This is a genomic window from Type-E symbiont of Plautia stali (assembly GCF_059731115.1).
In genome coordinates this window covers 2,817,883-2,875,553 of sequence record NZ_AP035906.1, presented here as the reverse complement: position 1 = coordinate 2,875,553, position 57,671 = coordinate 2,817,883, and the positions used below count along the sequence as shown (strand labels likewise).

Genomic DNA, 57,671 nt, shown 5'->3' with positions numbered 1-57,671 from the left:
CCGCGAAGAGCTGGTGGCAATGCGCGACCAGTTTGGTGATGAACGTCGTACTGAAATTACCGCCAACAGCGCCGACATCAACATTGAAGATCTGATTAATCAGGAAGATGTGGTGGTCACGCTGTCGCATCAGGGTTATGTCAAATATCAGCCGCTGACTGACTATGAAGCGCAGCGTCGTGGTGGCAAAGGCAAATCCGCAGCACGTATTAAAGAAGAAGACTTTATTGATCGTCTGCTGGTGGCCAACACCCATGATACCATTCTGTGCTTCTCCAGCCGTGGCCGTCTCTACTGGATGAAAGTTTACCAGCTGCCAGAAGCGAGCCGTGGCGCACGTGGTCGCCCAATTGTTAACCTGCTGCCGCTGGAAGCCAACGAACGTATCACCGCCATTCTCCCGGTGCGTGAATACACCGAAGGCTTTAATATCTTTATGGCGACCGCTGACGGTACCGTGAAGAAAACTGCCCTGCAGGAATTCAGCCGTCCACGTAGCGCCGGTATTATCGCCATTAACCTGCGTGAAGATGATGAATTGATCGGTGTTGCGCTGACCAACGGTAGCGATGAGGCCATGCTGTTCTCTGCTGCGGGTAAAGTGGTGCGCTTCTCTGAGACTGCGGTTCGCGCCATGGGCCGTTCGGCCTCGGGCGTGCGTGGTATCAAGCTGGCTGAAAGCGATAAAGTGGTTTCACTGATCGTGCCACGTGAAGAGGGTGCCATCCTCACTGTGACGCAAAACGGTTACGGTAAACGTACAGCGAATAGCGAATACCCAACCAAGTCGCGTGCAACCCAGGGTGTGATCTCAATTAAAGTCACCGAACGTAACGGACCGGTTATCGGTGCGGTGCAGGTGGTGGATGGCGATCAGATCATGATGATTACCGATGCCGGTACGCTGGTGCGTACACGCGTATCGGAAGTCAGCGTGGTTGGCCGTAACACCCAGGGCGTGATTCTGATTCGTACCGCGGAAGACGAAAACGTGGTGGGTCTGCAACGTGTTGCTGAGCCGGTGGAAGAAGAAGAACTCGACGCCATCGACGGCAGTGTTGCAGAAGGCGAAGAAGATATCGCGCCGGAAGTCGACAACGACGACGATGCACCTGAAGCGGATGAAGAAGAGTAATCCGCAGCGGTGAACAACAGCGGCAGGTCAGGGCAACCGACCTGCCGTTTTTTTATCTGAGTTTTACTCCCAAAGTCGCGCACCAACTGGCTTTTTCGGGCCGATAAAGCTAGTGTATGAGGGCTTTTCAACTTCCTGACAACCCCTTACCGCCAGTGAGTCTCTTTTGAAATATCTCGTCTCCTTTCGCACTACGCTTCGCATCTCGCGCTATCTGTTCCGTGCGCTGGCGCTGCTGCTTTGGACGTTGGGTGCGTTGCTGACTACCTTCTTCATCATCAACGTACTGCACGAAAAAGAGAACGCGGTTCGCCAGGAATTTGACACCAATTATGGCCAGGCGGAATGGTATGTACGCCACTCGGCCGACGTCATGCGTGAACTGAAATACATCACCGAAAACCGCTTAAGTAACAGTAGCAACGGTTTGGACGTGCTGAATGGCCTGCCTGCCAGTAAAAGTACCTTGCCACAGTTCACGCCGCTGTTTTCTGATGGTGATTGCACTTCAATGAGTAACACCTGGCGTAACTCGCTCGATTCGCTGGGTTACTTCATCAACTACTGGAAAAGTAACTTCACCTCCGCTTACGAACTCAACCGTGTGTTCTTTATTGGGGGTGAAAATCAGTGTCTGGCCGATTTCGCCATTGGTAACAACAATTCAGTCGATCGTGAACGGAGCCTGAAAGCCCTGCGCGAGCGGGTGCTGCACTATCGCAGCGGCAACGAAGAAGAGCGGCGTAATCCGATGTACTGGATTACGCCGAGCAGCCAGCCTGGTGTCGGTAATTTCTACATGGTGATGCCGGTGTATGTGGCCAACAAGCTACAGGCGTTGCTGGGCGTGGAACAAAATATCCGTCTTGATGAATTTATTCAGCCGGGCGGCTTGCCGCTGGTTGCCACCATTACTGATGAGAACTACCGTCCGTTGCTGAGTTCGCGTCGCGGTGGCCCCGGCTACTCTTTTGACGATCTGCCGGATGACAGCACCTGGTTTGGTTATCTTGATAGCTATCGCCAGTTAGTCCTGAAGAAACCGCTGCCGCCGTCCAATCTTAACGTGGTGTGGTCACTCTCTACTGACGTGCTGGTGGATCAGCTCAAGCTGATGCTGATTAACGCGCTGTTGCTGAATATCTTCAGCGCATTGATCCTGTTCACGCTGGCATGGATATTCGAACGCCGCATGTTCCTGCCAGCGGAAGATAACGCACATCGGCTGGAAGAGCACGAGCAGTTCAACCGCAAAATTGTCGCTTCGGCGCCGGTCGGCATCTGTATTTTGCGCACCAGCGACGGCACCAATATTCTGAGTAACGAACTGGCTCACAACTATCTGACGCTGCTGACGCAGGAAGATCGTCAGCGCCTCAATGAGATCATCGGGGGCCAGCAGGTCAACTTTGTCGATGTGCTCACCGGTACCAATACCAACCTGCAAATCAGCTTTGTGCATTCACGCTATCGCAATGAAAACGTAGCGATTTGCGTGCTGGTGGACGTCTCAACGCGTGTGCGCATGGAGCAGTCATTGCAGGAGATGGCGCATGCGGCAGAGCAGGCCAGCCAGTCAAAATCCATGTTCCTTGCCACCGTCAGTCACGAACTGCGCACCCCGCTGTACGGCATCATCGGTAATCTCGACCTGCTGCAAACCAAGTCGTTGCCAAAAGGTGTGGAATCGCTGGTGACGGCGATGAACAACTCATCGAGCCTGCTGCTGAAAATCATCAGTGATATTCTCGACTTCTCGAAAATTGAGTCGGAGCAGCTGAAGATTGAGCCGCGGCCGTTCTCGCCGCGTGAGGTGGTCAATCACATCGCCAGCAACTATCTGTCGCTGGTGGTGCGTAAACGCCTGACGTTATATGTGATGATCGAAAATGATGTGCCGCTGACGATGGATGGCGATCCAATGCGTCTGCAGCAGGTCATTTCTAACCTGCTGAATAATGCGATCAAGTTCACCCATACCGGCTGCATTATTCTCCATGCCTATGTCAAAGATGGGTATTTAGCCTTCCGCGTGCGCGATACCGGCGTCGGTATTCCAGCGAAAGAAGTGACGCGTCTGTTCGATCCCTTCTTCCAGGTGGGCTCTGGCGTGCAGCGCAACTTCCAGGGCACCGGGCTGGGTCTGGCAATCTGTGAAAAGCTGATCAACATGATGGACGGTGATATTGAGGTCGACTCTGAGCCGGGCATGGGTAGCCAGTTTATCATCCGTATCCCCATTTACGCTGGACAACAGCCTGCGCCGCCGCTGCTGGATGGTTTGCAGGAAAAAGCCATCTGGCTGGATATGCGCAATGATTATCTCGCGGTCTTCCTGCTGCGTCTTTTGCAGCAACAGGGCATTGCGATCGCGCATTATCAGGGTAATGCCGGTAGCGACGATGTGATTATTAGCGACCATCAGGATACGGTGTCACAGGCCGTGCGCGCACAGATTCACATCTGCGGTCAGCACATCGACATGCCGCAGGAAACCGCGCCGGGTCAGTGGGTGCAGAGCAGTGCGATGCTGCACGATCTGCCTTCATTACTTGGCCGCATCTATCGCCTCAATATTGATAGCGAAACCAGCACGCCGTTGCAGTTGGCCGCACCGCAAGAGGCCAACCGTTACGATGACATTATGGTATTGATTGTTGATGATCACCCGATTAACCGTATGTTGCTTTCCGAGCAACTCGGCACACTGGGCTATCAAACCAAAACTGCACAGGATGGGGTCGATGCGCTGAATGTGCTAAGCCGTAATCACATTGATATTGTGCTGAGTGACGTCAATATGCCGAATATGGATGGTTATCGCCTGACGCAGCGCCTGCGTCAGTTGGGCCATGCCTTCCCGGTGATTGGGGTGACGGCCAATGCGTTGGCAGAAGAGAAGCAGCGCTGTATGGATGCCGGGATGGATAATTGCCTATCCAAGCCTGTTACGCTTGATGTGTTGAAATCCACGTTGGCAATCTATGCCGAGCGGGTAAGAAAAAGCAGGAAAGGGTAGTACAGAAGAACAGGCGCACCGAAGTGCGCCTTTTTTACATCTTAATCTCTTTCAACCTGAGTCGCGCTCACGGAAGAGAGGTAATTCAGCAGGGCGATATCATTTTCCACCCCGAGTTTCATCATCGCCGATTTCTTCTGGCTACTGATGGTTTTGATACTGCGGTTCAGTTTCTTAGCGATTTCCGTTACCAGGAAACCTTCGGCAAACAGGCGCAGAACTTCACTCTCTTTCGGCGACAGACGCTTGTCTCCGTAACCGCCAGCACTGATTTTCTCCAGCAGTTTCGCCACGCTTTCAGGCGTATATTTTTTGCCTTTCTGCAGGGCTGCCAGCGCTTTTGGCAGATCGGTCGGTGCACCTTGCTTCAGTACAATCCCTTCGATATCCAGATCCAATACGGCGCTCAGGATCGCTGGGTTATTGTTCATGGTCAGAACGATAATTGAGAGATCCGGATAGTGACGTTTGATGTACTTAATCAGTGTGATGCCATCACCGTATTTCTCGCCTGGCATAGAGAGATCAGTAATCAGAACGTTAGCATCCAGTTTGGACAAGCTGTTAATCAGTGCTGTTGAGTCTTCAAACTCACCTACAACGTTGACCCATTCGATCTGTTCCAGAGACTTACGGATACCGAACAGAACAATCGGATGGTCATCGGCAATAATTACATTCAGGTTATTCATCTTATGGGTTACCTTGCTGCAGCAGTTGGTTGACGTATGCGTCAATTTCACTGGTGGTATTTATAATGGTTAAATCTTCACATAGTTTTATGTGATGTTCTAACTCTTCACAAAGCTGTTTACCTGGAACCAGATTTAGCATGGCGAACACGCCTTTCAGGCGATGTGCAGTCTGAGCAAGCGAGGGATAATCCTTCTCCGCTGCCTCAGTATACAGTCTCTTCACATCAGGCGGTACTGTCTCGGTAAACAGCTGGAAATAGCCTCCGCTCATCAGCGGCGTGGCAGCCTCATCTTCACTACTTTCCTCCATCAAATCATGAGCCATTTGCTTTTCAATCAGTGCCAGCAGCGCGTCAAGCAGCGCATTGCTGAGATTGAAATTGACCCGGTATTGCTGATCGTTCAATGCGTGGTGACCCATTTCGTCACCGGCTAATAGCAGAGCCCAGCCATTGAGGCGGGCGGGATCGTCAGTGATCAGCACATCATGATCCTGACCGGATAAACGTTCGTCAGAGGTCAGGCAATTCGCTCCCCAGTTTTCTAACTGGCGGCAAACAATTTTGTGCACATCCTCGACGGCGATATCGACCAGTGCGGTTACACCTTCCAGCAGCTTCTCTTCCTGCTCGCCTTGCAGTTCCAGCGCGAGGGGCAACTGAATATTATAGCGTGTGCCGATATCGGGTTTGGCGATGATCTCCAGCTGGCCACCCATCTGCTTGCACAGCTGCTTGCAGAGGAAAAATGCCATGCCAGAGGCCTGACCGTAACGATCCTGGGTGGTTTCACCCAGATATGGGAAATCAACATTCGCCAGCTCATCGACGCTCAGGCCGGAGCCGGTATCCACCAGTTGCAGCAGCACTGAGTTAGGTTTGTTCTCGCTGGCCTTAATCTCCAGCGTAATTTTGCCCCACTGCGTGGTGGTGAGCGCATAGTGCATCAGGGTGGTCATGACTTTGCGCAGTGCACGGCGATCGCCAAAGCGCATCTCGTCGTTGGCCAGATGGTTGTTGACTACCAGCGCCAACCCTTTACGGCGCATCAGCGGTAGGCTCTCCAGCGCGATGTCATCCAGCAACTCCTGCAAATTGAACACGCTAGCATCCGGCGACCAGTCGTGTGCTTCCAGGCGGTTCAGCAATACAATGTCATCAACCAAACGAGACAGGCCCTGACTTTCATCAAGCAAATCCAGCACGCTTTCGTCTTCATCACGCTGGCTGAGTTGCACCAGTTGCGCCACCATACTCTCCAGCGGACGGTTGAGGGCGTGACCGAGATTTTGCATCAGCTGCTGACGCATCTGATGATTACGATCCAACACCTGCTGTGCCTTCTGCAGTTTTTTATTCACCAGCAATTCACGGTCCTGATCGCGCATCATAAACAGCTGAGTATGCGGTGACAGCACGCTACGGGCGTGGCGGATCTCATACACCTCGTTGTTGATGGTGGCCTGCAGCACGCCCTGATGCTGATCGGACATATTGATGATTTTCTGCAGGTTCAGATGGGGTAACAGATGCTCAGCAATCTTGTTGCTCAACAGCGTGCGATTGGTAGCGAAGTCATACACCAGCAAACCCACCGGCAGGCTCGCAACAATCTCTTCATTCAGCATGCGCAGCGAATCTAACTCGGCGCTTTGGTTCTCGTTCGGGCGCAATGACTGCTGACGCAATAAGGTGATGCCGGCAATCGAGAGCAGTAACAGCACCAGATTGATCAACAGCGGCCACATCAGATTATGCAGGGTATCCAAAGCGAGGCTGGTGAGCGGCACGCGATATACTAACTGTAACGAAGTGCTGGGCAGTGACGCCGCAATGACGAGATTAGGATTCGCCAGTGAAACAGATGTCGTTTCGCTAGTGGCATCGTCGCTGCTGGTGCTGGAAGATTGCGTGGCATCCTGAATCAACTGGAAATTTTCCAGCGGCATGCTGTGCGGGATCAAATCGTTGATAGGCAGATCAAAAGCGACCACCGTGGCGAGGTGACCAGGCTGGTTGAAGGTGGTGCGCAGGGTAAAGTAGTGATCGTTCTGCCAGGCGAAATGGCGCAGCGGTGAAAAGCTTTCACGTTCGTCCAGCGCATTGGCCTGTTGCAGCATCTCGGCACGGCGGCTGTCGACCAGCGTATTGATGGCGCTCTCTTTATAACGCGTTGCCATATCTTTTAATGGCAGCGTCGAGATCATGATCAGGCTGTTGTCCTGGCCATTGAGGAAATACATCGACCAGGTGGGATTCTCTGCACCCCACAGCGTATCGAGGTAGTTGGACATGCGCATCGTCATATCCAGCGTGCTGCTGTCGTGGGAGCCAAAGATCAGCGCCTCCGTTTTACGGCGCGTCTTTTCCAGGTAGTAAACATCCGGGCGCAGGCGGGTTTCCAGAAGATTGGTGTTGGGTGCAGATCCGGCCGCACTGGTGGCGAGATTTTCATAAATCTGCCAGGTCGCGAAACGCGAAGCGTCGATGCGTTTTTGTACGGCACGCGCTAAATCGGTCATCGCGTAACGCTTCTCAGTAAGCCAGGCGTTAACACTGTTGTGCACCATAGCTCCCAGGGCCAGAAACAGCACCAGGTTGAACACCACGAAGAAGCGGGTGACGTTACCCGAGGTCAGCGGAAATTTGTAAGGCAGCATAGTGTCTCAGGATCCTGCGATTAGCGCGCCACCAGGCGAGCACTGGCGGCAACGGCCAGCAGCAGCAGGGCGATCAATAAAAATGCGCCACTCAAACTGAGCCACTGGGAAATAAATCCGATTAGAGCCGGACCTGAAAGAATACCTGCATAGCCTAATGTTGTCATGGCAGAAATCGCCAGATTCGACGGCATATCGTGTTGATTCCCGGCCGCATTAAACAGCATTGGCACGGTGTTGGCTAAGCCGAATCCCACCAGCAGGAAAGTCAGCAGTGCAACCTGTGGCCACGGCAGTAACACCGCCAGCGTCATACCCGCTGCAGCGGCTAATGCACCCGTGACCATGACGGGATAGCGACCAAAACGTTGAATGACTTTATCACCGGTGAGACGGCCGATTGTCATCGCCACGGAGAAGATGGCATAGCCCAATCCCGCATGTGCTACGTCCATCTCTGTGTTTTGCAGTAACAGCAGTGCGCTCCAGTCAAGCACCGCGCCTTCTGCCAAAAACAGAATGAAGCACAGTAACCCCAGGAAAGCGACCCAACCGCGTGGGATCACCAGCCAGGGTTGATCGGGCTGATGCAACCGTTCAGTCATTAACGTTGGCAGGCTGATCACCAGCAGCACCACGATTAACACCATCACCACCGCGACAGCATGCAGGGGCGAGAGACCACTGGCCAGCAATAAACTGACGCTACCGGCACCAATAATCCCGCCCAGGCTGAAGAAACCATGGAAACCCGACATCATCGGCTTGCGTGCCGCTTTCTCCACTTCAACGGCCTGCACATTCATGGCGACATCCAGCATGCCTAACCCGGCACCGAAGATCATCAGTGCCGCAGCCATCAACCACATCACATTTAGCAGAGTGAGCAGTGGCAGGATCGCCAGCACCACTAACGTGGAACATAACATCACCCGACGGCCGCCCACGCGGGCAATCAGCGCACCGGTAATCGGCATCGCTGCGAGCGATCCCACACCGAGACACAGCAGCAGCCCACCTAACGATGCGCCGCTCAGTGCCAGACGCTGGCTGGCAAAGGGAACCAGTGGCGCCCATGCCGACATGCAAAGTCCGGCGATCAGAAAGACGATGCGTGTACCCATGTTGACACGCTGATGCAAATGATTGTGCTGTGCGGCGTCCAGTGCTGTCATAAAAGTCTTTTTCAATAGCCGTCAAAGCGACGAAGTTTAGCATTAAAGCTGACGTCTCACCGCAGTTCAGAACCGATGAGTTCAGAAAAGATGAGCGCCAGAAACAGGCATATTACTGAGTTTTGGCGTGGCGTGACGCTTTTCCAGAACTTTCCTGGCACTTTCACGGCCTTCCTGCCGCGATCAATCGGTCGCAAATTGAAATTTCACGATGGAAAAGGATGAATATAAAATCATCATCGGTAATAAATCAGCGCTGCACTTTGCCTTAACCAATTGAATAAGAGAAGACTCCTGTAGGCTAATAGGAGAGAGTCTGGGCCAGTGCATATTCCAGTATTCTTCATTACGCACAGAAATTAACATTGCAGAATGATGGCTATCGATTGAACAAAAAGTGCTAAAAATAGCTAATAATGCGCCTGAGAGATTGTGTTAATTTAACCCAATCAACTAACTTTACTTAAAATTACGCGGGGATGAGTGATTTTGGCAAAAAAATGCCGGACAAACATGTCCGGCGGGAATTAGGGTAAGACAACTCATTCGGGGTGAATGAAGGGAATAATGAAATAAATGATGATAGCGGGAGTAATTGTATGCGCTGAAGTGACTTTAGTTTTATCATTCAGTGCGGCAGGGTGAGTCAATTTAAATTGTTGTTATTAAATGGATAAATAATCGATTACCAATATGTGCTGTATTCTTTGTTGATCCGTGCTGATTATTAGTTCCACGATGTTTACATTTGGAAATAACTATTAAATACAATGAAACACTTTTGGAAATTTAGTATCATTTTCGTGATAGATTATTGCCCCGTATAAAATAACAATGGCTTGCCGGCTGAATTTTTAATCGTTCAGTTTGCAGTGGCATAAATAAAGGCACATTAAAGAGGGTAATAAAATGAAACGTCGCGTTCTCTCCCTGATGATCCCTGCATTGCTGGTTGCAGGTTCAGCAAGCGCAGCTGAAATTTACAACAAAGATGGCAACAAATTAGACCTCTACGGTAAAGTCGATGGTCTGCACTATTTCTCCGACAACTCAGGTTCAGACGGTGATCAGTCTTACCTGCGTTTCGGTTTCAAAGGTGAAACTCAGGTCACAGACCAACTGACCGGTTACGGCCAGTGGGAATATCAGGCTGCCCTTAACACCTCTGAAAACGAAGGCACCGCCAACAGCTTTACGCGTGTCGGCTTTGCCGGTGTGAAATTCGGTGATGCCGGTTCATTCGACTACGGTCGTAACTATGGCGTGATCTATGATGTTTCGGGCTGGACTGACGTATTGCCAGAGTTCGGTGGCGATACCTACGGCGCGGACAACTACATGTTCCAGCGCGGTAACGGTATGGCGACCTACCGCAACACCAACTTCTTTGGCCTGGTGGATGGCTGGAACTTTGCAGTCCAGTATCAGGGCAAAAATGACAACCCAACTGAATCCTCTAGCGGCCGTGATGTGCTGGGTGAGAACGGTGATGGTTACGGCCTGAGCACCACTTATGACATCGGATCCGGTTTCGGTATCGGTGCAGCGATGTTCCAGTCTGACCGTACTAACAACCAGAACACCGGCGCTATCCTGGGTCGTGGTGATAAAGCTTCTGCTTACACCGGTGGCCTGAAATATGACGCCAACAACGTGTATCTGGCCGCGATGTACACCCGTTCGTACAACGCGACGCGCTTTGGCTCAAGCGATGCGACCTCATACGGTTATGCGGATACGGCGGATAACTGGGAATTGGTGGCACAGTACCAGTTCGACTTCGGTCTGCGCCCATCCCTGGCGTTCGTTTCTTCTCGCGGCAACGTGCAGAACTACGGCGATCAGAACCTGAAAAAATATGTTGATGTGGGTGCGACTTACTACTTCAACAAAAACATGTCGACCTATGTTGATTACCAGATCAACCTGCTGGACGACAACAACTTCACCAATGCGGCCGGTATCAACACCGACGACATTGTGGCACTGGGCCTGGTTTACCAGTTCTAAGTTGCAGCTTGGTAGGGCGCGCCACGGTGCGCCCTCGGCGGCCTTCGGGCCGCCGCTACTGCATCTGTTGATTTAACGCACTTTGTCATACCTCCACGATATCCTCTGCCTGTTTCCTCCTCTGTATTCGCACAATGGCACCGTCGACCAGCAACATTATCTGTGCAGCCTTAAACTGCCTTTATGCTGCTAACTTCTCAGGGATTTTCTTTTTTAACGGCTGACCGATAGCGGCAGAAGAGTCTCTGTTTCACTGTAAGGCAGGAAGACGCCCGGATGACCATCCGGGCCTGGGCGAGCTGAGTGATGAGATTACGATACAGGGCGCCATTTTTTGGCTTTTGGCGCGGGCACTACCGACGTATGGGGCGTGGGTGTGCTGCCTTCCATTGCGACGCCTGCCAGCGTAAACGCGGAGAAGCGCAACCAGTGTTGCCAGGTTTGTTGGGTTTTTGTCTTATCCATTTTGCACCTCGCTGATGTTCAACTCAGTCTCAACGGTGCAGAATTCATGCCAGGTCACCGCTCTCAGCGCCACGCGGCCTCAATCTGATTTGCTACACTCCGGCAGCGCTGAAGCGGTGCATATTCATTAATCCATGGTGCAAAAATTTAACGTTTGCGCGAGGGGTAATGCTGAATCAGGCGATGGCGATAGTGTTGCCAGCAGCGGAAAGTCCCGAAGATGAACAGAACGGCGGATACAGCGAGAATCATAAAAATCATCTGTCGCTCCTGTGCGGTTGGGGGGGCTTGAACGCTCAATCCTGTGCAAGTCAGGTATGAACATCAAGCAGCTTTAGCCTGTTTTACAAGCGGTTTATGCTTTGAAACAGGATGAATTAATGAGTTACAGATGAGGAAGTGATGATTATTAAGAATATTCTGCTAATTGGTGTTATGACCAGCGCGTTGTTCGGCTGCGACCAGCAGGCCTCCCGTAGCGCACTGGTGCTGGAAGGGAAAACCATGGGCACCCAGTGGCGCGTCAGCGTCGCGGGCGTCGATCCCCAACGGCAGGCCGCTTTGCAGCAGGCTATTCAGCAGCAGCTTGATCGTGATGATCATGAACTCTCCACCTGGAAGCAGGATTCAGTTTTGTCGCGCTTCAACCAGTATCAGGGTGATCAGCCGCAGCCGGTGAGCGCGGATATGGCGGATATCGTGGTTGAAGCCCTGCGCATCGGTCATAAAACCGAGGGTGCGATGGATATCACCGTCGGCCCGCTGGTCAATTTGTGGGGGTTCGGGCCCACCAAACAGCCTGCGCACACTCCGAGCCAGACGCAGATTGATGCAGCGAAAGCGCAAACCGGCTTACAACATCTGCATGTGATCCAGAGCGTAGAGGGGCAGTGGTTGCAGAAAGATCTGCCCGCGCTGGATGTCGACCTTTCGACCATGGGGGAAGGATATGCCACCGATCATCTGGCACGATTGATGGAGCAGCAGGGCATTACCGACTATCTGGTGTCGGTGGGCGGCGCGGTGTTAACCCGTGGGCAGAATGCCAGTAACCAACCCTGGCGTGTGGCGATCCAGAAACCCACCGATCGTGAAAACGCCGTCGAAGCGCGCGTTGACTTACAGGGGCACGGAATCAGCACCTCAGGCAGCTATCGCAACTATTATGAACTGGACGGCAAACGCATTTCGCACGTGATCGATCCCGCGACCGGACGCCCCATCGAACATAAACTGGTGTCGGCCACCGTGATTGCGACTACCGCGCTGGAAGCCGATGGCTGGGATACCGGGTTGATGGTGCTGGGCAGCGAACGGGCACAAGCGTTGGCAATCAAGGAACATTTGGCGGTTTATCTGATCAGCAAGCAGGGTGACGGCTTTACGCACTGGATGTCACCCCAGTTCAAATCCTTCCTGATCGATCAGGAAAGCAAATAACGGCAGGAGGCGCAGATGTTGGATCTGTTTAGTGAAGAAGCACCCTGGCAGGAACCGTTAGCGGAAGGCGCGGTGATTTTACGCCGCCGCGCGCGCGATGAAGCGGACGCATTGCTGGCGGCGATACAGGAGATTGCCGGGCAAAATCCCTTTGCTCACCGCATCACGCCGGGCGGGCATCGCATGTCGGTGGCAATGACCAACTGTGGCGACTTAGGCTGGTCAACGGATTCGCGCGGCTACCAATACACGGAGCAGGATAATGCCAGTGGGCACAAATGGCCGCCGATGCCTGCGCTGTTCCGCACGCTGGCGCAGCAAACCGCGCAGGAAGCGGGTTTTTCCGGCTTTAACCCGGATGCCTGCTTAATCAACCGCTATGAACCCGGTGCCAAACTCACGCTGCATCAGGATAAAGACGAGAAGGATCTGCGTCAGCCGATTGTTTCAGTGTCATTAGGCCTGCCAGCGGTGTTCCAGTTTGGTGGTTTTGAGCGCGGTGATGCCACGCAGCGGGTGCTGCTGGAGCACGGTGATATCGTGGTGTGGGGCGGCCCCTCACGCCTGCGTTATCACGGCATTCTGCCGCTCAAACCCGGTATTCACCCGGCAGCGGGCGCCTTTCGCTTTAATCTCACTTTCCGCCGCGCCCACTAACGGCGCGGTGAATGAGAATTAATCTTGCTATCATCCGGAGCGCCATTAAACTGCAGGCTGCTTGGTTGACCTCCGGAATCTGTTAATGGCATTGCTGCATGTGGTTTATCGCCAGTATCGCTGGCCTTTTATTGGCGTCATTCTGCTGACGTTGTTAAGCGCCGCGCTCGGCATCGGCTTAATCGCCTATATCAATAACGAGCTGATCGTCGCGGTGAATACCTCGATTTCTGTGCTGCCGAGCTTTCTGGGGCAGCTGTTTCTGCTGATGGCCGTGACGCTGGGATCGCAACTGGCGTTGACTCAGCTTGGTCATCACTTTGTCTGGCGCCTGCGCGGCGAATTCATCAAACGTATCCTCGATACACGCGTCGAACGCATTGAGCAGATAGGTAACGCGCAACTGCTGGCGGGACTCACCAGTGATGTGCGTGCCATCACCATCGCCTTTGTCCGCCTGCCGGAACTGATTCAGGGCATCATTATTACCCTGGGTTCCGCGCTCTATCTGGCGTGGCTGTCACCTAAAATGCTGCTGATCACCTCGCTGTGGTTAGTGATCACGCTGGTTGGCGGCTGGCTGCTGGTGTCACGCGTTTATCAACACATGGCGAAGCTGCGTGAAATCGAAGACGATCTCTATCGTGATTTCCAGACCATTATTGAAGGACGCAAAGAGCTACAGCTTAACCGCGAGCGCGCTCAACTGATTTACGACAACGTCTATCAGGAAAACGCCACAAGCTATCGTCATCATATTGTTCGTGCCGATACCTTCCATCTCAGCGCGGTTAACTGGTCAAATATCATGATGCTGGGTGCGATTGGCATTGTGTTCTTTATGGCTAACGGTCTGGGTTGGGCGAACACGGCGGTGGCCGCCACCTATTCACTGACGCTGCTGTTCCTGCGCACGCCGTTACTGGCGGCGGTGGGTGCCTTGCCGACCTTGCTCAGTGCGCAGGTCGCCTTCCGCAAAATCAACACCTTCGATCTCGCACCTTATGATGCACAGTTCAAAGCACTGCCGCAGGTGAGTGACTGGCAAACGCTGGAACTGCGCGATGTCTGCTTCCATTATGGTGAGCACGGTTTCCAGGTTGGCCCGATTAATCTGACGCTGCGTCGCGGCGAGTTAGTGTTCCTGATTGGGGGTAACGGCAGTGGCAAGTCAACGCTGGCGATGTTGCTGACCGGCCTGTACCAGCCACAATCGGGCAGTTTGCTGCTGGATGGCAAAGTGGTCGACTGGCACAACCTCGATGCTTACCGTAAACACTTCTCGGCGGTATTTACCGATGTGCATTTGTTTGATCGCCTGATCGGCCACGGCGGTCAGCCAGCCAATCCTGGGCTGGTGCAGCAGTGGCTGGAACGCCTGAAGATGCAGGACAAACTGAAGCTACAGGGCAATAAGGTGCTGAATCTGCAGCTCTCTAAAGGACAAAGTAAGCGACTGGCGCTGCTGCTGGCAGCGGCAGAGGAACGCGACATCTTGCTGCTGGATGAGTGGGCTGCCGATCAGGACCCGCATTTCCGCCGCATCTTCTACCGCGAACTGCTGCCCTGGCTGCAGGAATCTGGCAAAACCGTGTTTGCTATTAGTCATGATGATCACTACTTCATTCACGCCGACCGCTTGCTGGAGATGCGCGAAGGCCAGCTAAGTGAACTCACCGGTAACGAACGTGAGATGGCTACGCTGGATGCGGTGAAGCGCACCGACACCGGCCATTAACATCTGTCGAAAAAGCTTAGCAAAAAGCCTTATTGGGCAAGGTGTTGCCAGGCGAGTAAGCTGAGTTTCAACAGAGATTCCTCGTCTCTGTCTCCCTGGAACACTTCTGTCGTCTTGTGTTGTCACCGGCTTAGATTGATTCTGAGCCGGTTTTTTTTTGGTTATTCAGGGGATGAGCGATCAGCGTGATAACGCGGTCGCCGCGTCGCCAGAAGTGCGCCTGCAGGCGAGTACCGGCGTTAAACTCGCGTGAAAAGTCCTGCGTCAACGTGAGCGTGGCGCGGCCTTGCGTCAAATCCCACTCCAGCAACTCCGCGTGCAGAAAATCCATCGGCTGATGCAACCGTGGCCACAACGCTTTATAGACACTCTCTTTCAGTGAAAACAGCAAAGTGGCCGCCGCTGCAAACGGCAGTGCAGCGGCGGTTAACCGTTGACGCTCTGCACGGCTCATCAGCATCTCCGCCGTTTCCTCTGCGGTCTGTTCTGCCATCACTTGCTCGACATCAACGCCTATGCACAGGGGCGCCTGTGTTGCCGCGATGACGGCCATTTGCTGCGAATGCGAGAGTGAGGCCTGAATCCCCACCGGCCATACAGGCGAGCGATCGGGCGCATTACGCAGGATAAAGTCAGGCATCGCGTAGCGCGCCAGCATCTGCTGCGCCAGCCAGCGACTGGCTAAATGCTCAGCTTTACGCTTGGTGACGGCACTGTGTAGCGCCAGTGGTAGCGGGAGCTGCCAGTGTTGATGCAGATCGCTGTGCCATGCCTGCTGATTAAATTCACACCACGCAATAGGGAGCGGAGAGCTTGTCATAGCCGCAGCGGTGATAAACGGAGAGGGGGGCAGTGCCAGGGGAATTTCAGAAGCAAACATTAAGCATCACGGCTGACGGTTAAAACGCTATTTTTACCCGTCAGCCGTGAAAAGAGCAAGCCAAAGCGGCTCACCCACGTTTAGTGATTAGGCGGAATCGACATGCCTTTGATCTGTACCACAAAGTGCTCGTTGCCTTTGGTTATACGCGCACCGCGGTCACACCACCGCGAAGCCAGGCGGAAAAAATCGTCGCTGCCGATATCGTAAGCCAGTTCAACTTTACTGATACCTGAATGCAGGAGTTCTTCCGCGTCCTGCAGGTTTTTAGCTTTGATGACCATAATAAGTGTCCATCGAAAAACAGGAAAGATAAGAGTAATTAAACTGTATGACAGTTTTGTTTCAATCAGATGAAATGCTGTCATATTTGACGAAAAATGTGATCCCGCTCCGCTTTGATTGCTTTCGGTAACTGACTGATTATTTCGGAGAAGATTTTCCACTCAGGCCGTTTTACGATAATACTGAATGGGTAAACCAAGGAGGTTGTTATGGAAATACCGCGTCTGGAAACGCCCCGTTTACTGCTGCAACCGCTGCGAAGCGAAGATGCGATTCAGGTACAGCAGGTTTTCCCGCGCTGGGAAATCGTGCGGCATCTGATCGGTTCTGTGCCCTGGCCTTATCCCGCTGATGGCGCCCGTCAATATATTGAGGGTATGGCGCTGCCTGCAATGAAAGCAGGGCAGGCGTGGCACTGGAGCCTTCGCCATCGATCTGATCCCAACAGTCTGATTGGTTTAATCTCACTACGTCTGGGGCCGGAAGATAACCGGGGATTCTGGTTGGTGCCCGAATGGCAGAAGCAGGGATTGATGAGTGAAGCCTGTGCAGCAGTTACCGAATTCTGGTTTATCCATCTCGATCAGACGCGTCTGCGTGTGCCCAAGGCAATGGATAATCTGGCTTCTCGTCGCATCTCAGAACGCACCGGCATGCGCTTAGTCGAGACCTATCGCAAAACCTTCGTGGAAGGCGAGTTAGAGGCGGGAACCTGGGAGCTGACGCGTGACGAGTGGCTGGCGCAACGTAACAATGCCTAGCGGCGCCTTCAGAAAGCAAAAAAGCAGCCACAAGGGCTGCTTTTTTTGGGATTTTGGTCGGCACGAGAGGATTTGAACCTCCGACCCCGGACACCCCATGACCGTGCGCTACCAGGCTGCGCTACGTGCCGAACGTGGAGAAGTAGTCTACTGGTTCCGCTCACGATTGCAATATGCGCAGGTTTTAACTGCCTCATAATTAATCAGTTTGCGGTAAAGCGCTTCTCTTCCGTCAATACCTGTAGCAGTAATGCCAGCTGCGGTTTGTGATCCTTCAGTTTGTTACCCTGAGCATCGTAGGCGCTGTAACTGCCGTTGTTATTCAGCACCAGCGTCACGGTTGGCGTTGTCACCACCAGTTTGCCCTCTTCACTACTGGCGACCCAGTTGTGGCTGCGCTGAGCAGCAAACAGGTCTTCCCCCTGTGAATAGTTGGCCGGATTGGTGCGCACATGTAGCAGACGTTGCATTAACGTCGTCATCACATCCTGCTGGTCGGTCAGACGATCGATGGTCTGCGCCGGCGTATTCGGCCAGTGCACCACAAGAGGCACCCGTAACGTTGCACGGTTGCCCGGATTATCATCATTATCCGGCGTAACCGCACGCTGGGCGGTAATCACCACCACGGTATTTTTGAGCAAATCGCGTTGCTGCAACGTCTGTAGCACGGCCGCAATTTGCTCATCAACGCTGTTAGCCTGGCGCAAATAGCTGCGCTGACGCGCTTTAATGCTTTCGCCAGTCACGTTGACGCCATCAAGTGAAATCCATGAGAACCAGGGCGCACCCTCGGCTTTCTGGCCGTTGAGCCAGTTTTGCCATTGGTTCACCGTCGTGCTGTTCGGCTGAGCATCCGCCTCTGGCAGGCTGTAATCCGCTAACAGCGCCTGGCGATACAAGGGCTGGCTGAAGCCGTCGGAGGAGAACAGACCAAACTGATACCCCTGCGAATTCAGCGCACCAAGTAATGCCGAAGGCATGCGCGCAGCAAGTACGCCGTCCATATAGCTGGAGGAGATGCCGTAGAACAGACCGAACATGCCTTTTTCCGGCGCAATCCCGGCACTGTAGTGTTGGGTAAAACGTACGTTGTCACTGGCAAACTGATTCAGCGATGGCAGTGCCTTATCCAGATTGTCATGACTCAAACCATCAACGGTCAGCAGCAGCAGGTTGTGCCGCGTGCCGCCATCGCGGAAGGTGATATCACTCAGCGGATACTGCACTGACAGCGCCTCAGGATCACCCTGTTGCACCAGACGACGCTGATACTCCTGCGCATCCAGCAAGCCATGACGTTCAAGAAAACGTCGCGCGGTCATCGGATAGGAGAGCGGCAGATTGGCGCGCTGCATGGTAATCGGGCGATAGAAATTGGCATCGGCCCAGATATACAACAGATGGCTGGCAAAGAAAGCACAGATAAACAGCGCGGCCAGCGGCTTACCAAATGAGCGTCGATTCAGGCTGCGCAGCTTCTGCCAGCTCCAGGTGGCAAACAACATCTCCACGAGGAAGATGACCGGTACGCTAATAAACATCAGCTGCCAGTCGCGCGCCATCTCGCTTTGGTCGGGGTTGATGACTAACTCCCACACCACCGGATTCAGATGGAGGTGGAAGCGGTTGAATACCGCGCTATCGACCATAATCAGCGTCAGCCCGGCAGTGGCGATAATCGCCGACAGCACCCTAAGCAATCGCTGTGACATCACCACAAAGGTGAGCGGAAAAATCACCAGCAGATAACCGGCGAACACGATAAAGCTAAAGTGACCAATCCAACTGGTATAGGCATAAATACGACCCGCGAGTGACGCAGGCCAGTCGGCGACCAACAGATAGCGGCTGCCTAAAATCAGCGCGAAGATGATATTAAACAGAGCAAACCAGTGCCCCCAGCTGATCATCTGGGAGACTTTTTCGCGGTAGCGCTGCCGGTTGGTTACCATATTTATGAGGTCAGATCTGCAATTTAGTGGGCGTTGTCATCGCGAACGGAAGACTGCAACGCTTCCGCGAAAGATTTCGCCAGGCTGCGGCGCTGGGCCGGCGAGACACTGGTGTTAATCAAATTGGTTACCATGTTCCCTAACACCATCAGGGAAAGGTCGGTTGGCGCTTTGTCTTTTTCAAGAATCTGCGCCATCTGCGCGAGAAGCTTCTCTACGCGCTCGTCGCTATAACGGGATGATTGTGGCATATCGTCGACTAATCAAGTGTGAAAAGGCGGTATATTACCGTAACAACGCGCTTTTTTCCGCAATTAAATCGCAAGCAGAGCGATCAGTTTGTGCGTGGAGTTGAAAGCAGCGGCGGGCGGTGTTTGAATACGCGCCTGAGCCCAAAGGAGAGTCTACCATGAGTCTGGATATCGACCAGATTGCCCTGCATCAGTTAGTTAAACGTGATGAAAATCAGCTTGAGCTGGTCCTGCGTGACACATTACTGCCGACTACCCGTGCGGTAGAAGAGATGGCAGAGGAGCTGCATCGGGTGTACAGCGCCAAAAGCAAAGCCTATGGCCTGTTTAATGAAGAGAGTGAACTGGCCGATGCGCTGCGCAATTGCCGCAAAGGGGAAGATGACTTTCTGGCCTTTAGCCGCGCCGCGACCGGGCGTCTGCGTGATGAGCTGGGCAAATATCCGTTTGCGGAAAGTGGCGTGGTGCTATTCCTGCACTATCGCTATCTGGCGGTGGAGTATTTGCTGGTGGCGATGCTGAGCAGCCAGTCGAGTATGCGCGTCAATGAGCAACTGGATATCAGCAGCACCCATTATCTTGATATCAATCATGCGGATATTGTGGCGCGTATTGACCTCACTGAATGGGAAACCAACCCAGAATCCACCCGATATCTGACCTTCCTGCGTGGACGTGTCGGGCGCAAAGTGGCCGATTTCTTTATGGATTTCCTCGGTGCCAGCGTTGGCCTCGATACCAAAGCACAGAACCGGGGGTTGCTGCAGGCGGTAGATGATTACTGCGCGGAATCGAATCTCGATAAGAACGAGCGCCAGAACTATCGTCAGCAGGTTTACAGCTACTGCAATGATCAACTGCAGGCAGGTGAGGAGATTGCGCTGGAAGATTTGTCCAGTGAACTGCCGCCACTGGGAGAGAAAACCTTCCAGGCCTTTACCCAGGAGCAGGGGTACGAGTTGGAAGAGCATTTCCCGGCTGACCGTAGCACATTGCGCCAGTTGACCAAGTTTGCTGGCAGCGGTGGCGGCCTGACGCTGAATTTTGATGCCATGCTACTGGGCGAGCGCATTTTTTGGGATCCCGCGACCGATACCCTGACAATCAAAGGCACACCACCTAATCTGCGCGATCAGTTACAGCGCCGAACCGGCGGTAACTGATTTTCAGGCAAAAAAAACGCCGCGTAAGCGGCGTTCTCTTTTCAACTCGTTGGCGATTAAGCGCGAACGAAGTCGATGTGGTGCAGTTTTGGCTTGAACGGGTGACGTTGCACCGCCTGAGCCTTAACTTTAACTTCTTTACCATCAACAACGATGGTCAGCACGTCGGTGTAGAACTCAGGCTTAGCCTGCAGGTTCATAACCTGGTCGTGGTCCAGTTCGATAGCAACTGGCGCTTCGTTTCCGCCATAGATGATGGCTGGGAATTTATTTGCTACACGCAGACGGCGGCTCGCACCCTTACCCTGCTCTTTACGTACTTCAGCGTTGAAAGTGGTCATTTGATTTCTCTTCAATCATTTCTGCTACAGGCGACCCAGCAACAGACGGTTATTCATATGCTTTTACGGATGCAAAAGCGGGCGGCATTATAGCCGCAATAGAAGACGCGGGCAAATGATTCCGTCGTTTAACGCAGCTCATTCGCGCGTCGATAACGTCCCTGATAATCGAACATCTTCTCGCGAATTTGCCAGAAATGACCTTTCGCGCGTGCCACCACAAAATCGGGATGACGCAGCAGTGGCTGCAAAGCAATAACATCCGCAGCAGTTTGCCAACCGAGTTCCACGCCGGGTGCGCGCTGGTGTGGGCGCATAAACAGCTGCTCAAAGGCTTTGCGTTGTGCAGGCGTTTGCAGACGAAAACGTTCACTGACGCTGGTGCCATCTTCATCAAAGTAGGTCGCTTTGAGCCATTCGCCTTTCTCGTCGCGCCCTTGTTCCAGCGTCATGCCGCCGCAGCGCAGCACGCGTGCATCTTTAAGTTTTAGCGCGGCTTTCAACATATCATCAGGGTCGACCATGATGCGATCGCACTGATGACAGCGGCGGGCCGCAATATCGTTTTCTGCACCGCAGTCGGGACAACTTTTAAAGCGGAAGCGATAGTCGCACTGTTCACGATTGCCCTCATCATCCTCCATCACGCCCTGACACCGACGGCCATAATGTTCAATGATATGGCCATCTTCGGTGGTTTTTCCCCAGAAGGTATTGGCGAAACCACAGGCAGGGCAGAACACTTGCACCGGCTGATTGTCACTGGCGCCTTTTGGCGTGCCGACTTCAGGGGTAAAGAGATCGTGCGGATTGCCAGCATAATCGAGTATCAGGCAGTCGGTTTTGCCTGGTGACAAACGCAGGCCGCGTCCGACGATTTGCTGATACAGGCTGACAGATTCAGTAGGGCGAAGAATGGCGATGAGATCGACGTGTGGCGCATCAAAGCCGGTGGTCAGCACCGCCACGTTCACCAGAAACTTTAACTGCTGTGCTTTAAATTCGCTGATCAAGCGGTCACGTTCTTTCACCACCGTTTCCGCTGAGACTAATGCACTGTTTTCCGGCAACAGAGACAGAATTTCACGCGCATGTTCTAACGTAGCGGCGAATACCATCACACCACGACGATCCTCCGCGAACTCCACGATCTGTCTGATGATGTGCGGCGTGACGCGATTCTGCTGCTTTAATTCGCGATTGAGATCGGCTTCGCTGAATAAACCGTTATTTTGCGGGATCAGGCGGCTGAAATCGTACTGTACTACCGGCATATCCAGCCGTTCGGGTGGCACAAGGAAACCGTGCTTGATCATGTAGCGCAGCGGCAATTCATAAATACAGTCACGGAATAGCGCGTGCTGATCGCCGCGTACCATGCCGTGATAGTGAAACTGATAAATCCAGCCTTTGCCGAGGCGAAAGGGGGTGGCGGTGAGCCCCAGCAGACGCAGTTGCGGATTATGCTGCCGCAGATGGGCGAACAGCTGCTGATACTGACTCTCTTCGTTGTCGCTGATGCGGTGGCACTCATCAACGATGACCAGGGAGAAGACACTGTCGAAGCGATCCAGATTGCGCGCCACCGACTGCACGCTGCCAAATACCACTTTGCTTTCGCTCTGTTTGCGCTGCAAACCGGCGGCAAAAATATCGGCTTCCAGACCATACGCCTGATATTTGCTGTGGTTCTGCTCGACCAACTCTTTCACATGCGCCAGCACCAGCACGCGGCCTCGGGCAATGCGCGCCAGTTCAGCAATCACCAGACTTTTACCGGCACCCGTCGGCAGCACAATCACGGCGGGCGTATCGTGGCGGCGAAAATGCTGGAGCGTGGCGTCAACGGCCTCTTGCTGGTACGGGCGCAGGGTGAAAGACATCAGGGCAAACTTTTTTTTCAAACGGGCACGCATTATGCCATGAAAACAGCTGAAACGCAGGCGCGGTACTGTTAGCAGGCGAAGGATCAAGCTATACTGCCCACACTTTTTTAACGGTTTAAAAACGCCGTTTCAGTTCCCTCCGTAGTAACAGGCAAAAGCGAATTCATGCGACTCGAAAAATTCATATCTCAGCAGCTGGAAGTCAGCCGTGCTATCGCTGGCCGCGAAATCCGCGCCAGGAAAGTCACCATTAATGGCGAAGTGGTTCGTGACGCGGGCTACAAAGTGTTGCCAGATGACGAAATCGAATACGACGGCAACCCCCTGGTGGTGCAAACCGGTCCACGCTACTTCATGCTGAATAAGCCGCAGGGCTATGTCTGCTCCACTGACGATCCCGATCATCCTACCGTGTTGTTCTTCATGGAAGAACCGGCTGCCTTTAAGCTGCATGCGGCGGGCCGCCTGGATATCGATACCACCGGTTTGGTGCTGCTGACGGACGATGGTCAATGGTCCCACCGTATTACCTCTCCGCGCCATCACCTCGAAAAAACCTATCTGGTTGAGGTAGAAGAGCCGATTGACCCTGCGTTGGTGGAGAAGTTTGCGACGGGGATTCAACTGCACAATGAGAAAGAACTGACCAAACCGGCGGTGCTGGAGATCCTCGACGAAAAGGCCGCTCGTTTAACCATCACGGAAGGCCGCTATCATCAGGTCAAACGCATGTTTGCCGCGATGGGTAACCATGTGTCCGCGCTGCATCGCGAAAGCATTGGCGAGATCGTGCTGGATGACGACCTGGCTGAAGGTGAATACCGTGAACTCACGGAAGAAGAGGTCGACAGCATCGGCCTGCCAGAAGAGCTGAAAAAACGCAAATAGCGGGAGAAAGCGGTGCGTAAGGAAAAGAATTCACCGGTAGGGTTGGTCGTGATTCTGGGATTGCTGGCGATGCTGATGCCGCTCTCCATTGATATGTATTTGCCGGCAATGCCGCAAATCGCACGCGAATTTGCCGTTTCGGCAGGCAGCGTGCAGATGACGCTTAACCTTTACATTCTGGGGTTTGCTATCGGGCAGTTGGTGTATGGCCCGCTGGCGGACAGCTACGGACGTAAACCGGTGATTGTGCTGGGCACGCTGATCTTTGCCTGCGCCGCGGCGGCATGTGCCTTGTCGCAGTCCATTGATCAACTGATCTTTATGCGCTTCCTGCACGGCTTGTCGGCGGCAGCGGCCAGCGTGGTGATTAACGCGCTGATGCGAGACAGTTACTCGAAAGAGGATTTCTCGCGCATGATGTCGTTTGTCATGCTGGTCACCACCATTGCACCGTTACTGGCACCCATTATCGGCGGTTGGCTGTTGCTGCTGTGGAACTGGCACGCGATTTTCTGGACGCTGGCTGTGGCCGCATTGATCACTACCGTACTGGTGGTGACGCAGATCCGCGAGACGCTCAAGCCTGAACAGCGGCAGCGCTTCCATTTGCGAACCACGCTGAGTAACTTCGTCGCGCTGGTGCGCCATAAACGTGCGTTCAGCTACATGCTGGCAAGCGGCTTCTCCTTTGCGGGATTGTTTACCTTCCTCAACGCCGGGCCTTTTGTTTACATCGAAGTGAATCACGTTTCACCGCAAAACTTTGGCTACTACTTTGGCCTTAACGTGGTGTTCCTGTTTGTCATGACGCTGATCAACAGCCGCGCGGTACGCCGCTTCGGGCCTTTGGCGATGTTCCGTATCGGACTGATCATACAGTTTGCGATGGGTATCTGGCTGCTGATTGCCAGCGCGCTGGATTTAGGTTTCCTGTCGCTGGTGTTTGGCGTGGCGATGTTTATCGGCTGCGTCTCGACGGTTTCTTCGAACGCGATGGCGGTGATTCTCGATGAGTTTCCGCATATGGCGGGCACCGCATCGTCACTGGCCGGTACTTTGCGCTTTGGCGTGGGTGCGCTGGTGGGGGCATTGCTGTCACTGGTCAGTATTAACAGCGCCTGGCCGATGGTGGCGACCATTGCCCTGTGCGCAACCGTATCCATTGTGTTGTTTAGCTACGCCGCACGTCCACGCCACGCGTAAATCTGCACTTTCCTCTCACGGCGCGGTTGATCGCGGAGTTCACTGGTTTTTAGAGCCATTGAAATCGCGAATAAAAAACCGCGCCGTTATCACATTCCCTCTTGCCGTATGCGATCAATTCTTCACGTTCACTCGCGAATCCCCACATATTCGTTATGCTTAATGTTTCCATAATGTGAAAATTTAGGTGTAAAAAAGTAACTATATTGCGTCTAAAATGATTGTTAACTGCCGCCGAACAAGGTACACATAGGCATAAATGCGAGAAAGCTCGCAAATAATAACTTTGCTACATGCTTTGTGTTTAAAACGAGAAGGCAAACCTTGACGTCCGTATTCTGAGTTTACCAGGTAGGGATTCACTGCGTAATCGCCGTCGTCGTGAATAAGCGTTAACGTCTCTGGGGACTGTAATTATGCTGCAACTTTCGGTTATGCATCGCTTACCGCAACATTATCGTTGGTCAGCCGACCATGTCGGTGAAATTGAACGTCAGGAGGCGGTCAACGGTGTGCACGATGAAGATCTCGTCGCACTGCGTCTGTTAAGTCACGATGGCCATCCGGCGCTGGAAATTCTGCACCAGCTGCAAGAGACGCTGGCGCAGATTCAGGTCGAATGCAAAATTGCCCTGTGTGAAGGGCAGCCCTGTTTACTGATTCAGCGTGGCGACGAAAGCACTACCAACTGCTGCCTGAAAAATCAGGGCGTTGCCATCGCGGAAACCTTTGAAGGTCACTGAGTTAACGATTCGCCCTGCGCGGAGGCTAAAAGCTGACGCGTATAATCGCTGGCCGGTGCGTTAAACAACGCTTCGCATTCTCCCTGTTCCACCACTTCACCCTGGCGCAGCACAATTAGCTGATGGCAGAGTGCGCGCACCACCTGCAAATCATGGCTAATAAACAGATACGCTAACTGGTGCTGCTGCTGTAAACGGCGCAGCAGGGTGAGAATTTGCTTCTGCACTGAGCGATCCAGCGAAGAGGTCGGTTCATCCAGCACGATTAATTGCGGCTCCAGAATCAGCGCTCTGGCAATAGCGATGCGCTGACGTTGACCACCGGAAAACTCTGCGGGGTAGCGTGAACGGCTTTCCGCATCCAGCCCCACTTCCTGCATCACGGCGATCACTTTCGCTTCCTGCTCGGCGGCACTTAATTCAGGGCGATGTACTGCCAGCCCTTCTGCAATCACCTGCTGTACCGTCATGCGCGGATTGAGTGATGAGTTGGGATCCTGAAACACCACCTGAATATGCGGACGCAGCGGCAAAAGCTGTTTACGCGATAGGCTATGCAGCGGCTGACCGTCAAACCAAATCTCACCGCGCGCGGCAATCAAACGCAGCAGCGCCAATCCGGTGGTGCTTTTGCCTGAACCGGATTCCCCCACCAAACCAAGGCTTTCACCCCGGCGCAGTGTGAAGTTGAGATCGCTGAGCACGGTTTTTTCCGCCACACTGCGTTTGAACAATCCGCGTTTAATCGGAAAGCCCACGTGCAGGTTTTTGACCTGCAGCAGGGGTTGGGTATCGATAAGCGGCACCGGTTGGCCATCCGGCTCTGCGGCGAGTAATTCGCGTGTATAGGGATGCTGTGGCTGGCTAAACAGTGGCTTGCAAAGGTTGTGCTCCACTTCCTGACCACTGCGCATCACCGTAACGCGATGCGCCAGCTGGCGAACGATATTGAGATTGTGGGTGATGAACAGCATGCCCATATTCAGTTCGCGCTGCAGTTCACGCAGCAAGCGCAGAATCTGTGCCTGTACCGTGACATCCAGCGCGGTGGTGGGCTCATCGGCAATCAGCAGTTTTGGTTGCGTCAGTAACGCCATGGCAATCATCACGCGCTGACGCTCTCCGCCGGACAGCTGATGCGGGAAATCGCCGAGGCGTGATGCTGCATTGCGGATGCCAACGCGATCGAGACAGCTAAGAATTTCGCCGCGCGCCGCTTCTTTGCGCATCCCGCGATGCAGGGACAGCACTTCATACAGCTGCTTCTCAACGTTGTGCAGCGGGTTGAGCGACACCATCGGTTCCTGGAAAATCATCGCCATCTGGTTGCCGCGCAGGCCGCGCATCTCGCGTTCGCTGGCCTGCAAGATGCTTTGGCCATTGAATAGGATCTCACCTTGCGGATAGGTCACAGGTGGTTGCGGCAGCAGGCGCATAATCGAGAGCGCGGTGACACTTTTGCCTGAACCGGATTCACCGACCAGCGCCAGAGTTTCACCGGCCTCAATCTGCAGTGAGATATCTTCCACCACGCGGCGCTGATTGAAGGCCACGGCAAGATGGTTGACGCTTAACAGGCTCATTTCACCCCCCGACTGGGATCAAAAGCATCACGTACCGCTTCACCGATAAAGATCAACAGCGAGAGGAGCAGCGCGAGGGCGAAGAAGCCGGAAAGTCCCAGCCACGGCGCCTGTAAGTTGTTTTTGCCCTGTAACAGCAGTTCACCCAGCGAGGGAGAACCCACCGGCAAGCCGAAGCCAAGGAAATCCAGTGAGGTCAGGGTGGTAATCGAACCGCATAAAATAAAGGGCAGGAAGGTCAGCGTGGCCACCATGGCGTTCGGCAGCATGTGGCGCAGCATAATGCGTCCATCGCTGACGCCGAGCGCGCGTGCCGCACGCACATAATCAAAGTTACGCGTGCGCAGAAACTCGGCTCGCACCACGCTCACCAGGCTCATCCAGCCAAACACCACGGTGACCAGCAATAGCCACCAGAAGCCGGGTTGAATCACACTGGAGAGCAGAATCAATAAAAACAGCGACGGCATACCAGACCACACTTCAATCAGACGCTGACCAACCAGATCGACGCGGCCGCCAAAATAGCCCTGCACGGCGCCGATCACGATGCCGATCACGCTGGAGAACAGCGTCAGTAAGATACCAAACAGCAGCGAGATGCGTGTGCCGTACAGTAAACGCGCCAGTACATCACCACCATTAGCGTCAGTACCCAGCCAGTTCTGCTTCGAGGGCGGAGAAGGGAAGGGCACATCCGTGGCGAAATTAATGGTGCTGTCACTGAAACGGATCGGTGCCCACAGCGCCCAGCCCTGCTGGTCAATGCGCTGCTTTAGCCACGGGTCCTGGTAATCGGCTGGGGTAGCAAAGTCACCGCCAAAATCACTCTCGCTGTAATTGAACAACAGCGGCATATACCAGCGTTGCTGATAGTGCACCAGCAGCGGCTTGTCGTTGGCCAGCAACTCTGCACCGAGTGAAAGCACAAAAATCACCAGAAAAATCCACAGCGACCAGTATCCACGGCGGTTATGGCGAAAGCGTTGCCAGCGCTGCTGGTTGATTAGCGATAAGCCCATTAGCGCCCCTCAAAATCGATGCGCGGATCGACCAGCGTATAGGTCAGATCGCTGAGAATATTCATCAACAAGCCAATCAGCGTAAAGATATACAGCGTGCCAAACATCACCGGATAGTCGCGCTGAATAGTGGCATCGTAACCCAGCAAGCCGAGTCCGTTGAAGGAGAACATCACTTCAATCAAGACCGAACTGGTGAAGAACATGCTGATAAAGGTGGCAGGGAAACCGGCGATCACCAGCAGCATGGCGTTGCGAAACACGTGGCCGTATAAAATACGTTTTTCATCCAGTCCTTTGGCGCGTGCGGTGACCACATATTGTTTGCGGATCTCATCGAGGAATGAGTTTTTGGTCAGCATAGTGAGCGTGGCAAAACCGCCTATCACTGTGGCCAGAACCGGCAGCGTGATGTGCCAGAGATAGTCGCCAATCTTGCTGTACCACGGCAGCGTATCAAACTGCGGCGAGGTCAGACCGCGTAGCGGGAACCAGTCGAAATAGCTGCCCCCGGCAAACAGCACAATCAGCATGATGCCGAAGAGAAAGGCCGGGATGGAGTATCCAATGATGATAAAGGTACTGCTCCAGATATCGAAAGCGCTGCCGTTGCGCACTGCCTTTTTAATCCCTAACGGAATCGAGACCAGATAAATGATCAACGTACTCCACAAGCCCAGGCTGATGGAAACCGGCAAGCTCTCTTTGATCAGCTGCAGCACCGAGGCGCTGCGGAACAGACTGTCGCCAAAATCAAAACGAATATAGTTCCACAGCATTTCGCCATAGCGCTGCAGCAGCGGTTTATCAAAACCGTAGCGGTGTTTGATCTCTGCGATCACCTCAGGATCAAGGCCACGCGCGCCGCGATATTGGCTGTCGCCCGGATTATCATGCGCCAGCGCACCGCGCCCACCGACATCTCCAGCACTACCCGAGGAAAAACCGGAGCTATGACCAAATTGCGCATTCGCCAGCGCCTGATCCACCGGTCCACCGGGCGCAATCTGCACGATAAAAAAGTTCAGGGTGATGATCGCCCACAGTGTGGGAATAATCAGCAGCAACCTGCGCAGGAAATAGGAACCCAAACCGCTCTCCTCAGCGTCTGTCGGCCGGCAATTGTGCGGCTTTGTTCACGTCATACCACCAGTTCTCTAGCCCGGTTGCATACGCGGGTTTGATTTCAGGGCGGGAAAATTTATCCCAGTATGCCAGCCTCTGTTCGGCGTTGTACCACATCGGGATCATATAGGCATTCCATAACAGAATACGATCCAGCGCCTGACCCAGCGGCAGCAGCGCTTTTTCATCGCCCTGATGATCGACGATCTCCTGCACGAAATGGTCCACGATGGGATCTTTCACCCGAGGGGTGTTCCAGGAGGAGTCGATGTATTGCGACTGCCAAATGGTACGCAGGCTGGTGGAAGGCGAAGGCATTGCGTAGTAAAGCGAGGGGATCATATCGTAATCGCCTTCGCGCAAACGGCGCAAATACTGCGAGCTATCAATTTGCCGCAACTCTACCTGAATCCCCAGACGCTGCAAGCTATGCTGGAACGGCAGTGCCCAGTCGTTCTGCGTGCCGCTGCGCATCAGCAGTTCAAAGCGGAAGGGCTGACCAGTTTTATCGTTCACCAGCTGCTGATTTTTAATCTGCCAGCCCGCTTCTTTCAGCAGTGTCATGGCTTTTAGCAGATTACCGCGATCAAAGCCGCTGCCCTCTGAACGCGGCGGTGCGTATTCGTTGTTGAACACTTCAGCAGGCAACTGTGCTTTATACGGTGCCAGCAGAATGAGCTGGTCGGCTTTCGGGTAGCCTTTGGCTGCATAAGCGGTGTTCTGGAAATAGCTGTCAGTGCGTTTGTAGGCCCCGTAAAACAGCGCTTTGTTCATCCACTCGAAATCAAATGCCAGCGTCAGCGCCTCACGCACACGACGATCGGCAAACAGCGGTTTTTCATTGTTAAAGGCCAGCCAGCGAGTATCGGTAGAGACGGTATTTGGCGTGGTCGATTTCACGATGGCGTGGCTATCAAAGTTGCGCCCACGGTATTGTGTGGCCCACTTCTTCGCCGACCCCTCTTCGCGCAGATCGGACGCGCCAGCTTTGAAGGCTTCAAAAGCGACGTTGTCGTCAAGATAGTAATCGTAGCGCAGCGTATCAAAGTTATAACGTCCCCGATTGACCGGCAGATTTGCCGCCCAGTAGTTTTTCACCCGACTGTATTGAATGAACTGGCCTGGCTTATAGGACGTGACGCGATAGGGGCCGCTGGAGAGCGGGGGATAGCCGATCGGCTCGTTGAATTTTTTATTCTGCCAGAAGGCTTGCGGCAATACCGGCAGCGTTAACCAGCTCAGGATCATATCCTTGTCCGGTTTCGGCATGTCGATACGCACGGTGAGATTGTTGAGCGCTTTTACTTCAACCCCACGAAACGCCACGCGAAATTGTGGCACCCCTTCGGTCATAAATTTTTGGAAGGTGAAGGCAACATCTTTCGCGGTGATCGGGCTGCCGTCCTGAAAACGCGCATGCGGATTGATGGACACTTCCATCCAGTGATAGTCGGATGGATAGCGGGCGGATTCAGCAATCAAGGGATAGTAGCTGCCAGGCTCATCATCGGAGGTGGTGAACAGCCCGTCATACAGCGTATCGGTGCCGACGCCAGGATTACCGCGTGAAGCAAAGCGATTGAAGTTATCGTAAGTGCCCACCACCGCGATGGTCATCTTGCCGCCTTTAGGCGCAGCGGGATTTGCGTAATCATAATGGGTGAAATTCACCACATACTTCGGTTCGCCCAGCTTGGCAAAGGCATAACTCTCATTGATGGTTTCCGCATGCAGTGGCGCGATGGCGCTACAAACCAACAACGCGGTGACAAGACGCAGCAGCATAAGTGGGGCGCTCTCCTTAAATAATCCGCACTGAATGGTAGCAGTTTCGTGACGATAGCGTGACGTTAACCGAGAGCTGCCTGACGTTGGTAATAACTGATCAGGTTTTCCGGACGCAGCGGGCGGCTGAATAAATATCCCTGCAGATGTGTCACCCCACGGTTCACCAGCCACGCTGCCTGATAGCCGGTTTCAACGCCTTCTGCCACGGTTTTGAGATTGAGCTTCTTCGCCAGCAGCAATACCGCGTCCAGTACCGGTGAGGTCACCGTTTCGGTACCAATACTCTGTACAAAACCGCGATCAATTTTGAGGTAGTCAAACGGATAGCGTTCAAGATAGATCAATGCGCTGTGGCCAGTGCCGAAGTCATCGATGGCAATTTTAATATCCTGCTCATGCAGCCAGGCAAAAATCTCGCCAGCATTTCTTTCGCCCACCATGGTGCGTTCGGTGATTTCAAAAACATAGTTGAAGTGGTCTTTTGGCATGTCGGCAATCCACTCCTGCACATGCTGACGAAAACTTTCTGATGCGAGATGCAGAGGGGAAAGGTTCAGGCTCATACGCGTGCCGCGCGGCAGTTGCTGGCAGAGGAACTTCGCATCGCGTGCCACCAGCTTAAACAAATGCTGAGTCAGGGGAATAATCAGATTTTGCGCTTCGGCGTTGCTAATAAAGGCATCCGGGGGAATCATTCCCTCGGTGGGATGTGTCCAGCGCAGTAGTGCTTCAACGCCATACGGTTGCCCATCATGGGCGGTGACCAGGGGCTGATATTCAACATGAAACTGACCACGCTTAATGCCCTGCATAATCTCTTTGCCGGGACGCTGATACAGCGTCAGCAGCAGCCAACTGGCCGCACTCATAAACAGGGCTGAGAGGAGGCCGGTCAGCAGGATCAGATGATAATCGCGTTGTGCCAGCGTCGTACCGTACAGCACGAAGCGCATGCCATTATCTTTAAAACTGATTTCTTTCAACGCTGGCGGTAAATCGTGGACGTTGACCACTTTATTTTGACCACTCAGCAGCGCTTTATCGTCGATCACCAGCGCCATACCGGTGATTTCAGGATGGTAGGAAGCCAGCAGCTGATAAGGCGTCAGGCTGATATTCATGGTGGCGAGAATGCCGGTCTCAGCTGAGCCTGGATTCTTCATCCACAACGCCAGCGCCGGTTTGGTTGGCAAGAGGGGCGTGCCTTCCAGTAAGCGTAAATCGCGATCGCGCTCCAGCTCCGATTGTGGCGAAATATCATTCGCAGGCAGCAGAAAGGCGCCGGTAGCAGATGAACAATAGGCATTACTGTTACGTACCAGCAAAATCGCGCGGATATTGCCGGCAAAGGCGGCACGTGAAGTGAGTTCGCGGCTGACGCTACTGCATTCAAGCTGGGTGTATTGTTGTAATGGATAGAGGGTATCCACCAGGGTCGACATCACCTGTTGTAGATCGTCGCGGCTATGGATCAGCAACTGTTCATGTTGTTGTACTCGTTTTTGCCAGGTGAGCGTCAGCAGTACGATGACAAACAACAGAAAGAACACACCGCCGATGATCGCACTACTCCAGGCGATACGGCGCGAATAGGTTGCATGACGTTTTAACGTCCCCGACAGTGGCATGGAGTGCATTCCCCTTTATGGCGCCATTATTATTATGTAAATCGTGCACTACTGCTCGCTGGTGTCTGGCGTAAAACATTGCATCAGGGCGGGTTTTTTCAGCCGACGAAGACGCAACAATTTGCTGCCAGTAAGCAAACGAGAATATAACGAGGAAGCGCGAAAAGTCTCGTTATATTTCTGATTCTCAATTACTTTTTATCTATCGGATTTGCGTTAAGAAACGGCAGGCGAAAAAAAAACGCTGCCTGGGCAGCGTTTTCTGATTCTCTGGCTGAGAGGATCTTCAAAAGGATACGTTAGCTAGGGTTTTTAGCTAAAACCCTGCGGGCTTCACGGTAACGCGTTTTCCAGTAACTGTCGTTTAAACTGGAGATCATCACACCACTGCTGGTGGACGCGTGAACGAAGTTATCGTTACCCAGATAGATGCCAACGTGTCGTCCAGTAGAACCGGCACGGAACAGGACTAAATCACCCGGGCGCAGTTTGCCGCGAGAAATCTCTTTGCCCGTATCCTGCTGTTCTGACGTTGAACGGGGTAAATCTAAACCGAACTGCTCGCGAAAGGTGCGCTGAACAAAAGCAGAACAATCAATGCCGCGTTTGGTGTCGCCGCCTAAGCGATAACGAACACCTTTCCAGTCACTGTACTGTTCCATGATGCGGGACTTAACGTCCACATTCTGCACCATTTGTTCAAATTCGTCCTGAGACGCTTGAAGTAAAAAACCATTCTGGTTGTTAACTTCATGATTCTCGTTATTCGCGTTCTGACCGTTATGCGTACTACTACATGCCGATAAGAGTGTTGCTAATGCTACTGCGGGAAGGATCCGCCTGAGGTATCTCAGTATTGGTTGAGACTTGACCATTATACGTGTGTTCCTTTGAAGTCCTTACGACACAATGTCGCCAGCCAGATGACAAAACGGGTTTGAGATTAATAAGAGCTAAGGCTTAAGACAATTCCTTAATTACTAAAATGTGTTAATGAACACATTTTTGTTGCATAAGGCACCGAATTTTATGCTGCACTCTAAGTAATCGCGTTTGAGGTTAACCGATTACAGACCGCGTGGCGAGTGCTTTTATATAAATTTTTATAGCTTTTATTGATGTGAAATCAATCCGTAACACAATGGTTACTTTATCAACGATTGGTAGCGATTTAATAGCCAATAAGGCGGGTTTTCAGGGGCTAATTCCGGCGCTAAGGCTGATTTTGAGAGGCTTCTGGCTGGACAAACCAGGAAAAAGGCGATTGTTACGCGTTTTGCATCATAATGTTTTCTTTTAATAGAAAAACATTAGCCTGCTAATAATGTATTTCAGCATTCGATAAGCGCGGATGATCGACTTCTCGGCTTATTTTCATCCGCGCTTAACAATTATGTGCGCGGCTTATATTTCCCTGGCAGAGCACGATTGAGCCAATTCACCAGTTTGTCACTGAGCGGGGTTAATAAGCACCAGCTCAATCCCACCAGAATCACCGACATCGATCCCACAGCAATATCGGTAAACCAGTGAGAACCCGCCATCACGCGCGGCAGGGCAAAGACCACCACAATCACTAAACCCACCAGGAAAGCGCGGAAGCCAAAATAGCGCCACATAAAGCAGGCAAAAATAATCAGCATCATGCCGTGATCGCCTGGGAAGCTATTACTGGAGGCATCTTTCGCTGGAATCCCTGTCAATTCACTCACGCGATGCACGTTGTCAAAGAACAGCGTTGGGCTGGCGTGTTGCACGGGGATCAAATGACCCAATTGATTCAGCACCACGGCGGTGAGCAGCATGGTAATGCCAATGGCCAGCATACGACGGCGGCCTTGCGGCGTTTCACGACGCCAGAACCAGAGGTACAGCAGACCCATCGCCAGCAGCGATACCGCATCAAAACCACGGAAATTGGTGATCGCCACCAGTAAAGCGAAGCCGTGGTGATCCACCATCCGATCGTTGAAGCTATAGAAGATGGCTTTGTCGATACCAAACCAGAAGCCATGGTCCGGCGGCAGGTACCACGAAAAGAACAGCATGATCCCCAGTGCATTCAGCAGCAGGATGGTGATTAAACGAGACGCGCGCATAAAAAATAGACTCAAAAAGAAAAATAATGGGGCAACCTAACGCAGCTAATTTAAACGAATCCTCAACAAGGTTGTTTGCAAAACGTTCCAGTCAACGGGTTGGTGGTGGATTAACTCAATGCGGCTGTCCGGTGGCGTGGTGGTGCGTGTTTCCATAAAGAAGTCGTCACCCTGACGATTGATATTCACCAGACCGTCTGGCGTGCGCAGTACGCCTTTAACGCGATCCACCGGTGCAAGCCGCGCCCACTCTAGCGCCGGAATGGTATCGAACACCGTATCGCCATCAAAAATCCAGCCACAGGATGCGTAGCCCTGGCCTTCGTTCAATGCACGGCGCCAGCGTGCGGACCCCTCAAGTTTCAGTGCCGCCAACCCTTTTGGCCGTGAAGTATGATGATGGTGGGCCGCTTCAGGAACCGCACGATCCGCCAATGCGGGCTGGCACAGTAACGCGGGATCAACGTTACCCCACGCGGATTCGACCAGTTGGCGATCGCCCAGATTATGCTGCTGCCATTGCTGCAAACGCTGACGATCTTCCTCGCTCCAGCGATCGCTTTTATTGGCGACGATAATATCGGCTGCGGTGAGTTGATCGCGGAAGTTTTCATTCTCGACAACACGCGCATCGGCTAACTGACGGGGATCGAGCAGCGTGATGGTGGCATCAACCTGAATCCAGGGTTGATACACGGCGGCACGCAGCATATCCAGCAGTTGTCTAGGGTGGCCAAGGCCGGTGGGTTCGATAATCAGACGATCAGGCTTATTTTGCTTTAACAGCATATTGAGCCCGACTTGCAGCGGCAGGCCGTTCACACAACACATGCAACCGCCAGGAATTTCCTTCAGCGTGGCACCCCGATCGGCGAGCAGTGCGCCGTCGATGCCTACTTCGCCAAACTCGTTGACCAGAATCGCCCAATTCTCATTGGTCGGTTTGTGGGCTAACAGATGCAGCAGGGTGGTGGTTTTGCCGCTGCCGAGAAATCCGGTGATTACATTAACGCGCGTCATTACAGGCTCCATTTTCAGGCGCGCGGACAACATACCCGGCGCGCACGACGTTGTTATACTATAACAACCTTCAGCGGCCGGATAAAATCGTGCGGTTAGTCCGCGCGACTCATATAGCGGCGTTCAGCCACGTGAATACGGATGCGATCGCCATTGCTCAGGTATTCCGGCACCTGGATCGACAAGCCGGTGCTCATGCCTGCCGGTTTGGTGCGTGCACTGGCGGAAGCGCCTTTAATGCCCGGTGAAGTATCGACAATCTCCATATCCACCGTCTGTGGCAGTTCCAGCGCCAGTACCTGGCCATCCATGGTTAATACCTGAATGCCAGGAATGCCGCCTTCAGGGATGAACAGCAGTTCTTCTTCAATCTGATCTTTTTTGAAGCTGTACGGCGTGTAATCTTCATCATCCATAAACACGTACTCGTCACCGTCTATATAAGAGAAGGTCACGGCGCGACGGCTAAGCTGAATGGCATCGATAATATCGTCACCCTTGAAGCGCTCTTCCACTTTCAGGCCAGTACGCACATCGGTAAAACGCATCTTGTAGAGGGTGGCAGCACCGCGTGCGCTTGGGCTCTGGACATCAATGTCCTTTACCAGCAACAGTTTGCCGTTCCAGGTAACAGCCATTCCTTTTTTGATTTCATTTGCCTTTGGCATGGGGATAACTCGCTGTGAAAAGGTTAATGCGCGCCACGTTACTCGCGCCGTGAAAAACAGGCAAGGGAGGCAGTGTAAAATTGTTGCCCGCGCATGGCATTCCCGTCATCAGCCTGCTATTGTCGCGACGAAATCCTCAGGAGCGCATGATGTATTGTCGTGACCAGTGCGGTGCCTGTTGCACAGCCCCCTCAATCTCTTCCCCGATTCCCGGCATGCCCCAGGGCAAACCGGCCAATACCCGCTGCGTTCAGCTGGATGAAAATCAGCGCTGCAAAATTTTTGGTTCTCCGCTGCGTCCCGCAGTCTGTGCGGGTTTACAGCCCAGCGCAGAGATGTGCGGTAGCAGTCGCGAAGCCGCGATGACCTTCCTGTTACAACTCGAAGCAGATACCGCGCCTTAAATTGCTGACGCGGTGCTGAAGAATTTGCCTTATGTGACCTATGCGTTACAGCAATGACGTCAGTCGTACAGGCCTGAAAAATCTTAAATCCGATCTGAAGTGTGCGGAACATCAAAAATCTGCTACGCCGATCGCGCATTTTCTTGCCTGCTTTCTCATGCTGTACCATATTCCCTGAAACGTTTCAGCGTTGTCTTCTCGGTAAGCCCCGAGAAGTGCAGCGTAATTTTTCGCCATTAAGCTGAAACGATTCAATTTCAGCAAGCGAGGAGAAATATGTTCCAGCTCGACGTTCAGGCCATCCATACCGGTGCCAGTGCACAAAATAAAGAAGAGGCTATCCGTCAGGTTGCCGCTGCGTTAACCGCAGCCGGTAATGTGTCGGAAGGCTACGTTAACGGCATGCTGGCGCGTGAACAGCAGACCACCACTTTCCTGGGTAATGGTATTGCCATTCCGCATGGCACCACCGATACGCGCGATATGGTGCTGAAGACCGGCGTACAGGTTTATCAGTTCCCGCAAGGCGTGGAGTGGGGTGACGGGCAAACGGCTTATGTCGCCATCGGTATCGCGGCAAAATCAGATGAACATCTTGCGCTGCTGCGCCAGCTGACTCACGTATTGAGCGATGACAGTATCGCAGAGCAGTTGAAAACCGCTTCAGCCGATGATCTCCGTGCCATCCTGATGGGTGAAAAGCAGGCGGCTGAGTTCAAATTCGATACCTCGCTGATTGCGGTTGACGTTGCAGCCAACGATCTCATCACCTTGCAGGCGCTGAACGCTGGACGTTTACAGGCAGCAGGAGCTGTTGAAGCGGCGTTTGTGGCGGATGCGGTTTCGCGTACGCCGCTGAGCCTCGGACAGGGCATCTGGCTGAGTGACAGCGCCAATGGCAACCTTGGTAGCGCCATTGCAGTCAGCCGTACCGCCACGCCATTCGTGCATCAGGGCGAAAATGTGGCGCTGCTGTTGACCGTGGCCGCCACTGACGATCGTCCGCTGGAAGTGCTGGGTTATCTGAGCAATCTGCTGCTGAGCAACAAAGCTGAACGTCTGCTGAAAGCCGACGCGGCAGGCATTCTCGCGCTGCTGACCAGTGAAGTGGACGAAAGCGCGGATCAACTGGTGGCTGAATTTACTATCCGCAACGAGCACGGACTGCACGCACGTCCGGGCACTGCGCTGGTTACGGTCATTAAACAGTTCAACAGTGACATTACCGTCACCAACCTTGACGGCAGCGGCAAACCGGCCAACGGACGCAGCCTGATGAAAGTCGTCGCGCTGGGCGTGAAAAAAGGCCATCGCCTGCGCTTTACCGCCAGCGGTGAAGATGCACAGCAGGCGCTGAATGCCATCGAAGAGGCCATTAATTCTGGCCTGGGCGAGGGGGTCGCATGAGCCGCCGCGTTGCCACAATCACATTGAATCCCGCTTACGATCTGGTGGGCTATACGCCAGAAATCGAACGTGGCGAAGTTAACCTGGTGAAAACCACCGGTCTGCACGCGGCGGGTAAAGGCATCAACGTTGCCAAAGTGCTGAAAGACCTGGGTATCGACGTCACCGTCGGTGGATTCCTCGGCAAAGAGAACCAGGATGGCTTCCAGCAGCTGTTCAGCGAGCTGGGTATCGCCAACCGTTTTCAGGTGGTGCAGGGCCGTACCCGCATCAACGTCAAGCTGACGGAAAAAGACGGTGAAGTCACCGATCTGAATTTTTCCGGCTTTAACGTCACCGCGCAGGATTGGGATCGCTTCACTGCCGATTCCCTGACCTGGCTGGGACAGTTCGACATGGTATGCGTCAGCGGCAGCTTGCCCGCGGGCGTGGCGCCCGAAGCGTTCACCAAATGGATGAGCGATCTGCGCACCCTGTGTCCGTGCATTATTTTCGACAGCAGTCGTGAAGCGCTGGTGGCGGGGCTGAAAGCCGCGCCGTGGCTGGTGAAGCCGAACCGTCGTGAACTGGAAATCTGGGCCGACCGCAAACTGCCAACCTTGCAGGATGTGATCGAAGCCGCGCATGAACTGCGTGAGCAGGGCATTGCCCATGTGGTGATTTCCCTTGGTGCGGAAGGCGCACTGTGGGTCAACGCCTCTGGCGAATGGATCGCCAAACCACCAGCCTGTGAAGTGGTCAGCACCGTAGGCGCGGGAGATTCAATGGTCGGCGGCCTGATTTACGGGCTGCTGATGCGTGAATCCAGCGAGCATACCTTGCGTCTGGCTACTGCAGTGGCTGCGATGGCGGTGAGCCAGAGCAACGTTGGTGTGACCGATCGTACCCAGTTGGCCGCGATGATGGCGCGCGTCGACTTACAACCCGTTAACTAACAGCAGGAGAGCGATAATGAAAACGCTGCTGATAAAAGATTCTTCACTGGGACTGGCATCAGGACATCTGGCTTTAGAACGTCTGCGCGCAACCGCAGCACAGGCTGGCCTGACGCTGACTGACAACGCGGCCGATGCTGAACTGGTATTGGTTGCTGGCCATGCTGTGCCGAACGATGCACAACTGGCAGGCAAATCCGTGGCGCTGGTCGATGTGCAGCAGGCGCTGCGCGATCCGCTGGCGGCCATTAATCAGGCTAAAGCCAGTGCCAAAGTCTGGCAGGCTGCCGCGGCGGTTACTGCTCCAGCTGCCGCTCAGAGCACCGGTCAGAAACGCATTGTCGCGGTTACCGCTTGCCCAACCGGCGTAGCGCACACCTTTATGGCGGCTGAGGCGATTCAGGCAGAAGCGACCAAGCGTGGCTGGTGGGTGAAAGTGGAAACTCGCGGTTCCGTGGGTGCCGGCAATGCCATCACCCCTGAAGAGGTGGCGGCGGCCGATCTGGTGATCGTGGCGGCGGATATCGATGTGGACCTGGCGAAGTTTGCTGGCAAGCCGATGTATCGCACCTCAACCAGCCTCGCGCTGAAGAAAACCGCGCAGGAACTGGATAAAGCGCAGGTTGAAGCCAAAACCTATCAACCGAGCGGCAACGCGTCTGCCAGCACGCAAAGCGACAGCAAAGAGAAAGCCGGTGCTTATCGTCACCTGCTGACCGGCGTGTCCTACATGCTGCCGATGGTTGTAGCGGGTGGTTTGAGCATCGCGCTCTCCTTTGCCTTTGGTATCACCGCATTTAAAGAGCAGGGTACCTTAGCGGCTGCGCTGATGCAGATCGGTGGCGGCAGTGCCTTCGCGCTGATGGTACCGGTACTGGCCGGCTTTATTGCTTTCTCGATTGCCGACCGTCCGGGTCTGACTCCGGGTCTGATTGGCGGTATGATCGCCACTAGCATTAACGCCGGTTTCCTTGGCGGTATCATCGCCGGTTTCATTGCCGGTTACGCCGCTAAGATGCTGAGCAGCAAAGTTAAACTGCCGCAAAGTATGGAAGCGTTAAAACCGATCCTGATCATTCCGCTGGTAGCGAGTTTGATTACCGGCCTGCTGATGATTTACGTGGTGGGTAAACCTGTTGCGGGCATCATGAGCGGTCTGACGCACTGGCTGGCGAACATGGGCACCGCCAATGCGGTACTGCTGGGCGCGATCCTTGGTGGCATGATGTGTACCGACATGGGTGGTCCGGTGAACAAAGTGGCGTACGCCTTCGGTGTTGGCCTGCTGAGTTCGCAAACCTATGCGCCGATGGCCGCGATCATGGCCGCCGGTATGGTGCCACCGTTAGCGATGGGCCTGGCAACAATTGTTGCACGTCGTAAGTTCAACAAAGGTCAGCAGGAAGGGGGCAAAGCGGCACTGGTGCTCGGCTTGTGCTTCATCTCTGAAGGTGCAATTCCGTTTGCGGCGCGTGATCCTATGCGTGTGCTGCCTTGCTGCATCGTCGGCGGTGCAATCACTGGCGCGGTATCCATGTTGGTTGGCGCGAAACTGATGGCACCTCACGGTGGTCTGTTTGTACTGCTGATTCCAGGTGCAATCACCCCGGTGCTGGGTTACCTGATGTCGATTGTGATTGGTACCGCAGTGGCTGGCCTCGGTTACGCGATTCTGAAACGTCCGGAAGAAGAGCTGGCGAAAGCCGCGTAATTTTCACGGGATAAGAAAAAGGGAGCTGCGGCTCCCTTTTTGCTGTCTGTTTTAAGCCTGTTGTTCCGACTTCAGCCACGCAATCTCATCTTTCCAGATATCCGGATTGATGGTTTCCAGAATCATCGGGATGCCATCAAAGCGCTTATCCTTCATCAGCCAGCTAAACACCGTCTTGCCAATGTTGCCTTCACCTAAGCTGTGATGGCGATCCACGCGGCTGCCGAGCGTGCTTTTGGCGTCATTCAGGTGCATGCCGCGCAGGAACTGGAAACCGACAATGCGTTCAAATTCCGCAAAAGTCTCCACGCAGGCTTCTTCTGTCCGCAGATCGTAGCCGCCAGCAAACGCATGGCAGGTATCAATACATACACCGACGCGTGATTTATCTTCGACGTGCTCGATAATGGTGGCGAGGTGTTCGAAACGGAAACCAAGATTGCTGCCCTGACCGGCGGTATTCTCAATCACCGCCACCACGTTGTGCGTTTTATCCAGCGCGATATTGATTGATTCGGCGATGCGCTTCAGGCACGCCTCTTCTTCAATCTGCTTCAAATGGCTGCCAGGGTGGAAATTCAGCAACGTCAGCCCCAATTGCTCGGCGCGCTGCATCTCATCCAGAAACGCCTCTCGGGATTTCTCCAGCGCATCCATCACCGGATGGCCAAGATTAATCAGGTAGCTGTCATGCGGCAAAATCTGCGCGGAAGTGAAGTTGTATTTCTCACAGGCGGTTTTGAAGGCATCAATCACTTCACCTGAAAGCGGGGCGGCTTTCCACTGGCGCTGATTTTTGGTGAACAGCGCAAAGGCTGTGGCTTCGAGTTCGTGGGCACGGATAACTGCCTGGTCTACGCCGCCTGATGCACTGACGTGTGCGCCGATATATTTCATGCCGCTCTCCTGGTTGGCGATTGCTGCTGCAAAGGGCACATCATAGCGGATGCGCTACCGCCATGAAATGTTGCATCGCTCGTGGGGAGAAAAACGGCACGGGTAAACACTTATCCAAAAGATGAACACACCTACCAAAGTTAGCAGGTGCGCTTTTTTTCTGGTTAACTATAGTTTAACAAATTAGAAACTTTTAACTATAACCATGAAAACAGCTTATAGCAGTACTTTGGATACCGCTTTACAGCATGAAAAATTCAACGTAATCCATAAATTAACTTTAGGTAAAACCAATGCAGTGACCCTTTTTTATAATGGTCATGGCGCTGTCGGCTTCACGCTCGCCGTGCCCGATAGCGACAACTCGCTGGTCCATTTTTATCGTTATGGGGTCAATAACAGCGATCCGAAAAAGTTGTACCGCTCTGAATGCCTCTATTCCCGCCGGGAAAACTTTGGCTATCAGGACTGGTTGATTCGCACCATTACCGATGAGTTCACGGCCTGTGACACAGAACTGGAAGAACTGATCGGTATGAAAGCCTGACACACACTCCGCCGCCAATCTCCTGGCGGCTGCTTGCCTGCGTATATACCTGACTGGTTTAAAAGTTAAATTGGTAATATATTGTCCATTGACCAGTATAACTAATAAGGAAGAGTCGGGATGTTGAAGCGCTTGCGCCGCTGGGCACGCTTAATTAAACGCGATGTGCTCACGCTGTGGTTTGCCTGCCGCGATCCGCGTACCCCCTGGTGGTTTAAGCTGCTGGCATTTGGCATTGTCGCCTATGCACTCAGCCCCGTCGATCTCATTCCTGATTTCATTCCCATTATCGGCTTACTCGACGACGCCATCATCGTCCCGCTGGGTGTGATCATCCTGCTGCGTTTGCTCCCGCGTGAAATTCGCATCAGCAGCGCAGAACGGGCTGATGTCCAGCGGGCACGCGGCAAAAAGATTGTCAGCTGGGCAGGATTCTTCCTGACGGTGATCGTCTGGTTAGCGGTGGTGGCTTATCTTGTGAAGCGTTACGCAATGTGAGGAGGGCGCATGCATATCACGCTGCGTCAGATTGAAGTCTTTACCGAAGTGTTGAAAAGCGGTTCAACCACCCAGGCCTCGCAGGTACTGGCACTGTCGCAGTCTGCGGTCAGTGCGGCGCTGGCCGATTTGGAAAACCAGCTCGGAGTGCAACTGTTTGATCGTGTCGGCAAACGACTGGCCCTGAACGAGCATGGTCGTTTGCTCTATCCACGCGCGGTCGGATTGCTGGAACAGGCCAGCGAGATCGAACAGCTGTTTAAAGAGGATAATGGCGCCATTCGTCTGTTTGCCAGTAGCACCATCGGCAACTATCTGCTGCCGGGGATGATCGCCGCCTATCGTCGTGACTTCCCCACGCTGCCGCTCGAACTGAGCGTCGGCAACAGCCAGGATGCGATTAATGCAGTGGCGGATTTCCGTGTGGATATCGGCCTGATTGAAGGGCCGTGCCACGAGCCGGATATCGTTAGCGAAGCATGGCTGGAAGATGAACTGGTGGTGTTTGCCGCGCCTGATGCTGAGATCCTGCAACAGCCGATCACGCTGGCATCACTGGCGGCCGCCCCCTGGATCCTGCGTGAGCGCGGTTCGGGCACGCGTGAAATTGTTGATTACCTGCTGTTGTCTCACCTGCCGCAGTTTCAACTCGGCATGGAGCTGGGCAATTCTGAGGCAATCAAACATGCGGTGCGTCACGGCATGGGCATCAGCTGTTTATCGCGCCGGGTGATCAGCGATCTGCTGGAGGCGGGCACGCTGGTGGAAGTGGCTGTGCCGTTACCACGTCTGACGCGCACGCTGTATCGCATTCATCATCGGCAGAAGCATTTGTCGAAAGCGCTAAGTCGATTTCTCTCCTATTGCCGCGAGTAATCGCGGCTGTCATAACGTAAACGGCTAATAATTTCGCGCCGATTATGAAGGTAACTAATAACCCGACGTGAATGCTATACAGCCTGGGGTTAGCTGCTACAATCGCGCCTTATTTTTATCCAGCATAGCGTTTACACATGCATAATGACTCAAAAACAACACAACAACCTGGGCTGCGCCGTGAACTAAAAGCGCGCCATCTCACCATGATCGCCATCGGCGGTTCCATTGGCACCGGCCTGTTTGTCGCCTCGGGTGCCACCATTTCTCAGGCAGGTCCCGGTGGCGCATTACTCTCTTACGCGCTGATTGGCCTGATGGTTTACTTCCTGATGACCAGCCTCGGCGAACTGGCGGCGTTTATGCCGGTTTCTGGCTCCTTCGCCACCTACGGCTCTAAATACGTTGAAGAAGGCTTCGGCTTCGCGCTGGGCTGGAACTACTGGTACAACTGGGCGGTCACCATCGCCGTTGATCTCGTCGCCTCGCAACTGGTGATGAACTACTGGTTCCCGGATACGCCGGGCTGGATCTGGAGCGCGCTGTTCCTTGGTCTGATGTTCCTGCTCAACTACATTTCCGTCAAAGGCTTCGGCGAAGCGGAATACTGGTTCTCGCTGATCAAAGTCGCCACCGTCATCATCTTTATCGTGGTGGGTGTGCTAATGATCACCGGTATTATGCGCGGTGCAGAAAATGCCGGCTGGCATAACTGGACCGTGGGCGACGCACCTTTTGCCGGTGGTTTTGCCGCGATGATTGGCGTGGCGATGATTGTCGGCTTCTCGTTCCAGGGCACCGAATTGATCGGTATCGCTGCGGGTGAATCACAGGATCCGGCGAAAAATATTCCACGCGCCGTGCGTCAGGTGTTCTGGCGTATCCTGCTGTTCTATATCTTTGCGATTCTGATTATTAGCCTGATTCTGCCGTACACCGATCCGAAACTGCTGCATAACGATGTCACCGATATCGCCATCAGCCCGTTCACGCTGGTGTTCCAGAATGCCGGATTACTGTCGGCAGCGGCAGTGATGAACGCGGTGATCCTGACGGCGGTGCTGTCAGCGGGTAACTCAGGCATGTACGCTTCAACGCGCATGCTGTTCAACCTGGCGCAGGAAGGCAAAGCCCCACGTATTTTTGCCAAACTGTCTAAAGGCGGTGTGCCGCGTAATGCCCTGATTGCCACCACCGTGGTAGCGGGTTTGTGCTTCCTGAGCTCGAAGTTCGGCAACCAGGAAGTCTATCTGTGGTTGCTGAATACCTCAGGCATGACCGGCTTTATCGCCTGGCTGGGTATTGCGATTAGCCACTATCGCTTCCGTCGCGGCTACGTGGCGCAAGGGCATGATTTAGCGGCTCTGCCATACCGTTCCGGCTTCTTCCCGCTCGGTCCGATTTTCGCCTTCGTGCTGTGCCTGATTATTACACTGGGTCAGAACTACCAGGCGTTTCTGGCGGACCGCATTGACTGGTATGGCGTGGCGGCGACCTACATCGGCATTCCGCTGTTCCTGCTGATTTGGCTCGGTTACAAGCTGGCACGTGGCTCGCGCTTTGTGAAGTACAGCGAAATGGAATTCCCGACGTTTAAAGAGTAATGCGTTAAACGTGGATGACATAACGCCGCTGCCTTTGGCTAGCGGCGTTTTTTTTGACAAAGATGAACCGTGTTACAACGTTTTGGGTTTTGTCATACAGATATAATTGATAATTATTATCACCTGCACTATTGTGGCTGCCGTTATGATTTCGATAAGAAACAGGTAGAACAATGCAGACCACGGATTCCGCGCTGCTGGCGGAAAATAACCGCGAAGCCGATACCATGACGCGTTATCGTCAGGTGTTACGTCAGCGCCTGATGCTGATTGGCGTACTGGTGCTGGCAATACTGGCGTCAGTAATTCTTGATTTCACGCTTGGCCCGGCTGGGCTCTCCCTCGACACCCTGTGGCAAACGCTCACCCATCCTGATGCGGTGGATGCGGGCACGCGCGTGATCGTCTGGGATATCCGCTTACCTTATGCGTTGATGGCTGTCGTCGTCGGCTTTTCGCTGGGTCTGGCGGGAGCTGAGATGCAAACTATCCTCAATAACCCGTTGGCGAGTCCATTTACGCTCGGCGTCTCTTCAGCGGCCGCCTTCGGCGCGGCGCTGGCCATTATTCTCGGCATCGGTATTCCCGGTGTGCCAGACCAGTGGTTTATCTCGGCGAACGCCTTTGTGTTTGCGCTGTTTGCCGCACTGATGCTGGATGGCGTGACGCGCTGGACCAAAGTGTCAACGTCGGGCGTGGTGCTGTTTGGCATCGCGCTGGTGTTTACCTTCAACGCGCTGGTCTCGATGATGCAGTTTATCGCCAGTGAAGATACCTTGCAGGGCCTGGTGTTCTGGACCATGGGCAGCCTGGCGCGCGCTTCGTGGGAAAAACTCGGCGTGCTCACGGCGGCTTTCGCCATCCTGATCCCGTTCTCGATGCTCAGCAGCTGGAAACTGACCGCGCTGCGCCTGGGTGAAGATCGTGCCGTGAGTTTCGGCATTGATGTGCGCCGCTTGCGTCTGGCGACGCTACTGCGCATCAGTATTCTCTCCGCGCTGGCGGTGGCTTTTGTCGGGCCGATTGGCTTTATTGGTCTGGTGGCACCGCACATCGCTCGTATGATGTTTGGTGAAGATCATCGCTACTATCTGCCGGCCAGTGCGTTGGTCGGTGCACTGGTGCTATCACTGGCCTCGGTAGCGTCGAAGAACCTTATTCCAGGCGTGATCATTCCGGTGGGTATCGTCACTTCACTGGTTGGCGTGCCATTCTTCCTGAGTATTATTCTGCGTCATCGGGGGACGGTGTAATGGAACAGGGATTAGGTCTCAGCCATTTCTACGCCGGTTATCCGAAGCGTAAAGTCATTGAAGATCTCAACGTGCCGATGCTGCCACGCGGCAAAATCACAGTACTACTTGGACCTAACGGCTGCGGTAAGTCTACCTTGCTGCGCGCGCTGGCGGGCCTGAGCAAAGGGCAGGGCGAACTGTGGTTGAATGGCGAAGAGCTGATGTCACAGCCGTTTGCCCGTCGTGCCCAGCGCGTGGTGTATCTGCCGCAAAGTTTGCCGGCGGGCGTGCATCTGCATGTGCTGGAGTCAATCATCGTGGCGCAGCGAGCGTCCGGTGGCTTACACAGCGCATCAAGTGAAGCCGAGATTATGCATCTGCTGGAACAGCTGGGCATTGCCCACTTAGCGATGCGTTATCTGGACCAGTTATCAGGTGGGCAGAAACAGCTGGTGGGTCTGGCGCAATCGCTGATTCGCCGTCCGGAACTGCTGCTGCTGGATGAACCGCTGAGTGCGCTCGATCTTAATTACCAGTTCCATGTGATGGATTTAGTACGTCGCGAAACCCGTCTGCGCAATATTGTGACTGTGGTCGTGGTGCATGATATCAACATTGCACTGCGTCATGCCGATCACGCGTTGATGCTGAAAGAGGGCACCTTGCTGGCTGACGGCGAGCCGTCGCAGGTGATCACGCCGGACACATTGGCGCAGGTGTATGGCGTACGCGGGCGTATTGAACACTGCTCGCAGGGCATGCCGCAGGTGATGATCGATGGGCTGGTGGCGGAATCGCTGGCTTAAACCTCGCAAAAGACGCTTAAGCTCAACATCAAGAGAGGCTGAGGATGAATGTTGATGCGGCTTTTAGCCAATCAAAGTCAGCCATAGCCAAAAAAGGGCGCACATGGTGCGCCCTTACTGTCTCCACATCAACTGACGTGAACTACACCAACAGATGCTTCGCGTGGAACCGCAGATGGTCCTCGACAAAGCTGGCAATAAAGAAGTAGCTGTGGTCATAGCCCGGCTGCACGCGCAGCTCCAGCGGAAAACCTTGCTCACGCGCTACCGCTTCGAGGCGATCCGGACGCAGCTGATCGGCGAGGAACTGATCGCTATCACCCTGATCGATCAGAATCGGTAAGCGCTGTTCCACTTCACGCATCAGCAGGCAACTGTCCCACTCGCGCCAGGTCTGGCGATCTTCACCCAGATAGGCGGTGAAGGCTTTTTGTCCCCACGGCACTTCGGTTGGATTGACGATTGGAGCGAACGCGGATGCCGAAGCAAAACGTCCACCCTGACGCAACGCCAATACCAGCGCGCCATGTCCACCCATTGAATGGCCCATTACCGACTGACGATCGCTCACTTTGAAGTTGTCCGCCACCAGGGCCGGCAACTCCTCGCTGAGATAATCGAACATACGATAGTGCGCCGCCCAGGGCTGCTGCGTGGCGTTGAGGTAAAAACCTGCGCCCTGACCAAGATCGTAGCCGCTGTCGTTGGCCACTTCGTCACCGCGCGGGCTGGTATCCGGCATAATCAGCACCAGACCCAACTCAGCGGCAACACGCTGCGCACCGGCTTTGGTGGTGAAGTTCTCGTCGGTACAGGTCAGTCCGGCGAGAAACCATACCACCGGCGGCGGCGTGTCATCCTGCGGTGGCGGCAGGAAAATGCTGAAGGTCATCGGGCAGTTCAGCACCGCCGACTGATGCCGCCAGCGCTGCTGCCAGCCGCCGAAGATACGATGTTCTTCCAGCAGTTCCAGAGTGGATGCCATAACGCCTCCTTTTTACTTGTTAAAATGCACGACCGAACGAATAGATTTCCCTTCGTGCATCAGATCAAAGGCTTCGTTAATCTCTTCCAGCGGCATGGTGTGCGTGATGAAATCGTTCAGCGCGAACTTACCGTCCAGATAATCCTGCACGATGCCCGGCAGTTGGGTACGGCCTTTCACGCCACCAAACGCCGAACCGCGCCATACGCGACCGGTCACTAACTGGAACGGACGCGTGGAAATTTCTTCACCGGCACCGGCTACGCCGATAATCACTGACTCGCCCCAGCCCTTGTGGCAGCATTCCAGCGCGGAACGCATCACGTTCACGTTACCGATGCACTCAAAGGAGAAGTCCACGCCGCCGTCGGTCAGCTCAACGATCACATCCTGAATCGGCTTATCGTAATCTTTCGGGTTGATCAGATCGGTAGCCCCCAGTTTGCGCGCCAGATCGAATTTGCTGGTGTTCAGGTCGATACCGATGATGCGACCGGCTTTCGCCATTTTCGCACCGATGATCGCCGACAAACCAATACCGCCGAGGCCGAAGATCGCCACGGTATCGCCTTCTTTGACTTTGGCGGTATTCATCACGGCGCCCATGCCGGTGGTCACGCCGCAGCCCAGCAGGCACACTTCTTCCAGAGGCGCTTCTTTGCTGATCACCGCCAGTGAGATTTCCGGTACCACGGTGTACTCAGAGAAGGTTGAAGTCCCCATGTAGTGGAAAATTGGCTTGCCGTCTTTAAAGAAACGGGTGGTGCCATCTGGCATCAAACCTTTACCCTGGGTGGAGCGGATCGCCTGGCACAGGTTAGTTTTGCCTGACAGACAGAACTTACATTTGCCGCACTCTGGAGTGTAAAGCGGGATCACGTGATCGCCGACCGCCACGCTGGTGACGCCTTCGCCTACCGCTTCCACCACGCCGCCGCCTTCGTGACCGAGGATCGCCGGGAACACGCCTTCCGGATCTTTACCGGACAGGGTATAAGCATCGGTGTGGCACACGCCGGTGGCGACGATGCGCACTAACACTTCACCTTTTTGTGGTGGCATCAGATCCACTTCTTCGATTTTCAGCGGTTCGCCCGCTGCCCAGGCAACGGCAGCGCGGGTTTTAATCATGTTCATGCAATCCCTCTTCTTCAGATGTCGTGATTTACTTAAAATTAAAAACTCACTCAGCGGTTTGCAGCGGATGCAGCAACTCATCGTTGAGTGGGCGGTCATCAAACATTTCAATAATCAAATACTTCAGCGCTTCCACGTTGGGCGTGAAGGCATCGCGGCGCCACATCAGCCAGGTGGCGGTATCGCGATAAGCGGGTGGCAATGCATGCTCCTGCACGCGCGCGCGGCCGGGCATCTGCGTCAGGACAGACGCCGGAATCATAGCCACGCCCGCACCGCCTGCCACACACGCCACCATCGCGTGGTAAGACTGAATCTCCATCACGCTTTTCGGTGAGGTCTGGCTTTCGCGATACCAGGACTCCAGTTTGGTGCGATACGAACAGCTGTTACCAAAGGCAAACAGCGTGTCATGCTGCGTGTCGCGGGCGCTGGTAATCGGGTCGTGATCAAGACTGGTGATCAGCACCATCTCCTCGCGAAAGGCGATGCAGCCGTTGAGGTCGTCATGAGTGGCTGGGCCATCCACCAGCGCGGCCGCCAGCGTACCGGCGCGCACTTTATCGATGATATCGCCCGAGGTGCCGGTGACCAGCGATAGCGCCACATTGGGAAATCGTTGATGATAAGCCGCCAGCAGACCAGGCAGACGGGTCGCGGCGGTGCTCTCCATCGAACCAAAAGCAAAGTTCCCGCCCGGTTCTCCGGCACGTGCCATATTCAGCGCCTCATCGCTCAGGCTAAGGATACGCTGAGCATAATTCAGGAAATTGTGGCCCATTGGCGACAATCGAATACGCTGCTTCTCACGGATAAACAGGTCGACGCCAATCTCTTCTTCCAGCTGGCGCAGACGAGTGGTGAGATTAGAAGGCACGCGATGCAATAGCTCCGCGGCGCGCGCCAGCGAACCGGTTTCAGCCACAGAACAGAACATGCGGAGTTGTACTAAATCCATATTCTCTTTCCGTAAACAACTTGGTTAATATTATTCACTTTTCGTGAGTGTAATCGTCATGCATGCTAATAACAAGTGCTAAAAGAATCTGAACGGGAGTGGGAATGGCGTTTCGTGTCGCGCTGAGCGCGTTTTTAAGTTTAGTGGTTGCGATGGGGATTGGGCGATTTGCTTTCACCCCGCAGGTACCATTGATGATTCAGGACCATCAGTTGACTCTGACCAGCGCCAGTCTGGTGGCGGCGCTCAACTATCTCGGTTATCTGTGTGGCTCCTTTGATGCCATGCGCGCGCATAAGCGTGTCGAATGGCGGCTGCAGGTTGGCGTGTGGGGCGCGGTGATCCTGACGCTGCTCTCTGCCTGCGTCAGCGGGCCGTGGCTGCACGGTTTGATCCGCTTTGTGATTGGCGGTGCCAGCGGTTGGGCCATGGTGCTGATCGCTGCGTGGAGCAATGAGCAACTGCTGCATCATGGACGGCCAGGCTTGTCGGCGGCGGTGTTTGCCGGGCCCGGCACCGGGATTTTCATCAGCGGAATGCTGGCGGTGGCGCTGCATGCCAGCGGTGCCAGCGCTGCACTGGGCTGGGCGGCTTATGGTTTGCTGGCGCTGCTGTTCATCGCCGCCATTGCGCGTTTTTTACCGCGCACGGGACAGTTACATCGTCCCGATCAGGCGCCTGCGCCGCTGGTGCTCAACGGTAACCTGAAACGCCTTGTACTGAGCTACAGTCTCGCCGGTTTTGGTTACATTCTGCCCGCAACCTTCTTATCGCAGATGACCGCCGCGCGTTTCCCGGACAGTGCGCTGGCGCAGTTTGTCTGGCCGGTGTTTGGCGGTGCGGCGGTGATCGGCATTGTGCTTGGCATTTTGACGCGGCGCTGGGGCAGCAGTCATCTGCGGCTAGCAGTGGTGCTCTGGGCGCAGGCTTTGGGCGTGATCTCGGCAATTGTCCTGCCAGGGCTGGATGGGCTGTTGATTAGCGCGCTGTTAGTCGGCGGCGGATTCTTATGCGTGGTGCAGCTGACACTGCAATACGGTCGCGAGCTGGCGCCGCATCACGCGCGCTATCTGGCCGGTCTGCTGACCACCGGCTACGCAGTCGGTCAGTTGGGCGGGCCGCTGCTGTCATGGATCTCCAGTTTGCTGTGGCACCGCCTCGATCCTGCCTTGTGGGTAGCGGGTGGCGCACTGATTCTGGCGGGCTTACTGGTGTTACGCCGTTCGGCACCATGAAAAGCTTTCATCTCCGATTGGATTGATTGCTGGATTACGCGCGCGTTGTGTTTCACAATACGCGCTCAGAATTTCCCCCGCAGGCGACGATCTGCGGGCGCATCACCTGCCGGAGAAAGAGTACGATGAGCACCTTAAGTCAGGAAGCCGCCCTGGTTCACGAAACGCTGCTGGCGCGTGGCCTGGAAACGCCGTTACGCGCCCCGGTGCGCGAGATGGATGACGAAACCCGCAAGCGTGAAATCGCCGGTCATATGACCCAAATCATGCAGCTGCTGAATCTGGATCTGGAAGATGACAGTCTGATGGAGACGCCACATCGCATCGCCAAGATGTACGTGGACGAGATCTTCTCAGGCCTCGATTACGCCAACTTCCCGAAAATCACCGTCATCGAAAACAAGATGAAGGTGGATGAGATGGTCACCGTGCGTGATATCACCCTGACCAGCACCTGTGAGCACCACTTCGTGATTATCGACGGTAAAGCCACCGTCGCTTATATCCCGAAAGAGAAAGTGATTGGTCTGTCGAAGATCAACCGCATCGTGCAGTTCTTTGCCCAGCGTCCACAGGTGCAAGAGCGCTTAACCCAGCAAGTGCTGGTGGCGCTGCAAACTTTGCTTGGCACCAACAACGTGGCGGTGTCGATTGATGCGGTGCACTACTGCGTGAAAGCGCGTGGCGTGAAAGATGCCACCAGCGCCACCACCACCACATCACTGGGTGGCCTGTTCAAGTCCAGCCAGAATACGCGCCAGGAGTTCTTACGCGCGGTGCGCCACAGCTAATCCTTTGGGCGGCTTATTGCCGCCCGTTTTCTCTTTCCGTCAGGTCACTCGATGCAACGCTATCTTGCGCTGGATTTCATTCGTGGTTGCGCCATTCTCGGCATTCTGCTGCTCAATATCGTGGGTTTTGGCTTGCCATCGGCTGCCTATCTCAATCCGGCGTGGCAGGGCACTATCTCGCTTTCTGATGCCTGGACCTGGGCGATCATGGATGGCCTCGCGCAACTGAAATTCCTCACGCTGTTTGCGCTGTTGTTTGGCGGTGGCCTTTATCTGCAGATCCCGCGTGGCAGTCGCTGGATGTCGGCGCGCCTGACGTTGCTGGTGCTGCTGGGTTTTATTCACAGCATCTTCTTCTGGGAAGGGGATATCCTGCTGGATTACGGTCTGACCGGGCTGATTATCTGGCGGATGCTGCGTGAAGTGCCTTCGGACAAAGCTCTGTTGCAAACTGGCGTGTTGCTTTACCTGATCGGTTGCGGCGTACTGCTGGTGTTTTGGGGCATTTCCAGCCCGGAACCGGGTCGTTCGTGGCTGCCGGGTGCTGCCGATATTGAGTATGAAAGCTACTGGAAACTGGTCGGCGGCTGGGAAGCGATTCAGAACCGCCTCGACCATCTTTCATCCGGCTTGATGGCGTTGGCCGCGCAGTACGGCTGGCAGCTGGCGGGACTGATGCTGATTGGCGCGGCGTTGATGCGCAGCGGCTGGCTGAAAGGCGAGTTCAGCGTGCAGCACTATCGTCGCTCGGCCGCGCTGCTGCTGACGATCGGCTGGCTGATAGCCATTCCAGGCATAGTGGCGCAATGGTTACTGGACTGGGAGTTCCGCTGGAGCGGCTTCTTACTGCAGGTGCCGCGCGATCTCGCCAGCCCGTTTATCAGCCTCGGCTATGCGGCGCTCTGTTTTGGCTTCTGGCCGCAAATCGGTGCCACGCGCTTCAGTTATGCGCTGCAATGCGTTGGCCGCATGGCACTCAGCAACTACCTGTTACAGACGCTGATCTGCACCACGCTGTTTTATCGCTTCAATCTGTTCCTCAAGTTTGATCGCCTGCATCTGCTGGCACTGGTCCCGGCTATCTGGTTGGTCAATATCCTGTTTTCAGTACTCTGGCTGCGCTTTTTCCCGCAGGGCCCGATGGAGTGGATTTGGCGCAAACTGACACGTCTCGCCGCCGGCAAAACGGAACCTTCCTCCCGCATCAGATAATGATGTTCATCACAAAGGTTGCAGATTTGTATGTAACCGTTTTCATCCGTGTGACGTGATTCACGCAGCTGAATAAAATGCCCTGACAAAATAGCGCCGTTACGCGCTTGTCGCGCATTTTCTCCTCTGTGGAACAGCTGCATGATAACGATTCGAGATGTCGCCCGTCAGGCCGGTGTATCAGTAGCCACCGTGTCGCGTGTGCTCAATAACAGCAGTGCAGTCACCTCTGATACCCGTGAAGCCGTACTCCAGGCGGTGGAGGCGTTAGGTTATCGCCCCAATGCCAATGCGCAGGCACTGGCCACCCAGGTCAGTGACACCATCGGCGTGGTGGTGATGGACGTATCCGATCCCTTCTTTGGTGCGCTGGTCAAAGCGGTGGATACCGTGGCGCAGCGCGTGCACAAACACGTGTTAATCAGCAATTCCTGGCATCAGGAAGAGAAAGAGCGCCATGCCATTGAGGTGCTGATCCGTCAACGATGTAACGCTTTAGTGGTCCACGCGAAAACGCTTTCAGACGCTGAACTAACTCAGTTTATGGATCAGGTTCCAGGTATGGTGTTGATAAACCGGACTATTCCCGGGTATGAACATCGTTGCGTCTGCCTGGATAATGTAACGGGATCTCTGATGGCAACGCGCATGTTGTTACAACAGGGACATCAACGCATTGGTTATCTCAGCTCCAGCCACCCGATTGAAGATGTGACGCAACGGCGTGAAGGCTGGCTGCAAGCCTTGTCAGAGCAGGGGATTCGCTCGCAGGAGTCCTGGATTGCCCATGGCGAACCGGACATGCAGGGCGGGGAAGCAGCAATGGTGGAGTTACTGGGCCGTAACCTGCATTTAACCGCCATCTTCTCTTACTGTGACGGTATGGCCGCCGGTGCGCTGACCGCATTGAAAGATAATGGCATTCAGGTGCCACAGCACTTCTCCGTCATCGGCTTTGATGATATTCCCATTTCGCGTTACACCGATCCGCAACTCACTACCGTGCGCTATCCTATTGTTTCTATGGCTAAATTAGCCACAGAGTTGGCCTTAAAAGGCGCAGCGGGCGAACTCGATCCCGACGCCACACACTGCTTTATGCCGACTCTGGTGCGCCGCCATTCCGTTGCTCAGCGGCAAATTGTGGAGTCGGTCACTAATTCGGGCGATAGCGCTGTGTAACCGTTTCCAATCTGTGATTACATTCACAGTTAATTAACAAGGCGCTCACTATGATGGCAGCGTCTTACCGGACTGAAACATCATGTAACGCCGGGTTCTCCTTCTCCGGTCAGGTTTCAGTAGCCGATTGAAATAGTTCACAACACTTTTCAGGAAGCGTTTACGTACAGGGAAGTCAGGATAGCGATGGTGGCCCGGCTTTGCGTTACGCGTCCGCCCCATAAATGAGTTTGAACCGACTGCGCTGGTTGCCCGCAGGCAGCACAGCGCGATGATATGCCCTACATAAAAAACCGGAGATACCATGAATAAGAAGGTTTTCACGCTCACAGCACTGGTTGCCAGCATGATGTTTGGTGCAACTGCGCACGCCGCCGATACCCGCATTGGCGTGACAATTTATAAATACGACGACAACTTTATGTCTATGGTTCGCAAGGACATCGACAGCGAAGCCAAAAAATTGGGCGGCATCCAACTGCTGATGAATGACTCGCAGAACAGCCAGTCCACCCAGAACGACCAGATTGACGTACTGATGGCCAAAGGCGTGAAAGCGCTGGCGATCAACCTGGTTGACCCTGCTGCTGCGGCAGTGGTGATCGACAAAGCGAAAGCGAATGATGTGCCAGTGGTGTTCTTCAACAAAGAGCCGAATGCCAAAGTACTGGCCAGCTACCCGAAAGCCTACTACGTGGGTACCGACTCTAAAGAGTCAGGCATCATCCAGGCCAAACTGATTGAGAAGCACTGGAAAGCCACCCCAGCCTGGGATCTGAACAAAGATGGTCAGATTCAGTTTGCTTTGCTGAAAGGTGAGCCGGGCCACCCGGATGCTGAAGCACGTACCAAATACGTGATCGAAACCCTGAACACCGATGGTTTCAAAACTCAGCAGCTGGCGATGGATACCGCGATGTGGGACACCGCACAGGCAAAAGACAAAGTTGACGCCTGGCTGTCTGGCCCGAACGGCAACAAAATTGAAGTGATCATCGCCAACAACGATGCGATGGCAATGGGCGCAGTAGAAGCCCTGAAAGCGCACAACAAAACCAGCATTCCGGTGTTTGGTGTGGATGCGCTGCCAGAAGCGCTGGCACTGGTGAAATCCGGTGCGATGGCCGGTACCGTGCTGAACGATGCGGAAAACCAGGCGAAAGCCACCATTGATATCGCGAAGAACCTGGCCGATGGCAAAGAGCCAACCGCCGGTACTAACTTCAAGATGGAAAACAAAATCGTACGTGTTCCTTACGTACCAGTAGATAAAGAAAACCTGTCTCAGTTTGTGAAGTAATACGTACCGGGCGCGGCAGCACGCCGCGCCTTATTGCATCTGACCCACGTTTTATTTAGCCAGGTAAATTATGGCCAGTGAGAATCCGACCGCACAGCGTGAATATCTGCTGGAGATGACGAATGTCTCGAAATCATTTCCAGGGGTGAAAGCCTTAGATAATGTGAATTTGAAAGTGCGGCCGCACTCCGTCCATGCCTTAATGGGCGAAAACGGCGCCGGAAAATCCACATTATTAAAATGCCTGTTTGGTATTTATAAAAAGGATACGGGGAGCATCCTGTTTCAGGGTGAAGAAATTGATTATAAAAGTTCCAAAGAAGCGCTGGAGAATGGCGTTTCAATGGTGCATCAGGAATTAAACCTGGTTTTACAACGCAACGTGATGGATAACATGTGGCTTGGCCGCTATCCACGTAAAGGCGTGTTTGTTGATCAGGATAAAATGTATCGCGATACCAAAGCGATCTTTGACGAATTAGATATTGATATCGATCCACGCGATAAAGTGGCTAATCTGTCTGTTTCGCAAATGCAGATGATTGAAATTGCCAAGGCATTTTCCTATGACGCGAAAATCGTCATCATGGATGAGCCAACATCGTCGCTGACCGAAAAAGAAGTGAATCACTTGTTCACTATTATCCGTAAGCTGAAAGACCGTGGCTGCGGTATTGTGTATATCTCACACAAGATGGAAGAGATTTTCCAACTGTGTGATGAGATTACGATTTTGCGTGATGGACAGTGGATTGCCACCCAGCCGCTGGAAGGGCTGGATATGGACAAGATCATCGCCATGATGGTCGGTCGTTCACTGAACCAGCGTTTCCCGGATAAGACCAACGTGCCGGGCGAAACTATTCTTGAGGTGCGCCATTTAACCTCGCTGCGTCAGCCGTCGATTCGCGATATTTCCTTCGACCTGCGCAAAGGTGAGATTTTAGGCATCGCCGGATTGGTGGGCGCTAAACGTACTGACATCGTTGAGACGCTGTTTGGTATTCGCGAGAAGTCAGGCGGCACCATTAAGCTGCACGGTAAAGCGATTAATAACCACAGTGCCAATGAAGCGATTAACCACGGTTTTGCGCTGGTGACGGAAGAACGTCGTTCAACCGGGATTTATGCTTATCTGGATATTGGTTTTAACTCGCTTATTTCCAATATTAAAAAATACAAATCCAGCATGGGCTTACTTGATAATAAGCGCATGAAGAGTGATACCCAGTGGGTGATTGATTCAATGCGCGTGAAAACGCCAGGTCATCATACGCAAATTGGTTCGCTTTCCGGTGGTAACCAGCAGAAGGTTATTATTGGTCGCTGGTTATTAACCCAGCCGGAAATTCTGATGCTGGATGAACCGACGCGCGGTATTGACGTTGGTGCTAAGTTCGAAATTTATCAGTTAATTTCTGAGTTGGCGAAGAAAGAGAAGGGCATCATTATTATCTCTTCTGAAATGCCAGAATTGCTGGGGATTACCGATCGTATTTTAGTGATGAGTAATGGCCTGGTAGCGGGCATTGTCGAGACCAAAACGACCTCGCAGAATGAAATCCTGCGTTTAGCGTCATTACACCTTTAATGAAGCAAGGGCTTTAACATGAAAGCGACTACTAAAAAGAATGCGCTAACCTGGTTAAAAGAGGGCGGCATTTACGTT

51 protein-coding genes and 1 tRNA gene (2 of these 52 only partly in view) are annotated in these 57,671 nt (G+C 53.9%); 28 read left to right on the top strand and 24 right to left on the bottom strand.

Annotation, left to right across the window (positions count from 1 at the left end; all coding sequences use genetic code 11):
* Nucleotides 1-1,135 carry the final stretch of a DNA topoisomerase (ATP-hydrolyzing) subunit A gene (gyrA, locus tag AC6I8L_RS13195; protein ID WP_058961308.1) on the top strand. Its footprint begins 1,505 nt before the window's first position, so 1,135 of the gene's 2,640 nt are visible here — the last part of the coding sequence; its start codon lies beyond the left edge, outside the window; its stop codon occupies nucleotides 1,133-1,135.
* Between the two features lie 166 nt (nucleotides 1,136-1,301).
* Complete coding sequence (gene rcsC, locus AC6I8L_RS13190) at nucleotides 1,302-4,154, top strand: two-component system sensor histidine kinase RcsC (protein ID WP_058961309.1); 2,853 nt, start codon at nucleotides 1,302-1,304, stop codon at nucleotides 4,152-4,154.
* A gap of 41 nt (nucleotides 4,155-4,195) precedes the next feature.
* On the opposite strand, the gene rcsB is transcribed toward rcsC, so the two are convergent.
* Genes rcsB through AC6I8L_RS13175 form a run of 3 tightly spaced genes read right to left on the bottom strand, consistent with a single transcriptional unit; the run spans nucleotide 4,196 to nucleotide 8,683 of the window.
* A complete protein-coding gene (gene rcsB, locus AC6I8L_RS13185; RefSeq protein WP_034825012.1) occupies nucleotides 4,196-4,846 on the bottom strand; it encodes a response regulator transcription factor RcsB in 651 nt (216 codons plus the stop codon).
* Nucleotide 4,847: 1 nt separating this feature from the next.
* Nucleotides 4,848-7,505: a phosphotransferase RcsD gene (gene rcsD, locus AC6I8L_RS13180; RefSeq protein ID WP_058961323.1), complete on the bottom strand. Its 2,658-nt coding sequence runs from the start codon at nucleotides 7,503-7,505 to the stop codon at nucleotides 4,848-4,850.
* A gap of 23 nt (nucleotides 7,506-7,528) precedes the next feature.
* Nucleotides 7,529-8,683, bottom strand: coding sequence for an MFS transporter (locus AC6I8L_RS13175; RefSeq protein ID WP_058961310.1), 1,155 nt, complete (start codon nucleotides 8,681-8,683; stop codon nucleotides 7,529-7,531).
* A 909-nt stretch (nucleotides 8,684-9,592) separates the two neighbouring features.
* Here AC6I8L_RS13175 and ompC point away from each other — a divergent pair.
* Nucleotides 9,593-10,693: a porin OmpC gene (gene ompC / locus AC6I8L_RS13170; protein ID WP_058961311.1), complete on the top strand. Its 1,101-nt coding sequence runs from the start codon at nucleotides 9,593-9,595 to the stop codon at nucleotides 10,691-10,693.
* Nucleotides 10,694-11,005: 312 nt separating this feature from the next.
* Here ompC and AC6I8L_RS13165 read toward each other — a convergent pair whose 3' ends face one another.
* Nucleotides 11,006-11,158: a hypothetical protein gene (locus AC6I8L_RS13165; RefSeq protein WP_167347126.1), complete on the bottom strand. Its 153-nt coding sequence runs from the start codon at nucleotides 11,156-11,158 to the stop codon at nucleotides 11,006-11,008.
* A 402-nt stretch (nucleotides 11,159-11,560) separates the two neighbouring features.
* Between AC6I8L_RS13165 and apbE the strand changes: the two genes are divergently transcribed.
* From apbE to AC6I8L_RS13150, 3 genes are all read left to right on the top strand, one after another.
* Complete coding sequence (apbE, locus tag AC6I8L_RS13160; protein WP_058961312.1) at nucleotides 11,561-12,598, top strand: FAD:protein FMN transferase ApbE; 1,038 nt, start codon at nucleotides 11,561-11,563, stop codon at nucleotides 12,596-12,598.
* 15 nt (nucleotides 12,599-12,613) lie between these two features.
* Nucleotides 12,614-13,255 (top strand): DNA oxidative demethylase AlkB, encoded by a 642-nt coding sequence (gene alkB, locus AC6I8L_RS13155; protein ID WP_058961313.1) that lies wholly within the window; start codon nucleotides 12,614-12,616, stop codon nucleotides 13,253-13,255.
* Nucleotides 13,256-13,340: 85 nt separating this feature from the next.
* Nucleotides 13,341-14,993: a multidrug ABC transporter permease/ATP-binding protein gene (locus AC6I8L_RS13150; RefSeq protein ID WP_058961314.1), complete on the top strand. Its 1,653-nt coding sequence runs from the start codon at nucleotides 13,341-13,343 to the stop codon at nucleotides 14,991-14,993.
* Nucleotides 14,994-15,123: 130 nt separating this feature from the next.
* Here the strand turns inward: AC6I8L_RS13150 and AC6I8L_RS13145 are convergent, their stop codons facing one another.
* The gene (locus AC6I8L_RS13145) at nucleotides 15,124-15,813 is read right to left on the bottom strand and encodes a 4'-phosphopantetheinyl transferase family protein (RefSeq protein WP_479399073.1); all 690 of its coding nucleotides are present in this window, start codon (nucleotides 15,811-15,813) and stop codon (nucleotides 15,124-15,126) included.
* 140 nt (nucleotides 15,814-15,953) lie between these two features.
* On the bottom strand, nucleotides 15,954-16,157 hold the full coding sequence (locus AC6I8L_RS13140) for a hypothetical protein (protein WP_034824993.1): 204 nt from the start codon (nucleotides 16,155-16,157) through the stop codon (nucleotides 15,954-15,956).
* A 210-nt stretch (nucleotides 16,158-16,367) separates the two neighbouring features.
* On the opposite strand from AC6I8L_RS13140, the gene AC6I8L_RS13135 reads away from it, so the two are divergent.
* Nucleotides 16,368-16,919 carry a GNAT family N-acetyltransferase gene (locus tag AC6I8L_RS13135; protein WP_058961316.1) on the top strand — a complete coding sequence of 184 codons (552 nt, stop codon included), beginning with the start codon at nucleotides 16,368-16,370 and terminating at the stop codon, nucleotides 16,917-16,919.
* Nucleotides 16,920-16,973: 54 nt separating this feature from the next.
* On the opposite strand, the gene AC6I8L_RS13130 is transcribed toward AC6I8L_RS13135, so the two are convergent.
* The 3 genes from AC6I8L_RS13130 to AC6I8L_RS13120 form a co-directional block, all read right to left on the bottom strand.
* Nucleotides 16,974-17,050: transfer RNA gene (locus AC6I8L_RS13130), tRNA-Pro, on the bottom strand.
* Nucleotides 17,051-17,122: 72 nt separating this feature from the next.
* Complete coding sequence (gene yejM, locus AC6I8L_RS13125) at nucleotides 17,123-18,874, bottom strand: LPS biosynthesis-modulating metalloenzyme YejM (protein ID WP_058961317.1); 1,752 nt, start codon at nucleotides 18,872-18,874, stop codon at nucleotides 17,123-17,125.
* A gap of 23 nt (nucleotides 18,875-18,897) precedes the next feature.
* Nucleotides 18,898-19,125: a YejL family protein gene (locus tag AC6I8L_RS13120; RefSeq protein ID WP_034824987.1), complete on the bottom strand. Its 228-nt coding sequence runs from the start codon at nucleotides 19,123-19,125 to the stop codon at nucleotides 18,898-18,900.
* Between the two features lie 158 nt (nucleotides 19,126-19,283).
* On the opposite strand from AC6I8L_RS13120, the gene yejK reads away from it, so the two are divergent.
* On the top strand, nucleotides 19,284-20,288 hold the full coding sequence (gene yejK, locus AC6I8L_RS13115) for a nucleoid-associated protein YejK (protein WP_058961318.1): 1,005 nt from the start codon (nucleotides 19,284-19,286) through the stop codon (nucleotides 20,286-20,288).
* Nucleotides 20,289-20,344: 56 nt separating this feature from the next.
* On the opposite strand, the gene rplY is transcribed toward yejK, so the two are convergent.
* Together rplY and radD are read right to left on the bottom strand one after the other, a co-directional pair.
* Nucleotides 20,345-20,629, bottom strand: coding sequence for a 50S ribosomal protein L25 (gene rplY / locus AC6I8L_RS13110; RefSeq protein ID WP_058961319.1), 285 nt, complete (start codon nucleotides 20,627-20,629; stop codon nucleotides 20,345-20,347).
* A 128-nt stretch (nucleotides 20,630-20,757) separates the two neighbouring features.
* Nucleotides 20,758-22,512, bottom strand: a complete 1,755-nt coding sequence (gene radD / locus AC6I8L_RS13105; RefSeq protein ID WP_058961324.1) for a DNA repair helicase RadD — start codon at nucleotides 22,510-22,512, stop codon at nucleotides 20,758-20,760.
* 168 nt (nucleotides 22,513-22,680) lie between these two features.
* Between radD and rsuA the strand changes: the two genes are divergently transcribed.
* The 3 genes from rsuA (at nucleotide 22,681) to AC6I8L_RS13090 (ending at nucleotide 25,349) form a co-directional block, all read left to right on the top strand.
* Complete coding sequence (gene rsuA, locus AC6I8L_RS13100; protein ID WP_058961320.1) at nucleotides 22,681-23,403, top strand: 16S rRNA pseudouridine(516) synthase RsuA; 723 nt, start codon at nucleotides 22,681-22,683, stop codon at nucleotides 23,401-23,403.
* 12 nt (nucleotides 23,404-23,415) lie between these two features.
* A complete protein-coding gene (locus tag AC6I8L_RS13095) occupies nucleotides 23,416-24,606 on the top strand; it encodes a Bcr/CflA family multidrug efflux MFS transporter (RefSeq protein WP_034824979.1) in 1,191 nt (396 codons plus the stop codon).
* Nucleotides 24,607-25,022: 416 nt separating this feature from the next.
* Nucleotides 25,023-25,349 carry a YejG family protein gene (locus tag AC6I8L_RS13090; protein ID WP_034824977.1) on the top strand — a complete coding sequence of 109 codons (327 nt, stop codon included), beginning with the start codon at nucleotides 25,023-25,025 and terminating at the stop codon, nucleotides 25,347-25,349.
* Here the strand turns inward: AC6I8L_RS13090 and yejF are convergent.
* The 9 genes from yejF to yeiP all read right to left on the bottom strand — a co-directional run bounded on the left by yejF (nucleotide 25,343) and on the right by yeiP (nucleotide 36,282).
* Nucleotides 25,343-26,932 (bottom strand): microcin C ABC transporter ATP-binding protein YejF, encoded by a 1,590-nt coding sequence (gene yejF / locus AC6I8L_RS13085; protein ID WP_058961321.1) that lies wholly within the window; start codon nucleotides 26,930-26,932, stop codon nucleotides 25,343-25,345. The two genes, AC6I8L_RS13090 and yejF, sit on opposite strands and share 7 nt — an antisense overlap.
* A complete protein-coding gene (locus AC6I8L_RS13080) occupies nucleotides 26,929-27,954 on the bottom strand; it encodes an ABC transporter permease (protein ID WP_058961322.1) in 1,026 nt (341 codons plus the stop codon). Before AC6I8L_RS13080 ends, yejF begins: the two co-directional genes overlap by 4 nt.
* Nucleotides 27,954-29,045 carry a microcin C ABC transporter permease YejB gene (locus AC6I8L_RS13075; RefSeq protein WP_498013934.1) on the bottom strand — a complete coding sequence of 364 codons (1,092 nt, stop codon included), beginning with the start codon at nucleotides 29,043-29,045 and terminating at the stop codon, nucleotides 27,954-27,956. Before AC6I8L_RS13075 ends, AC6I8L_RS13080 begins: the two co-directional genes overlap by 1 nt.
* A 10-nt stretch (nucleotides 29,046-29,055) precedes the next feature.
* Nucleotides 29,056-30,864 (bottom strand): extracellular solute-binding protein, encoded by a 1,809-nt coding sequence (locus AC6I8L_RS13070; protein ID WP_058962252.1) that lies wholly within the window; start codon nucleotides 30,862-30,864, stop codon nucleotides 29,056-29,058.
* A 65-nt stretch (nucleotides 30,865-30,929) separates the two neighbouring features.
* Complete coding sequence (pdeN, locus tag AC6I8L_RS13065) at nucleotides 30,930-32,495, bottom strand: cyclic di-3',5'-guanosine monophosphate phosphodiesterase PdeN (RefSeq protein ID WP_058962253.1); 1,566 nt, start codon at nucleotides 32,493-32,495, stop codon at nucleotides 30,930-30,932.
* 299 nt (nucleotides 32,496-32,794) lie between these two features.
* On the bottom strand, nucleotides 32,795-33,370 hold the full coding sequence (mepS, locus tag AC6I8L_RS13060; protein ID WP_034824970.1) for a bifunctional murein DD-endopeptidase/murein LD-carboxypeptidase: 576 nt from the start codon (nucleotides 33,368-33,370) through the stop codon (nucleotides 32,795-32,797).
* Nucleotides 33,371-33,886: 516 nt separating this feature from the next.
* Complete coding sequence (locus AC6I8L_RS13055; protein ID WP_058962254.1) at nucleotides 33,887-34,594, bottom strand: phosphatase PAP2 family protein; 708 nt, start codon at nucleotides 34,592-34,594, stop codon at nucleotides 33,887-33,889.
* 45 nt (nucleotides 34,595-34,639) lie between these two features.
* Nucleotides 34,640-35,614, bottom strand: coding sequence for a CobW family GTP-binding protein (locus AC6I8L_RS13050; RefSeq protein ID WP_058962255.1), 975 nt, complete (start codon nucleotides 35,612-35,614; stop codon nucleotides 34,640-34,642).
* Nucleotides 35,615-35,709: 95 nt separating this feature from the next.
* Nucleotides 35,710-36,282, bottom strand: coding sequence for an elongation factor P-like protein YeiP (gene yeiP / locus AC6I8L_RS13045; RefSeq protein WP_058962256.1), 573 nt, complete (start codon nucleotides 36,280-36,282; stop codon nucleotides 35,710-35,712).
* A 149-nt stretch (nucleotides 36,283-36,431) separates the two neighbouring features.
* Between yeiP and AC6I8L_RS13040 the strand changes: the two genes are divergently transcribed.
* The 4 genes from AC6I8L_RS13040 to fruA all read left to right on the top strand — a co-directional run bounded on the left by AC6I8L_RS13040 (nucleotide 36,432) and on the right by fruA (nucleotide 40,739).
* Entirely contained in the window at nucleotides 36,432-36,686 is a 255-nt protein-coding gene (locus AC6I8L_RS13040) for a YkgJ family cysteine cluster protein (RefSeq protein WP_058962257.1), read from the top strand.
* A 276-nt stretch (nucleotides 36,687-36,962) separates the two neighbouring features.
* A complete protein-coding gene (fruB, locus tag AC6I8L_RS13035) occupies nucleotides 36,963-38,093 on the top strand; it encodes a fused PTS fructose transporter subunit IIA/HPr protein (protein ID WP_058962259.1) in 1,131 nt (376 codons plus the stop codon).
* Nucleotides 38,090-39,028 (top strand): 1-phosphofructokinase, encoded by a 939-nt coding sequence (fruK, locus tag AC6I8L_RS13030; protein ID WP_038645831.1) that lies wholly within the window; start codon nucleotides 38,090-38,092, stop codon nucleotides 39,026-39,028. The genes fruB and fruK overlap by 4 nt, the downstream gene beginning before the upstream one ends.
* A gap of 16 nt (nucleotides 39,029-39,044) precedes the next feature.
* A complete protein-coding gene (gene fruA / locus AC6I8L_RS13025; RefSeq protein ID WP_058962260.1) occupies nucleotides 39,045-40,739 on the top strand; it encodes a PTS fructose transporter subunit IIBC in 1,695 nt (564 codons plus the stop codon).
* A gap of 51 nt (nucleotides 40,740-40,790) precedes the next feature.
* Here fruA and nfo read toward each other — a convergent pair whose 3' ends face one another.
* Nucleotides 40,791-41,636 (bottom strand): deoxyribonuclease IV, encoded by an 846-nt coding sequence (gene nfo / locus AC6I8L_RS13020; RefSeq protein WP_058962261.1) that lies wholly within the window; start codon nucleotides 41,634-41,636, stop codon nucleotides 40,791-40,793.
* A gap of 205 nt (nucleotides 41,637-41,841) precedes the next feature.
* On the opposite strand from nfo, the gene AC6I8L_RS13015 reads away from it, so the two are divergent.
* The 6 genes from AC6I8L_RS13015 (at nucleotide 41,842) to AC6I8L_RS12990 (ending at nucleotide 47,202) form a co-directional block, all read left to right on the top strand.
* Nucleotides 41,842-42,183: a hypothetical protein gene (locus tag AC6I8L_RS13015; protein ID WP_153012349.1), complete on the top strand. Its 342-nt coding sequence runs from the start codon at nucleotides 41,842-41,844 to the stop codon at nucleotides 42,181-42,183.
* A gap of 120 nt (nucleotides 42,184-42,303) precedes the next feature.
* Nucleotides 42,304-42,681 carry a YkvA family protein gene (locus tag AC6I8L_RS13010; RefSeq protein ID WP_058962263.1) on the top strand — a complete coding sequence of 126 codons (378 nt, stop codon included), beginning with the start codon at nucleotides 42,304-42,306 and terminating at the stop codon, nucleotides 42,679-42,681.
* A 9-nt stretch (nucleotides 42,682-42,690) separates the two neighbouring features.
* Entirely contained in the window at nucleotides 42,691-43,557 is an 867-nt protein-coding gene (gene yieE / locus AC6I8L_RS13005; protein WP_058962264.1) for a DNA-binding transcriptional regulator YeiE, read from the top strand.
* Nucleotides 43,558-43,694: 137 nt separating this feature from the next.
* Nucleotides 43,695-45,161 (top strand): amino acid permease, encoded by a 1,467-nt coding sequence (locus tag AC6I8L_RS13000; protein WP_058962265.1) that lies wholly within the window; start codon nucleotides 43,695-43,697, stop codon nucleotides 45,159-45,161.
* A 173-nt stretch (nucleotides 45,162-45,334) separates the two neighbouring features.
* Nucleotides 45,335-46,414, top strand: a complete 1,080-nt coding sequence (locus AC6I8L_RS12995; RefSeq protein WP_034824944.1) for a FecCD family ABC transporter permease — start codon at nucleotides 45,335-45,337, stop codon at nucleotides 46,412-46,414.
* Nucleotides 46,414-47,202 (top strand): ABC transporter ATP-binding protein, encoded by a 789-nt coding sequence (locus AC6I8L_RS12990; protein ID WP_034824935.1) that lies wholly within the window; start codon nucleotides 46,414-46,416, stop codon nucleotides 47,200-47,202. The genes AC6I8L_RS12995 and AC6I8L_RS12990 overlap by 1 nt, the downstream gene beginning before the upstream one ends.
* A 142-nt stretch (nucleotides 47,203-47,344) precedes the next feature.
* Here the strand turns inward: AC6I8L_RS12990 and fghA are convergent, their stop codons facing one another.
* From fghA to ptrR, 3 genes are read right to left on the bottom strand one after another with little or no spacing between them, the layout of a single operon-like run.
* Nucleotides 47,345-48,187, bottom strand: a complete 843-nt coding sequence (fghA, locus tag AC6I8L_RS12985) for an S-formylglutathione hydrolase (RefSeq protein ID WP_058962266.1) — start codon at nucleotides 48,185-48,187, stop codon at nucleotides 47,345-47,347.
* Nucleotides 48,188-48,199: 12 nt separating this feature from the next.
* Nucleotides 48,200-49,324: an S-(hydroxymethyl)glutathione dehydrogenase/class III alcohol dehydrogenase gene (locus AC6I8L_RS12980; RefSeq protein ID WP_034824931.1), complete on the bottom strand. Its 1,125-nt coding sequence runs from the start codon at nucleotides 49,322-49,324 to the stop codon at nucleotides 48,200-48,202.
* A 46-nt stretch (nucleotides 49,325-49,370) separates the two neighbouring features.
* Complete coding sequence (gene ptrR / locus AC6I8L_RS12975) at nucleotides 49,371-50,282, bottom strand: putrescine utilization regulator PtrR (protein ID WP_038645851.1); 912 nt, start codon at nucleotides 50,280-50,282, stop codon at nucleotides 49,371-49,373.
* 104 nt (nucleotides 50,283-50,386) lie between these two features.
* Between ptrR and AC6I8L_RS12970 the strand changes: the two genes are divergently transcribed.
* The 7 genes from AC6I8L_RS12970 to mglC all read left to right on the top strand — a co-directional run.
* The gene (locus tag AC6I8L_RS12970; RefSeq protein WP_058962267.1) at nucleotides 50,387-51,517 is read left to right on the top strand and encodes a YbfB/YjiJ family MFS transporter; all 1,131 of its coding nucleotides are present in this window, start codon (nucleotides 50,387-50,389) and stop codon (nucleotides 51,515-51,517) included.
* A gap of 125 nt (nucleotides 51,518-51,642) precedes the next feature.
* Nucleotides 51,643-52,308 carry a GTP cyclohydrolase I FolE gene (gene folE, locus AC6I8L_RS12965; protein WP_058962268.1) on the top strand — a complete coding sequence of 222 codons (666 nt, stop codon included), beginning with the start codon at nucleotides 51,643-51,645 and terminating at the stop codon, nucleotides 52,306-52,308.
* Between the two features lie 51 nt (nucleotides 52,309-52,359).
* A complete protein-coding gene (gene yeiB, locus AC6I8L_RS12960) occupies nucleotides 52,360-53,520 on the top strand; it encodes a DUF418 domain-containing protein YeiB (RefSeq protein WP_058962269.1) in 1,161 nt (386 codons plus the stop codon).
* Nucleotides 53,521-53,661: 141 nt separating this feature from the next.
* Nucleotides 53,662-54,702: an HTH-type transcriptional regulator GalS gene (gene galS / locus AC6I8L_RS12955; RefSeq protein WP_058962270.1), complete on the top strand. Its 1,041-nt coding sequence runs from the start codon at nucleotides 53,662-53,664 to the stop codon at nucleotides 54,700-54,702.
* Between the two features lie 304 nt (nucleotides 54,703-55,006).
* Entirely contained in the window at nucleotides 55,007-56,002 is a 996-nt protein-coding gene (gene mglB / locus AC6I8L_RS12950; RefSeq protein WP_034824919.1) for a galactose/glucose ABC transporter substrate-binding protein MglB, read from the top strand.
* Between the two features lie 70 nt (nucleotides 56,003-56,072).
* Nucleotides 56,073-57,593, top strand: a complete 1,521-nt coding sequence (gene mglA / locus AC6I8L_RS12945; RefSeq protein WP_034824907.1) for a galactose/methyl galactoside ABC transporter ATP-binding protein MglA — start codon at nucleotides 56,073-56,075, stop codon at nucleotides 57,591-57,593.
* Nucleotides 57,594-57,611: 18 nt separating this feature from the next.
* A protein-coding gene (gene mglC, locus AC6I8L_RS12940) for a galactose/methyl galactoside ABC transporter permease MglC (protein ID WP_034824905.1) crosses the window boundary here: on the top strand, nucleotides 57,612-57,671 show its start. 951 nt of this gene lie beyond the right edge of the window; only the first 60 of its 1,011 coding nucleotides appear in the window; the start codon lies at nucleotides 57,612-57,614; its stop codon lies beyond the right edge, outside the window.

Bases quoted from the DNA above. Each gene is read 5' to 3' on its own strand.
- rcsB (WP_034825012.1), bottom strand. From the start codon at position 4,846: ATGAATAACCTGAATGTAATTATTGCCGATGACCATCCGATTGTTCTG.
- AC6I8L_RS13175 (WP_058961310.1), bottom strand. From the start codon at position 8,683: ATGACAGCACTGGACGCCGCACAGCACAATCATTTGCATCAGCGTGTC.
- ompC (WP_058961311.1), top strand. From the start codon at position 9,593: ATGAAACGTCGCGTTCTCTCCCTGATGATCCCTGCATTGCTGGTTGCA.
- AC6I8L_RS13165 (WP_167347126.1), bottom strand. From the start codon at position 11,158: ATGGATAAGACAAAAACCCAACAAACCTGGCAACACTGGTTGCGCTTC.
- apbE (WP_058961312.1), top strand. From the start codon at position 11,561: ATGATTATTAAGAATATTCTGCTAATTGGTGTTATGACCAGCGCGTTG.
- alkB (WP_058961313.1), top strand. From the start codon at position 12,614: ATGTTGGATCTGTTTAGTGAAGAAGCACCCTGGCAGGAACCGTTAGCG.
- AC6I8L_RS13150 (WP_058961314.1), top strand. From the start codon at position 13,341: ATGGCATTGCTGCATGTGGTTTATCGCCAGTATCGCTGGCCTTTTATT.
- AC6I8L_RS13145 (WP_479399073.1), bottom strand. From the start codon at position 15,813: ATGACAAGCTCTCCGCTCCCTATTGCGTGGTGTGAATTTAATCAGCAG.
- AC6I8L_RS13140 (WP_034824993.1), bottom strand. From the start codon at position 16,157: ATGGTCATCAAAGCTAAAAACCTGCAGGACGCGGAAGAACTCCTGCAT.
- AC6I8L_RS13135 (WP_058961316.1), top strand. From the start codon at position 16,368: ATGGAAATACCGCGTCTGGAAACGCCCCGTTTACTGCTGCAACCGCTG.
- yejM (WP_058961317.1), bottom strand. From the start codon at position 18,874: ATGGTAACCAACCGGCAGCGCTACCGCGAAAAAGTCTCCCAGATGATC.
- AC6I8L_RS13120 (WP_034824987.1), bottom strand. From the start codon at position 19,125: ATGCCACAATCATCCCGTTATAGCGACGAGCGCGTAGAGAAGCTTCTC.
- yejK (WP_058961318.1), top strand. From the start codon at position 19,284: ATGAGTCTGGATATCGACCAGATTGCCCTGCATCAGTTAGTTAAACGT.
- rplY (WP_058961319.1), bottom strand. From the start codon at position 20,629: ATGACCACTTTCAACGCTGAAGTACGTAAAGAGCAGGGTAAGGGTGCG.
- radD (WP_058961324.1), bottom strand. From the start codon at position 22,512: ATGTCTTTCACCCTGCGCCCGTACCAGCAAGAGGCCGTTGACGCCACG.
- rsuA (WP_058961320.1), top strand. From the start codon at position 22,681: ATGCGACTCGAAAAATTCATATCTCAGCAGCTGGAAGTCAGCCGTGCT.
- AC6I8L_RS13090 (WP_034824977.1), top strand. From the start codon at position 25,023: ATGCTGCAACTTTCGGTTATGCATCGCTTACCGCAACATTATCGTTGG.
- yejF (WP_058961321.1), bottom strand. From the start codon at position 26,932: ATGAGCCTGTTAAGCGTCAACCATCTTGCCGTGGCCTTCAATCAGCGC.
- AC6I8L_RS13080 (WP_058961322.1), bottom strand. From the start codon at position 27,954: ATGGGCTTATCGCTAATCAACCAGCAGCGCTGGCAACGCTTTCGCCAT.
- AC6I8L_RS13070 (WP_058962252.1), bottom strand. From the start codon at position 30,864: ATGCTGCTGCGTCTTGTCACCGCGTTGTTGGTTTGTAGCGCCATCGCG.
- pdeN (WP_058962253.1), bottom strand. From the start codon at position 32,495: ATGCCACTGTCGGGGACGTTAAAACGTCATGCAACCTATTCGCGCCGT.
- mepS (WP_034824970.1), bottom strand. From the start codon at position 33,370: ATGGTCAAGTCTCAACCAATACTGAGATACCTCAGGCGGATCCTTCCC.
- AC6I8L_RS13055 (WP_058962254.1), bottom strand. From the start codon at position 34,594: ATGCGCGCGTCTCGTTTAATCACCATCCTGCTGCTGAATGCACTGGGG.
- AC6I8L_RS13050 (WP_058962255.1), bottom strand. From the start codon at position 35,614: ATGACGCGCGTTAATGTAATCACCGGATTTCTCGGCAGCGGCAAAACC.
- yeiP (WP_058962256.1), bottom strand. From the start codon at position 36,282: ATGCCAAAGGCAAATGAAATCAAAAAAGGAATGGCTGTTACCTGGAAC.
- AC6I8L_RS13040 (WP_058962257.1), top strand. From the start codon at position 36,432: ATGTATTGTCGTGACCAGTGCGGTGCCTGTTGCACAGCCCCCTCAATC.
- fruB (WP_058962259.1), top strand. From the start codon at position 36,963: ATGTTCCAGCTCGACGTTCAGGCCATCCATACCGGTGCCAGTGCACAA.
- fruK (WP_038645831.1), top strand. From the start codon at position 38,090: ATGAGCCGCCGCGTTGCCACAATCACATTGAATCCCGCTTACGATCTG.
- fruA (WP_058962260.1), top strand. From the start codon at position 39,045: ATGAAAACGCTGCTGATAAAAGATTCTTCACTGGGACTGGCATCAGGA.
- nfo (WP_058962261.1), bottom strand. From the start codon at position 41,636: ATGAAATATATCGGCGCACACGTCAGTGCATCAGGCGGCGTAGACCAG.
- AC6I8L_RS13015 (WP_153012349.1), top strand. From the start codon at position 41,842: ATGAAAACAGCTTATAGCAGTACTTTGGATACCGCTTTACAGCATGAA.
- AC6I8L_RS13010 (WP_058962263.1), top strand. From the start codon at position 42,304: ATGTTGAAGCGCTTGCGCCGCTGGGCACGCTTAATTAAACGCGATGTG.
- yieE (WP_058962264.1), top strand. From the start codon at position 42,691: ATGCATATCACGCTGCGTCAGATTGAAGTCTTTACCGAAGTGTTGAAA.
- AC6I8L_RS13000 (WP_058962265.1), top strand. From the start codon at position 43,695: ATGCATAATGACTCAAAAACAACACAACAACCTGGGCTGCGCCGTGAA.
- AC6I8L_RS12995 (WP_034824944.1), top strand. From the start codon at position 45,335: ATGCAGACCACGGATTCCGCGCTGCTGGCGGAAAATAACCGCGAAGCC.
- AC6I8L_RS12990 (WP_034824935.1), top strand. From the start codon at position 46,414: ATGGAACAGGGATTAGGTCTCAGCCATTTCTACGCCGGTTATCCGAAG.
- fghA (WP_058962266.1), bottom strand. From the start codon at position 48,187: ATGGCATCCACTCTGGAACTGCTGGAAGAACATCGTATCTTCGGCGGC.
- AC6I8L_RS12980 (WP_034824931.1), bottom strand. From the start codon at position 49,324: ATGAACATGATTAAAACCCGCGCTGCCGTTGCCTGGGCAGCGGGCGAA.
- ptrR (WP_038645851.1), bottom strand. From the start codon at position 50,282: ATGGATTTAGTACAACTCCGCATGTTCTGTTCTGTGGCTGAAACCGGT.
- AC6I8L_RS12970 (WP_058962267.1), top strand. From the start codon at position 50,387: ATGGCGTTTCGTGTCGCGCTGAGCGCGTTTTTAAGTTTAGTGGTTGCG.
- folE (WP_058962268.1), top strand. From the start codon at position 51,643: ATGAGCACCTTAAGTCAGGAAGCCGCCCTGGTTCACGAAACGCTGCTG.
- yeiB (WP_058962269.1), top strand. From the start codon at position 52,360: ATGCAACGCTATCTTGCGCTGGATTTCATTCGTGGTTGCGCCATTCTC.
- galS (WP_058962270.1), top strand. From the start codon at position 53,662: ATGATAACGATTCGAGATGTCGCCCGTCAGGCCGGTGTATCAGTAGCC.
- mglB (WP_034824919.1), top strand. From the start codon at position 55,007: ATGAATAAGAAGGTTTTCACGCTCACAGCACTGGTTGCCAGCATGATG.
- mglA (WP_034824907.1), top strand. From the start codon at position 56,073: ATGGCCAGTGAGAATCCGACCGCACAGCGTGAATATCTGCTGGAGATG.